46 protein-coding genes and 1 pseudogene (1 of these 47 running past the window's edge) are annotated in these 57,671 nt (G+C 68.8%); 28 read left to right on the forward strand and 19 right to left on the reverse strand.

Translation table 11 applies throughout. The features are described from left to right. Positions 1 to 1,634 (forward strand): SBBP repeat-containing protein (locus QHF85_RS09575; protein ID WP_281326796.1); only part of this gene is annotated, 1,634 nt, incomplete at its 5' end. Between the two features lie 76 nt (positions 1,635 to 1,710). Here the strand turns inward: QHF85_RS09575 and QHF85_RS09580 are convergent. Next, a pseudogene (locus QHF85_RS09580) lies at positions 1,711 to 1,890 on the reverse strand (hypothetical protein); the annotation flags it as partial. 87 nt (positions 1,891 to 1,977) lie between these two features. Then, the gene (locus QHF85_RS09585) at positions 1,978 to 2,103 is read right to left on the reverse strand and encodes a hypothetical protein (RefSeq protein ID WP_281326798.1); all 126 of its coding nucleotides are present in this window, start codon (positions 2,101 to 2,103) and stop codon (positions 1,978 to 1,980) included. A gap of 103 nt (positions 2,104 to 2,206) precedes the next feature. Here QHF85_RS09585 and QHF85_RS09590 point away from each other — a divergent pair, with 103 nt between their 5' ends. Then, positions 2,207 to 2,482, forward strand: a complete 276-nt coding sequence (locus QHF85_RS09590; RefSeq protein ID WP_281326799.1) for a hypothetical protein — start codon at positions 2,207 to 2,209, stop codon at positions 2,480 to 2,482. A gap of 251 nt (positions 2,483 to 2,733) precedes the next feature. On the opposite strand, the gene QHF85_RS09595 is transcribed toward QHF85_RS09590, so the two are convergent. Continuing rightward, the gene (locus QHF85_RS09595; protein ID WP_281326800.1) at positions 2,734 to 4,254 is read right to left on the reverse strand and encodes a kelch repeat-containing protein; all 1,521 of its coding nucleotides are present in this window, start codon (positions 4,252 to 4,254) and stop codon (positions 2,734 to 2,736) included. Between the two features lie 33 nt (positions 4,255 to 4,287). Here QHF85_RS09595 and QHF85_RS09600 point away from each other — a divergent pair, with 33 nt between their 5' ends. Beyond that, the gene (locus tag QHF85_RS09600; RefSeq protein WP_281326801.1) at positions 4,288 to 4,569 is read left to right on the forward strand and encodes a hypothetical protein; all 282 of its coding nucleotides are present in this window, start codon (positions 4,288 to 4,290) and stop codon (positions 4,567 to 4,569) included. A 129-nt stretch (positions 4,570 to 4,698) separates the two neighbouring features. On the opposite strand, the gene QHF85_RS09605 is transcribed toward QHF85_RS09600, so the two are convergent. Further along, entirely contained in the window at positions 4,699 to 6,450 is a 1,752-nt protein-coding gene (locus QHF85_RS09605) for a hypothetical protein (RefSeq protein WP_281326802.1), read from the reverse strand. A 581-nt stretch (positions 6,451 to 7,031) separates the two neighbouring features. Between QHF85_RS09605 and QHF85_RS09610 the strand changes: the two genes are divergently transcribed. Then, positions 7,032 to 7,361: a four helix bundle protein gene (locus tag QHF85_RS09610; protein WP_281326803.1), complete on the forward strand. Its 330-nt coding sequence runs from the start codon at positions 7,032 to 7,034 to the stop codon at positions 7,359 to 7,361. 257 nt (positions 7,362 to 7,618) lie between these two features. Beyond that, positions 7,619 to 8,158 (forward strand): RNA polymerase sigma factor, encoded by a 540-nt coding sequence (locus QHF85_RS09615; RefSeq protein WP_281326804.1) that lies wholly within the window; start codon positions 7,619 to 7,621, stop codon positions 8,156 to 8,158. Positions 8,159 to 8,381: 223 nt separating this feature from the next. Here the strand turns inward: QHF85_RS09615 and QHF85_RS09620 are convergent, their stop codons facing one another. Continuing rightward, on the reverse strand, positions 8,382 to 9,122 hold the full coding sequence (locus QHF85_RS09620; RefSeq protein WP_281326805.1) for a hypothetical protein: 741 nt from the start codon (positions 9,120 to 9,122) through the stop codon (positions 8,382 to 8,384). A gap of 79 nt (positions 9,123 to 9,201) precedes the next feature. Further along, on the reverse strand, positions 9,202 to 10,665 hold the full coding sequence (locus QHF85_RS09625) for an ATP-binding protein (protein WP_281326806.1): 1,464 nt from the start codon (positions 10,663 to 10,665) through the stop codon (positions 9,202 to 9,204). Positions 10,666 to 10,874: 209 nt separating this feature from the next. On the opposite strand from QHF85_RS09625, the gene QHF85_RS09630 reads away from it, so the two are divergent. From QHF85_RS09630 to QHF85_RS09680, 11 genes are all read left to right on the forward strand, one after another. After that, a complete protein-coding gene (locus QHF85_RS09630) occupies positions 10,875 to 11,261 on the forward strand; it encodes a response regulator (RefSeq protein WP_348652725.1) in 387 nt (128 codons plus the stop codon). Further along, positions 11,258 to 13,273, forward strand: a complete 2,016-nt coding sequence (locus QHF85_RS09635) for a chemotaxis protein CheW (RefSeq protein WP_281326808.1) — start codon at positions 11,258 to 11,260, stop codon at positions 13,271 to 13,273. Before QHF85_RS09630 ends, QHF85_RS09635 begins: the two co-directional genes overlap by 4 nt. Then, complete coding sequence (locus QHF85_RS09640; protein WP_281326809.1) at positions 13,270 to 13,731, forward strand: chemotaxis protein CheW; 462 nt, start codon at positions 13,270 to 13,272, stop codon at positions 13,729 to 13,731. The genes QHF85_RS09635 and QHF85_RS09640 overlap by 4 nt, the downstream gene beginning before the upstream one ends. Continuing rightward, a complete protein-coding gene (locus QHF85_RS09645; protein WP_281326810.1) occupies positions 13,718 to 16,252 on the forward strand; it encodes a methyl-accepting chemotaxis protein in 2,535 nt (844 codons plus the stop codon). The genes QHF85_RS09640 and QHF85_RS09645 overlap by 14 nt, the downstream gene beginning before the upstream one ends. After that, positions 16,249 to 18,612 carry a HEAT repeat domain-containing protein gene (locus tag QHF85_RS09650; protein WP_281326811.1) on the forward strand — a complete coding sequence of 788 codons (2,364 nt, stop codon included), beginning with the start codon at positions 16,249 to 16,251 and terminating at the stop codon, positions 18,610 to 18,612. Before QHF85_RS09645 ends, QHF85_RS09650 begins: the two co-directional genes overlap by 4 nt. Then, complete coding sequence (locus QHF85_RS09655; RefSeq protein ID WP_281326812.1) at positions 18,609 to 19,439, forward strand: protein-glutamate O-methyltransferase CheR; 831 nt, start codon at positions 18,609 to 18,611, stop codon at positions 19,437 to 19,439. The genes QHF85_RS09650 and QHF85_RS09655 overlap by 4 nt, the downstream gene beginning before the upstream one ends. Before the next feature lie 10 nt (positions 19,440 to 19,449). Continuing rightward, positions 19,450 to 20,472, forward strand: a complete 1,023-nt coding sequence (gene cheB, locus QHF85_RS09660) for a chemotaxis-specific protein-glutamate methyltransferase CheB (protein WP_281326813.1) — start codon at positions 19,450 to 19,452, stop codon at positions 20,470 to 20,472. 147 nt (positions 20,473 to 20,619) lie between these two features. Further along, positions 20,620 to 20,853, forward strand: a complete 234-nt coding sequence (locus QHF85_RS09665; protein ID WP_281326814.1) for a hypothetical protein — start codon at positions 20,620 to 20,622, stop codon at positions 20,851 to 20,853. Between the two features lie 143 nt (positions 20,854 to 20,996). Continuing rightward, positions 20,997 to 22,160, forward strand: coding sequence for a TIGR02281 family clan AA aspartic protease (locus tag QHF85_RS09670; RefSeq protein WP_281326815.1), 1,164 nt, complete (start codon positions 20,997 to 20,999; stop codon positions 22,158 to 22,160). Positions 22,161 to 22,270: 110 nt separating this feature from the next. After that, entirely contained in the window at positions 22,271 to 23,377 is a 1,107-nt protein-coding gene (locus tag QHF85_RS09675; protein ID WP_281326816.1) for a putative sensor domain DACNV-containing protein, read from the forward strand. Positions 23,378 to 23,422: 45 nt separating this feature from the next. Beyond that, positions 23,423 to 24,196, forward strand: a complete 774-nt coding sequence (locus QHF85_RS09680; protein WP_281326817.1) for a hypothetical protein — start codon at positions 23,423 to 23,425, stop codon at positions 24,194 to 24,196. 45 nt (positions 24,197 to 24,241) lie between these two features. On the opposite strand, the gene QHF85_RS09685 is transcribed toward QHF85_RS09680, so the two are convergent. Genes QHF85_RS09685 through QHF85_RS09695 form a run of 3 tightly spaced genes read right to left on the reverse strand, consistent with a single transcriptional unit; the run spans position 24,242 to position 28,201 of the window. Further along, positions 24,242 to 25,621: an MFS transporter gene (locus QHF85_RS09685; protein ID WP_281326818.1), complete on the reverse strand. Its 1,380-nt coding sequence runs from the start codon at positions 25,619 to 25,621 to the stop codon at positions 24,242 to 24,244. After that, a complete protein-coding gene (locus QHF85_RS09690) occupies positions 25,614 to 26,420 on the reverse strand; it encodes a PEP/pyruvate-binding domain-containing protein (protein ID WP_281326819.1) in 807 nt (268 codons plus the stop codon). Before QHF85_RS09690 ends, QHF85_RS09685 begins: the two co-directional genes overlap by 8 nt. Then, complete coding sequence (locus tag QHF85_RS09695) at positions 26,417 to 28,201, reverse strand: PEP-utilizing enzyme (RefSeq protein WP_281326820.1); 1,785 nt, start codon at positions 28,199 to 28,201, stop codon at positions 26,417 to 26,419. Before QHF85_RS09695 ends, QHF85_RS09690 begins: the two co-directional genes overlap by 4 nt. Positions 28,202 to 28,433: 232 nt before the next feature. On the opposite strand from QHF85_RS09695, the gene QHF85_RS09700 reads away from it, so the two are divergent. The 3 genes from QHF85_RS09700 (at position 28,434) to QHF85_RS09710 (ending at position 30,794) form a co-directional block, all read left to right on the forward strand. Continuing rightward, on the forward strand, positions 28,434 to 29,135 hold the full coding sequence (locus tag QHF85_RS09700) for a TetR/AcrR family transcriptional regulator (RefSeq protein WP_281326821.1): 702 nt from the start codon (positions 28,434 to 28,436) through the stop codon (positions 29,133 to 29,135). 174 nt (positions 29,136 to 29,309) lie between these two features. Next, positions 29,310 to 30,194 (forward strand): PfkB family carbohydrate kinase, encoded by an 885-nt coding sequence (locus QHF85_RS09705; RefSeq protein WP_281326822.1) that lies wholly within the window; start codon positions 29,310 to 29,312, stop codon positions 30,192 to 30,194. Between the two features lie 24 nt (positions 30,195 to 30,218). Beyond that, positions 30,219 to 30,794: a L,D-transpeptidase gene (locus QHF85_RS09710; RefSeq protein ID WP_281326823.1), complete on the forward strand. Its 576-nt coding sequence runs from the start codon at positions 30,219 to 30,221 to the stop codon at positions 30,792 to 30,794. 82 nt (positions 30,795 to 30,876) lie between these two features. Here the strand turns inward: QHF85_RS09710 and QHF85_RS09715 are convergent, their stop codons facing one another. Next, complete coding sequence (locus tag QHF85_RS09715; protein ID WP_281326824.1) at positions 30,877 to 32,217, reverse strand: hypothetical protein; 1,341 nt, start codon at positions 32,215 to 32,217, stop codon at positions 30,877 to 30,879. A 349-nt stretch (positions 32,218 to 32,566) separates the two neighbouring features. Between QHF85_RS09715 and QHF85_RS09720 the strand changes: the two genes are divergently transcribed. Next, positions 32,567 to 32,770, forward strand: a complete 204-nt coding sequence (locus QHF85_RS09720; protein WP_281326825.1) for a hypothetical protein — start codon at positions 32,567 to 32,569, stop codon at positions 32,768 to 32,770. A 26-nt stretch (positions 32,771 to 32,796) separates the two neighbouring features. On the opposite strand, the gene QHF85_RS09725 is transcribed toward QHF85_RS09720, so the two are convergent. Continuing rightward, on the reverse strand, positions 32,797 to 33,348 hold the full coding sequence (locus QHF85_RS09725; protein WP_281326826.1) for a hypothetical protein: 552 nt from the start codon (positions 33,346 to 33,348) through the stop codon (positions 32,797 to 32,799). A gap of 294 nt (positions 33,349 to 33,642) precedes the next feature. Between QHF85_RS09725 and QHF85_RS09730 the strand changes: the two genes are divergently transcribed. From QHF85_RS09730 to QHF85_RS09740, 3 genes are read left to right on the forward strand one after another with little or no spacing between them, the layout of a single operon-like run. Further along, a complete protein-coding gene (locus tag QHF85_RS09730) occupies positions 33,643 to 35,214 on the forward strand; it encodes a serine/threonine-protein kinase (RefSeq protein ID WP_281326827.1) in 1,572 nt (523 codons plus the stop codon). After that, positions 35,214 to 37,769, forward strand: a complete 2,556-nt coding sequence (locus QHF85_RS09735) for a VCBS repeat-containing protein (RefSeq protein WP_281326828.1) — start codon at positions 35,214 to 35,216, stop codon at positions 37,767 to 37,769. Before QHF85_RS09730 ends, QHF85_RS09735 begins: the two co-directional genes overlap by 1 nt. Further along, the gene (locus QHF85_RS09740; RefSeq protein WP_281326829.1) at positions 37,766 to 38,959 is read left to right on the forward strand and encodes a PEGA domain-containing protein; all 1,194 of its coding nucleotides are present in this window, start codon (positions 37,766 to 37,768) and stop codon (positions 38,957 to 38,959) included. The genes QHF85_RS09735 and QHF85_RS09740 overlap by 4 nt, the downstream gene beginning before the upstream one ends. A 15-nt stretch (positions 38,960 to 38,974) precedes the next feature. On the opposite strand, the gene QHF85_RS09745 is transcribed toward QHF85_RS09740, so the two are convergent. Then, positions 38,975 to 40,015, reverse strand: coding sequence for a phosphotransferase (locus QHF85_RS09745; protein ID WP_281326830.1), 1,041 nt, complete (start codon positions 40,013 to 40,015; stop codon positions 38,975 to 38,977). A 222-nt stretch (positions 40,016 to 40,237) separates the two neighbouring features. On the opposite strand from QHF85_RS09745, the gene QHF85_RS09750 reads away from it, so the two are divergent. Continuing rightward, positions 40,238 to 40,651 (forward strand): helix-turn-helix domain-containing protein, encoded by a 414-nt coding sequence (locus QHF85_RS09750; RefSeq protein ID WP_281326831.1) that lies wholly within the window; start codon positions 40,238 to 40,240, stop codon positions 40,649 to 40,651. 72 nt (positions 40,652 to 40,723) lie between these two features. On the opposite strand, the gene QHF85_RS09755 is transcribed toward QHF85_RS09750, so the two are convergent. From QHF85_RS09755 to QHF85_RS09775, 5 genes are all read right to left on the reverse strand, one after another. Further along, positions 40,724 to 42,565 (reverse strand): amidohydrolase, encoded by a 1,842-nt coding sequence (locus tag QHF85_RS09755; RefSeq protein WP_281326832.1) that lies wholly within the window; start codon positions 42,563 to 42,565, stop codon positions 40,724 to 40,726. Beyond that, positions 42,562 to 43,113: an antibiotic biosynthesis monooxygenase gene (locus QHF85_RS09760; RefSeq protein ID WP_281326833.1), complete on the reverse strand. Its 552-nt coding sequence runs from the start codon at positions 43,111 to 43,113 to the stop codon at positions 42,562 to 42,564. The genes QHF85_RS09755 and QHF85_RS09760 overlap by 4 nt, the downstream gene beginning before the upstream one ends. 10 nt (positions 43,114 to 43,123) lie before the next feature. Beyond that, on the reverse strand, positions 43,124 to 43,801 hold the full coding sequence (locus QHF85_RS09765) for a hydrolase (protein ID WP_281326834.1): 678 nt from the start codon (positions 43,799 to 43,801) through the stop codon (positions 43,124 to 43,126). Between the two features lie 214 nt (positions 43,802 to 44,015). Then, a complete protein-coding gene (locus QHF85_RS09770; RefSeq protein ID WP_281326835.1) occupies positions 44,016 to 45,449 on the reverse strand; it encodes an alginate export family protein in 1,434 nt (477 codons plus the stop codon). Next, positions 45,446 to 45,913: a DoxX family protein gene (locus QHF85_RS09775; protein ID WP_281326836.1), complete on the reverse strand. Its 468-nt coding sequence runs from the start codon at positions 45,911 to 45,913 to the stop codon at positions 45,446 to 45,448. The genes QHF85_RS09770 and QHF85_RS09775 overlap by 4 nt, the downstream gene beginning before the upstream one ends. Positions 45,914 to 46,085: 172 nt before the next feature. Between QHF85_RS09775 and QHF85_RS09780 the strand changes: the two genes are divergently transcribed. The 4 genes from QHF85_RS09780 to QHF85_RS09795 all read left to right on the forward strand — a co-directional run bounded on the left by QHF85_RS09780 (position 46,086) and on the right by QHF85_RS09795 (position 55,463). Next, positions 46,086 to 48,740 (forward strand): PAS domain S-box protein, encoded by a 2,655-nt coding sequence (locus tag QHF85_RS09780; RefSeq protein WP_281326837.1) that lies wholly within the window; start codon positions 46,086 to 46,088, stop codon positions 48,738 to 48,740. Further along, complete coding sequence (locus tag QHF85_RS09785; RefSeq protein WP_281326838.1) at positions 48,737 to 49,396, forward strand: response regulator transcription factor; 660 nt, start codon at positions 48,737 to 48,739, stop codon at positions 49,394 to 49,396. Before QHF85_RS09780 ends, QHF85_RS09785 begins: the two co-directional genes overlap by 4 nt. A gap of 99 nt (positions 49,397 to 49,495) precedes the next feature. Next, complete coding sequence (locus QHF85_RS09790; RefSeq protein ID WP_281326839.1) at positions 49,496 to 50,524, forward strand: hypothetical protein; 1,029 nt, start codon at positions 49,496 to 49,498, stop codon at positions 50,522 to 50,524. Positions 50,525 to 50,807: 283 nt separating this feature from the next. Beyond that, the gene (locus tag QHF85_RS09795) at positions 50,808 to 55,463 is read left to right on the forward strand and encodes a protein kinase (protein WP_281326840.1); all 4,656 of its coding nucleotides are present in this window, start codon (positions 50,808 to 50,810) and stop codon (positions 55,461 to 55,463) included. A 1-nt stretch (position 55,464) separates the two neighbouring features. Here QHF85_RS09795 and QHF85_RS09800 read toward each other — a convergent pair whose 3' ends face one another. Both QHF85_RS09800 and QHF85_RS09805 read right to left on the reverse strand, forming a co-directional pair. Further along, on the reverse strand, positions 55,465 to 56,832 hold the full coding sequence (locus tag QHF85_RS09800; protein ID WP_281326841.1) for a hypothetical protein: 1,368 nt from the start codon (positions 56,830 to 56,832) through the stop codon (positions 55,465 to 55,467). Between the two features lie 215 nt (positions 56,833 to 57,047). After that, a protein-coding gene (locus tag QHF85_RS09805; RefSeq protein WP_281326842.1) for an alkaline phosphatase family protein crosses the window boundary here: on the reverse strand, positions 57,048 to 57,671 show its 3' end. It continues 786 nt past the right edge of the window; 624 of the gene's 1,410 nt are visible here — the last part of the coding sequence; its start codon lies beyond the right edge, outside the window; its stop codon occupies positions 57,048 to 57,050.

Consider the following 57,671-nt stretch of genomic DNA (forward strand, 5'->3'; position numbering starts at 1 on the left):
AGGGCGGGGGCGGCATGGGCGGCACCGGCGGCCAGGGCGGGGGCGGCATGGGCGGTACCGGCGGCATGGGCGGCACCGGCGGCCAGGGCGGCACCGGCGGCCAGGGCGGGGGCGGCATGGGCGGCCAGGGCGGCATGGGCTGCACCATCGGCACCACGCAGCCGTGTTACTCGGGCCCCGACGGCACCCAGGACGTCGGTCTCTGCGTGGCCGGCGTGCAGACCTGCGAGCCGAACGGCGAGTTTGGTGCGTGCGTCGGCGAGGTCCTGCCCTCGTCCGACGACTGCGCCTCCGCGGCCGACGAGGACTGCAGCGGCATGGCGCTCGCCTGCACGGGCGACCACGTGGCCAGCAAGCCGTTCGGCAACACGCAGCTACAGATCGGCACCGACGTCGCGGTCGACGTCCAGGGCAACGTCTACACGATCGGCATCTTCGAGGGCGCGCTCGACTTCGGCGGCGCCATCGGCACGCTCACGAGCGCGGGCGGCCGCGACGTGCTCGTCGTGAAATACGACTCGATGGGCGACGTCCTCTGGGCGAAGCGGTTCGGCAGTGCCGGCGACCAGGAGGGCCAGGGCATCGCGGTCGACGCCCAGGGCAACGTGTACATCACGGGCTCGTTTTATGGCTCGATCAACTTCGGCGGCGTCTCCAGCACCAGCGTGGGCGGCGACGATCTCTTCGCGGCGAAGTTGACCACGGACGGCGCGCACGTTTGGACGCGGACGGTCGGCAGCCTGGGGACCGAGCAGGGCCTGGACATCGCGGTCGACTCCACGGGCGCGGCCTACGTGACCGGCCAGTACTCGGGCGACCTCAACTTCGTCGGGATCATCCAAGGGATCGAAGGATTCGACGCCCTGCTCCTCAAGTTCTCGCCCACCGGCCAGCCGCTATGGGGCAAGGGTTTGGGTGGCACGGGCTCGCAGCACGGTCTGGGGGTCGCGGTGACCTCCGACGACCAGGTCACGTTCGTCGGGGCCTTCGAGAACACCGTCGACTTCGGCGGCGGCGCGCTCACGAGCGCGGGCAACTACGACGCCGTGATCGCCCGGTACGACAGCCTCGGCACGCACCTCTGGAGCAAGCGCTACGGCGACGACGCGCGCCAGCAGGCGTCAGCGGTGGCCGTCGATGGCCAAGGCTCCGTGCTCGTCACGGGCGAGTTCGCCGGCTCGATGGATCTCGGCGGCGGCATGCTCACGTGCGCGGACGGCGCGACCAGCGGCGACGGGTTCGTCGCGAAGTTCGACGCCATGGGCAACCACGTGTGGAGCAAGCGTTTCGGCGACCTGGACGAGCAGCGTGGTGCGGGCATCGCGGCCGACGTCTTCGGCAACATCGTGCTCACGGGCAATTTCACCAACCAGCTGAGCTTCGGCGGCGCCTCGGTGCTGGGCGCGGGCGGGCCCGACGTCTTCGTGGCCAAGCTCGACCCGAGCGGCGGGCAGCTCTGGCTCCGCCGGTACGGCAGCGGCATGATGACGTACCAGTCGGGCGAAGCTGTCGCGATCGACCCGCTGGCCAACGTCTGGGTGACGGGAGGCTTCGAGGGCATGATCGATTTCGGCGGCGACGTCTTCACGTCCGCTGGCGAGTTCGACATGTTCCTCGCGAAGCTCGAGCCCTGAGAGGACCACCCCTGAAAAAGAAAGGGCCTGGCGCTCGGCCAGGCCCTTTTTTCTCGATCGGACCTTCAGCGAATCACGGGGCGCCGTAGAGCGAGGCCGCGCCCTGCTTGTCCTTGGTCGTCAGGGTGAGCGCCCAGGAGCTCGTCCCGTTGCACTGCGGGTAGTGCATGACGGAGCCCGAGTCGTACGACGTCAGGCCGCGCCAGTTGTTGTCCTCGAAGCAGGCGCCGGCCTCGGGGCGCGTGTGCTCGACTCGCGAGCACAACAGCGGTGAGAACAGAGGCGGACGCGGACGCGATCGTTCTCCGCTGACCACGGCATTCACGCGACACGACCCTCCCGTCTACGCCAAGGCTTCGGAGACATTCGCCGAGGCGTACTCGCTCGGATCGAGGAGGCGGACGAGCGCCGCCGGCAGATCGACGCGGCTGAGGTCGAGCTTCTCGATGGTGCGTAGAATAGAAATCATCGCGGTTATGCACATGCGACGTCATCCGGACACGTGGAAGAGCCGTTGAGCCGCCTGATCCCTAGGCGGTAGGATAGGAGCGCAAGCGGGGGCGGAAACGGGTTTGGAAGCGGCAGCGGCAGCGGCAGCGGAAGCGGAAGCGGAAGCGGAAGCGGAAGCGGAAGCGGAAGCGGAAGCGGAAGCGGAAGCGGGCGCGGAAGCGGAAGCGGGCGCGGAAGCGGAAGCGGAAGCGGAAGCGGAAGCGGAAGCGGAAGCGGAAGCGGAAGCGGAAGCGGCAAGCGAAATCTGTTTGTGTACCGCTCGGGAGGCTAGAGCTAAGACCAAGGCGCGATCTTACAGGCTGAATGACGTGACGATTTCGAGAACCTCGTCACGATGAGCAGTCAATCGGCCATGAGCTGCGCCGCCTTGCCGATGCCATCCGGAGCCCGGAGCCCCCTGCGGAGCATCCGTATGCCCAGTCACGGATGATGGCCATCATCAACGCGCGGAAGAGCGATGCGGTCAACAATTGAAGGTGTAACCGATCGAAGCAGACGGCCAGGCGAACATCGATCTGTGGAATGTCCACGCGGCTGCTATGCGGAGAGCGCGTACCCCTCGTTCCCGGTCGGCATCACTGCCGAATAGCTAGCGCTTGCGGCGAAGCGCGGCGGCGAGCAGCGGCAGGCACAGCCAGAGGCCCGCGCTCGGCCCCGCCTCGGGCCTGCGAAAGCTACAACCGTTGCCCATTTCGGGGCCTCCGCCCGAGGAAGCACCCGCGCCTGAGCTGGTCGCGCCCATTCCACCAGCGCCCATTCCACCAGCGCCCATTCCACCAGCGCCGCCGACGCCCCCGCCAGCTCCTCCAGCGCCCATTCCTCCAGCGCCGCCGACGCCCCCGCCAGCTCCTCCAGCGCCCATTCCTCCAGCTCCGCCGACGCCCCCGCCAGCTCCGCCGACGCCCCCGCCAGCTCCTCCAGCGCCCATTCCTCCAGCTCCTCCCGCACCGGTTCCGCCCGATGCGTCGAAGACCTCGGCGCTGTTCAGGTAATTACCCTCATTGTCGTACCCTCCGAGGACGAGCACCCTGCCATCGGCGAGGCGCGTGGAGGCGTGCAGGTAGTGCCTTTCGGCCATCGGCGGCCCGGCGGACCATGTATCGGTCGTTGAATCGTAAATCTCCGTGGACGCCAGCAGCACGTTAGCGCTGGTCGAGCCGCCCGCGACGATGAACCCGCCCCCGTCGAGCGCAATACCGGTATGGCCGCCGCGGCCCGTGATGAGCGGGGCGCCGAGCGACCACTGATTCGTGGTCGGATCGTACACTTCGGCGCTCGAGCCGCCCGTGAACAGCACCTTACCCGTCGAGAGCAACGCGGACGCGGCGTAGGTGCATCCGGGGCTGGGCGCGCCGATCGAGCTCCAGGAGTTGCTCGCGGGATCATAAAGGTCCGCCGCCGCAGAGAAATGGCCGCGGACGAGCACCTTGCCATTCGGCAGCACGGTCGCCGAGCCGCAGTGATACGCGACGCTGGTCGCGCCGGCGCTCGACCATGTATTCGTCGCGGGATCGTAGAGCTCGACCGCGGTCTCTCCGCTGCCCCCCACGACGAGCACCTTACCGCTCGAGAGGAGCGCCGCGGAATGATACTGGTGCACGGCGTCCGGATGGGCCGCGTAGGTCCACGCATCCGTCGCCGGATCGTAGATTTCGGCGCTCGGCTCTGAGGGGTGAAACCCTTCCGGATTGGACGAGAACCCCCCAACGACGAGGACTCGGCCGTCCGCGAGGAGCGTGGCCGTATGCCGGTTGCGGGGTCTGTTCATCGACGCGGCAGCCGAGAAGGTATTCGCCTGCGGATTGTAGAGCTCGGCCGAGGCCAGCATTTTCTCGTCTCCCCCCTCAATGCCCCAGCCGCCCGTGACGAGCACCCGGCCATCCGCAAGCAGCGTCGCCGTCGGCGTCTCGCGGCCCGTGGCCATCGACGTGGCCTGCGTCCAGCCGAAATTCATCTTCGTCGTCCCCAGGGCATGGGCGTGCACTGCGCCTCCGGGCGCGACGTCCACCCCCGGGAGCGGCGCACCTTGGTCCGTGCAACCGCCGATCGCCCAGGACCACACACCGAAGAACAGACACGAGCCCAGCATGCAACGGTTCACCCTACGCATGGCGTCACCTCCTCAGTGTGGCGCATATACTCGATGTCCGGCGACTACCAACTATGGAGCAAAGACCTGCCGACCCGCGCCCTACCTGCGGCGGCAGCGGAAGCGGATGCGGGAGCGGAAGCGGAAGCGGAAGCGGAAGCGGAAGCGGGAGCGGAAGCGGAAGCGGAAGCGGAAGCGGAAGCGGCAAGCGAAATCGGATTGTGTACCGCTCGGTGGAACCAGGTTGACCAGGAACCAGCTCGAATCGACCCGTCTTGGAGACGGTTCCTGGTCAACCTGGTTCCGGCTCCCGCGGAATACGAAGCGTGCGGATGAACACCAACCGCCGGGATAGCGGAGGCCGACATCGAGACGTCAATATCGAAATTGCTGGGTGATTCGACCTAGGTGCTGGGTGATTCGACCTAGGTGCCCCGTGAGGCGCTGATCGCCGCTGGGTTCAGCTCACTGGCAGGTGCCGGTCGTAGTGTCGCAGGCGAGCGTGCCGGCGTCGTTGACCGCGAGGCAGTCGGCGTTGGTGTTGCACTCCACGCAGGTGCCGGCGAGGGGCCCGCCGGTGTCGCCACACACGTGGGCCGGCGGGTAGCCGGCGAGGGAACAGGGCGTGCCGGTGGGCGCCGACGTGAAGCATGGCGTGAGCGGCGACGGGCCGCAGCACGCGGGGTTGATCAGGCAGGCGGAAGAGGCGCCGGGGATGTCGGTCGCGTCGTCGGCCGGGGACACCCCCCCCATGCCATTGCAGACAATCTTCTGGCAGTCGCCCGGCGTCTGGAGCGGGGCCGGGGCCACGGTGTTGCCCGGGTACGAGCACGCGCCGGAGGTGTCGCAGTCCGTGGCGCCGCAGGCCGCGATCGTCGCCGAGCACGTCGACGCGCAGCAGTGGCCCGAACCGGTGGTGCCGCAGCGGTTGTTCGCGCATTGGTTGTTGCCGCTGCACACGGCGCCGTTACCGCCCTTGGCGACGCAGGTACCGCTGGAGCAGTAGGCGTTCGCCGACTGGCAGTCGCTGTCGGAGGTGCAGGCCGAAAGGCACGCGGTGGCGCTGGCGCACTTGACGTCGCCCGGGCAGGGCCCGGTGGTGCCCGCGACGCAGCTATTCGAGCCGTTGCACGTGCCGGCGGTGGTGAGCTGGCCGTTGGTACACGACGCCGGCGCACAGTCGCCGCTGACGATGCACTCGACGCAGGTGCCGGGGTTCGAGCCCATGCAATGCGTGCTCTGGCAGTCGCTGTTGCTGCCGCAGTGCATCGTGTTGGAACACTTGCTGGAGCAGGTGCCGCCGCAGTCGACGTCGCTCTCGTCGCCGTTCTGCGTCGTGTCGCTACACGTCGGCACCTGGCAGGTCTTGGGGTTCCCGCTGCAGACGTCGCTCTGGCAGTCGCCGTCGACGCTGCACTTCAGCCCGTCGGCGCAGGCGCCGCAGGCCGCGCCGCCGCAGTCGATGTCGCTCTCGTCGGCGTCCTTCACGCCGTCGTTGCAGTGCATCGCGACGCACGTGCCATTGCCGTCGCAGACCACGCCGCCGTTGTCGTTGCAGGCCGTGCCCTTTGCGGCGTTGTTGGCGGTGCAGGCGTTGCCCGTGCACACGGCCGTCGCGCAGACCGTGCCGGTGGGCGCGCAGTCCGCATCCATCACACACGCGACGCACGTGCCGCTTCCGTCGCAAACCTTGCCGCCGTTGTCGTTGCAGGTGGTGCTGGCGGCGGCGTTGTTCGCGCCGCACGTGTTGTCGTTGCAGACGGGGATCTTGCAGGCCGTGTTGCTGGCCGGGCAGTCGCCGGCCATCAAGCACGCGACGCACACGCCGTTGCCGTCACAGACCGTGCCGGCGTTGCTGGTGCACGCCTGCCCCACGGCCACGTTGGTCGTGCCGCAACAGCTCATGTCGCAGGTGTTGGCCACACAATCGTTCGTCGTGGCCGGGCAGTCGGTGGGGGTGGTGCACGCCATCGTTCCGCTCGGGCAGCCGCCTCCTGTGCCCGTGCTGCTCGTGGTGCTGCCCCCGGTCCCTCCGCTGCCCCCGGTCCCTCCGCTGCCCCCAATCCCTCCGCTGCCCCCGGTCCCTCCGCTGCCCCCGGTCCCGGAGATCTGGCTTCGGTCGATCGAGGCGATGAGCTCACAGCCCGCCGCGGTCGCAAAGAGCGGGACGCAACCCAGCAAAACCGCCTTGATGATGGTGTGGACATTCTTGTTCATCGAGGCGCATGTTCCATCAACGCCGCAACCGGCGCAAGCCTTTAACGTCGCGCGAACGCCCCCCCCGGTGTCCGTTCGACACAACAGCTCCGAGTTGAAATCGGGGACGGTGCAAGGCTCGGCGCTATCGCCGATCCTCGGCAACGTGTACCTGCATCCTGTACTCGACGTGTGGTTCGAGGAGGGGGTCGCTGGCGATATCTGTGGCCCTCTCAGAAGGTATGGATCAGGAAATCCCTCTGCTGGTGCCGCTGTCCGTGCCCGCAGTCCCGCCGGGTTTCGTCGCCGTCTCGGGATGACGTGGGAGCGGGTACGGGTACGGAAGCGGAAGCGGCAGCGGCAGCGGAAGCGGAAGCGGCAGCGGCAGCGGAAGCGGAAGCGGGAATCAGGGGTCCCGCTCGGGGACGGCGATCGTACCGTCGTGCTCGGCCTCTTCAAGGCCATGCCGTGCTCGCCGTGCTCGCAGCACTGCGTGCTGCTCCGCGCGGCTGCGCGCGGTGCTGCGCAGCCTTGAAGAGGCCTCCGCGCGACGGTGTGGGACACGGGTCCCGGCGAAAGGGTCGTCGGGCGGAGGGTTCGTCATGCTGAGGATTTACGAAGTCGTCTTGGCCATGGCCGGGGACGCGGCGGGCATTGCAGAGCAGATTGGACGGAGAGATTCGGATCTCGCTCGGCAACTGCGCAGGGCCATGCAGAGCGTCGCTCTCAATACGGCGGAAGGTGCCGGTAATACGGGGGGACATAAACGGCAGCGCTATCAGACGGCCTTGGGATCCGCCCGGGAGGTGCTGGCGTGCATCCAGGTCGCCCAGGCCATGCGCTACATCGGCACCGTCAATGCACAGGTGCTCGACCGCATGGACCACGTCATCGCCACCCTGGGACGCCTCGTCTACCGCCGCGCATCGTAGGAAGAAGCCTCCTGGCCCCTCTCCCGGAACGGGAGAGGGGTCGGGGGTGAGGGAATTTCAGCGCAGGATCACGGCTTCCATTCCAACGCCCTCGCGCCATTCAGCTCGGATCGTGGCTTTCCCCCGCCAAACCAATCCGATCTTTTGCCATTGCCTTCGACCGCAATCCGTGAGACAAAACAAGCGACGCCAGCCGGCGCTAGCAACACCGACCGGCGTCTGACCCACAACCCCGAACCTACCGGAGCCATGAGCTAATGGTCACGATACTCGTCCATCCTCCGCCGGCAAACTTCTCGGCGTCGCACGCCTTGCTCGGCCGTCTCTACCTCGAACACCGCGATTTCCTGCGCCGCCTTCTCCTCGGTCAGGCCATCCCATCCCGCGACGTGGACGACCTCGTGCAAGACGTCTTCCTCACGGCCTGGCGCCGCCTCGAATGCCTCATCACGCCAGAGCAGGCCCGCCCGTGGCTCCTGGTGATCGGGCTCAACCGTGCTTGCAACTATCGAAAGCTCTTGCGTCACGCGCGAGAGGTCTTCACGGGGCTCGCGGAGGACGTCGCCGAGCAGGAAGACGCATCGTCGCCGGAGGAGCTGCTGCACGCGACGTACGGCCTGTTCCGGCTCAAGCGGTTCCTCGCGAAGATCAGGCCGCGCATCCGGGCCGTGGTCATGCCGTACCTGGAAGGTCGCTCGATCCGGGAGATCGCCGAATCGCTCGGCCTGAAGTTGAAGACCGTCTACAGCCGCCTGCACCTCGCCCGGGAGCACCTGAAGACGCTCGCGCTCGCGTGACTCCGCTTCCGCCTCAGCCGCGAGCCTCGCCCAAGGTCGCGACCTCTGCGAACCCTCAGCCGCGAGCCTCGTCCAAGGTCGCGACCTCTGCGAAGCCTCAGCCGCGAGCCTCGCCCAAGGTCGCGACCTCTGCGAACCCTCAGCCGCGAGCCTCGTCCAAGGTCGCGACCTCTGCGAAGCCTCGGCCGCGAGCCTCGTCCAAGGTCGCGACCTCTGCGGAGCCTCAGCCGGGACCCTCGGCCGACGCGGGCTTCTTCACCCGCCCCGCGGCCGCCTGCTCGCGCATGGCTTCCAACTGGTCGAAATAACCGAAGATTCTCGCCTCCAGGTCCCTCGGCAAGCCGTGATCCTCCTCGATCTCGTCGACGAGCGCGGCGCGGAAACGGGAGAGGACACCGAGCGTGATCGCGCGCACTTTGATGGCGGGGGCGCTCAGGCCGTCGTTGCCCAGGAGGGAGCGGTTGTGCAGGAGCTTGTCGAGCGCCTCGCCGGCGTCGACGAATGCACTCGCCCAATCGTGCAAGGTCCCGCCCGCGGGAAAGGGCACCACGAACGATTGGAGATCGGCTTTTCGCGTATCGAGCGCCTGGCGCTTGCGCGACGCGGCGGCGGCCTCGTCCGCATAGGAGGCGCGGAGCGTGGAGAGCTTCGGCACGAATGCGTCACGAACCCGCTGCGCCGCCTCCTTCATTTCCGGGGGCGCCGTGGGCAGACGAAGGATGACCTCGGTGAAGTAATAGATCGATTCCCCGAACCCGTCGTGCTCGTCGTCCTTGTCGCCGAGCTGCTGCGCGAGAGGACGACCCCCACGCATGGAATCGGGCAGCTCCTCGATCTGAGCCTGCAACTTGGCGAGCTTCTTCGAATAAAGTTTACCCGTCCCGGAGAGATGAAGGTCGGTTTGCCGCTCCGTCGCAAGGTTCCGGAGCCCAAGGAGAAGGTCTCCCAGACTGAGATGGCGCATACGACGGAGGGTTACCCGGCGCGACGGTGAGATGTCAACTGAAACGTGAGGGGGCGGCGGTGCAGATGCCCCGCCCCCCTCACGCCGCAGGCGCCACGAGCGCTCCTTGCTGCCCGAGTCCGCCGGTCTTCGGCAATCGGAACCAGAATCGGCTGCCGCGGCCGAGGACGCTGTCGACGCCGACGACGCCGCCGTGGGCCTCCACCACTTCGCGGACGATCATGAGCCCGAGGCCCGTGCCCGCCATGCAGGTGTTTGCACGCGCGTAACGCTGGAACAGCTTCGGGATCTCGCTCGGCGGAATGCCGCTGCCGGTATCCTCGACGCCCGCCTCGACGTACGTCTCCGTCTCCTCGAGCGTGACCGTGATCTTGCCGCCGCGCGGGGTGAATTTGATGGCATTCGAGAGCACGTTGCCGATGACCTGCCCGAGCCGCTTGCGATCGGCGAGCACCGTCGGCCGCGGCGCGGGCCGCACCTCGAACGAGAGCTCGCCCGAGACCAGCAAGGGGCGCAGGACGTCGGCCACGGTGTCGACGAGCGAGACGAGGTCGAGCTCTTCCTTGACGAGCTTGAAATGGCCGCCCTCGAGGCTCGCGAGATCGAGGAAATCGTTGATCATCCCCACGAGCATCCGCATCGAGCCCTGCATCTTGTGCAGATCGACGACGGCCTCGCGCGGCAAGGACCCGTGCTTGCCCATCAGGATGAGCTCGGACCGCATCAGCATCGCGCTGAGCGGCGAGCGCAGGTCGTGCGCGATGATCGAATAAAGATCGAGCCGGCGCACCTCGGCCAGCCGACGGGCGGTGACGTTGCGCAGCGCCAGGATGGTCGAGCCTCCGCCGAGATCGACGGGAAACACCCGGACCGTGGGCGCGTAGACCTCGCCGTCGATCGTGATGTCCGGCAGCGCGAAGGCGGGCGCGCCCATGGCGGCCGCGAAGAGCTCGGTGGAGAGCTCCGGCAAGAGCTCGCAAATCGACTGACCGAGGAGCCTCGCCGGCGACCAGCGGCCGAGCGCCTTCTGCGCCTCCGCGTTCGCATACGTGATCCGCTGCCCTTCCCCCAGGACCAGGAGCGCGTCGGGGACGTTCGCCAGCAACTGGCGTACGGTCGCCTCCGCTTTCTCGGCGCGGTCGAGCAGCGTTATCGAGCGCACGATCGCATCGACGCGCGCCTCGAGCTCGCTCGTCGCGTACGGCTTCGACAGGTAATCGTTGGCGCCGGCCGAGAGCCCTTCGACCACCTGCTCGGTCTGCTGCCTCGCCGTCAGCAGCAGAATGCCCATGCGAGCGTGCGAGCTGTTCGACCGGACGAATCGACAGACCTCGATGCCGGAGACACCTGGCATCATCCAATCGAGCACGAGCACGTCGGGCGCTCGATGGCTTCCCAGGGCTTCCAGGACGGCGGTCCCGTCAGGAAAAACCTGGACCTCGTAATGATTCTGCAGAGCGCGGCGAGCGCGCTCGGCGTCGAGTGCGGAGTCGTCGACAATCCAGACAACCCGCCTCTGGGGAACGCAGCTTGCAGCGGACATGACCCCGCATCGCTACACTGCGGCCTGCTCCCTGTCAATGTGCCGAGGCCGGATCCTGGCTTCCGACGAACGGACGCACGCCGCAAGGGATGGCATTGACATGGATGACATTGAAATGAACGAAGCACGGCAGCTCATTGCACCTGAGCGTGCTTGACGGGCTGGGTATGGCTGGGTATGGAGGACGAATGGTCCGGGTCGGGGGTCGCGTGACGGAAATTCTCGTCGTCGATGACAGCAAGGTGATGCGCGAAATGATCGTCGCGTGTCTGCGCGTGGCGGAGGACTTCACGTTCACCCACGCCGCGAGTGGTCTCGAGGCCATCGAAAAGCTGGCGCTCCAGGCCTTCGATCTCGTCGTGCTCGACCTGAACATGCCCGATATCGGCGGTTTCGAGGTCATCGAGTTCATCCGCGGTCAGGACAAATTGCATCATTTGCCCATCCTCGTCGTGACCACGCGAGGCGACGAGGGCTCCCGCTCGCGCGCCCTCGGCGCGGGCGCCTCGCAATTCATGACGAAGCCCTTCACGCCCGATGCAATCCTGGCGAACGTGCAGTCGATGCTGCGCCCGGACGGCGCGGAAAGCCCATGAGCCACGCGTTCGACGCGAGCGAATTTCTGGCCGGTTTCCTGGTCGAGGCCGAGGAGCACCTCTCGGCCTCGACGATGAACCTGCTCGCCGTCGAGGCCTCCCTGCGAAAGGGCGAAAACAACCCGCGGGCCGTGCGCGAGCTCTTTCGCTCGCTCCACACCGTCAAGGGGCTCTCCGCCATGGTGGGAATCGAGCCCATCGTGGATATCGCGCACGCCATGGAGACGGTGCTGCGCAAGGCCGATCGAGCGGCCGGGGCGCTCTCGGCGAAGGCGGTCGAGGCCCTGCTCGCAGGGCTGCGCGCCATTGGCGAGCGGGTGCGCGCGCTGTCGACGAGCGCGCCCGTGGCGCCCGCGCCCCCGCAGCTCCTCGACGCGCTCGCGGCGCTGGAAATCACGAAGGACGAGGCGCCCATCACGGTCGAGCTCGACCTCGAGCCGGGTCTGCTCGCAAAGCTCTCGGACGCCGAAAAGGCCCAGCTCATCCAGGGCGCCGAGAATGGGCGCCGCGCGCTGCGGGTCGACTTCGTGCCGTCCCCCGCCCGCGCGGCCGAGGGGACGACCATCACGAGCGTGCGCGAGCGTATCGGCGCAATGGCGGAGATCGTGAAGGTCGTGCCGCTTTCCATTCCCGCGAGCGACGCGGCGCCGGGCGGTCTCGCCTTCGCCCTGCTCGTGCTCACGGACGCGACCGACGAAGCGCTCGCGGCCGCGGCCGCCACCACGCCGGAAGAGATCCAGACGCTGCACGCCCGGCGCGTCGACGAGGCCGATCCGCTCGGCGAGCCAGACTCCGCAGAGGAAGGCGTCGGCGAGACCGAGGGGCGGAGGCGCGGGATCGTGCGCGTCGACGTGGCGCGGCTCGACGACGCGCTCGAGCGGCTCTCGGCGCTCGTGATCACGCGCTTTCGCCTGGCGCGCGCCGCGGACGCGCTCGCCGCGCAGGGCGTGAACGTGGGAGAGCTCTGCGAGATCGTGAAAGGATACGGCCGCCAGGTGCGTGATCTGCGCGGCTCGATCATGCGGGCCCGGATGGTCCCGGTCGCGGAGCTGCTCGACCGCGTGCCGCTCATCGTGCGAGGGCTGAGCCGCACGACGCAGAAGCCGGTCCGTGTCGTGATCGACGCGGGCAAGGCCGAGCTCGACAAGGCAGTCGCAGAGCGGATCTTCCCGGCGATCGTGCACCTCATCCGCAACGCGGTCGACCACGCGATCGAGCCCCCGGCCGAGCGGCAGCGCCTCGGGAAGCCCGAGGAGGGCCTCGTGCGGGTGACGTGCTTCGAGCGCTCCACGAACCAGCTCGAGCTCGGCATCAGCGATGACGGGCGCGGCATCGACCGCGAGGCGGTCGCACGCAGGGCGTCGCGCCCAACGCCCGCGGACGACGCGGCGCTGCTCGATCTCATCACGCTGCCTGGGCTGACGACGCTCGATCAGGCGACGAAGACGAGCGGTCGGGGGCTCGGGATGGACATCGTGAAGCGCGCCGTGCTCGACCTCGGCGGCGAGCTCGGGCTGCGGACCACGCCGGGCGCCGGCACCACGTTCACGCTGCTCATTCCGCTCACGATCACCATCGTCGACGCGTTCTCGTTCGTCTGCGGCGAGCAGACGTTCGTGGCGCCGATCTCGGCGATCGAGGAGGTCGTCGAGGTGGCGCCGGAGGCGCTCGTGCGCGGGCCGTCGCGGCATTCGCAGCTCGGCGAGGTGCGGTTCATGGAGCGGCGGGGCGAGATCGTGCCGCTCGTGAATCTCGCGTCCGTCTTCTCGCTCGCGTCCGGAGAGGAGCCGAAGGCGCTCGTCGTGCGGCGCAACGGGACGCCGCTGGCCTTCGGGATCCAGCGGGTGGTCGGGCAGCAGGAGGTCGTCATCCGGCCGCTCGAGGACCCGCTCGTGAAGGTGACGGGCATCTCCGGCTCGACCGACCTCGGCGACGGCCGGCCGACGCTGGTCCTCGACCTCGTGGCGCTCTGCGGGGCGCTTTCCCAGAACCGCACGGAGGTGGCCGCATGAGCGAGCTCTACGTGGTCTTCAAGCTCGACGACGCGGAGTACGTCCTCCAGGCCTCGGACGTGCTCGAGATGGAATCGTTCGGCGGCGCGACGAGGGTGCCGGGGACGCCGCCCTACGTCGCGGGGCTGATCCACATCCGCGGGCGTGTCGTGCCGGTCGTCGATCTGCGGCTGCGCTTCGGGTTGCCGAGGATCGAACCAACGCTCGATTCACGCGTCATCGTGGTCCAGAGCGGCGAGCGCACGGTGGGGCTGCTCGTCGACAGCGCACGGGAGATCATGAAGATCGCGCCGGAGGGGCTGCAGGCGCCGCCGTCGTGGATGGGGGGCGAGGGCGACGGGTTCGTGAAGAGCGTGGCCCACGTCGAGGGGAGCTCCGGCGAGAAGCGCCTCGTGATGCTGATCAATTGCGCGAAAGTCATCGGGCAGGAAGGCATTTATGTCGATGAACGGAATTGAGGAGATCGACCAGGCGCTCTCGAAAGCCGCCGAAGCGGAGCGGGAATTGCGCCAAACCGCCACGCAGGCGGACGCGGTCGAGCAGGCCGCGTCGCGCCTCGCCGCGGGGAGCGAAGGGCAGGCGTCCTCCGGGCAGGAGCTCCGCGCATCCCTGGATGAGCTCGCGGACGAGGTCGAGGCGCAGAGCGTCGCCCTGCAATCGCTCGCGCGTGGGCAGGGGCGGGTCCGCGAGGATGCGGAGGAGGTGCGGAGGAGCCTCGAGTCCACGGCGAGCGGGCTCCAGGAGCTCGCGCCGAGCATCCAGGGCGTCAAGAACGACGCCGAGTCGCTCGCGGCCTCCGCGGAGGCGACGGCGGCCGGCACGGAGGAGATCGCCCGCTCCATCAAGGGGGTCAGCCTGAACGCCGAGGAGCTCGCGACCGCGAGCGAGGAGCTGCTCGCGACCACGGTGTCGAACACGAAGGACCTCGCCGATCTCGCCGAGCGGGGCGAGTCGAACGCGGCTTCGATGGAGGAGGTCGCGACGACGATCGAGCAGATGGCCAAGGGCATCGGGAAGCTCTCGGTGGACGCCAAGGGCGTCGGCGAGCGGATCCGGGGCATGTCCACGGCCGTGACGAGCACGGGCACGGCGCTCGAACGGGTGACGCGCGACGCCGCCGAGATGGCGAGCGCGGTCGAGGAGACGTCCGCCACTGCCGAGCAGATGGCGCGATCCATCCAGAACGTCGCCGAGAACGCGAAGGCCCTGGAAGAAGCGGCGGCGGGGAACGCGAGCTCGATCACCGAGATCGCGGCGTCGGTGGAGCAGGTCGCCGTGACGGCCGACAGGAACGCCGCGGTGATCGAGACGAACGCGACAGCCGCGGAGGAGCTCGCGCGCTCGGCGCAGTCGATGGCGCAAAGCGCCGAGCAGATCAACCAGCTCGCCGCGACGAGCGCCGCGGCGGCCACGCAGGTCGAGGCCTCCACGCGGCGCATCGTGGGGATCGTCGAGGGCGCGCGGAAGACGGCCGATCAGAGCGTGCTCATCGCGCGCGAAGGGGGCGCCACGGTGGGGAAGTCCATCGCGGGCCTCGGGACCATCCGCCAGGCGATGGTCGAGTCGGCAGGCGTGATGAAGGAGATGGGACGCCGCGCGGAGGAGATCGGCGACATCGTGCAGACGATCAACATGATCGCGGACCGCACGAACCTCTTGTCGCTCAACGCGAGCATCGAGGCCGCGCGCGCCGGCGAGCACGGGCGGGGCTTCGCGGTCGTCGCCGAGGAGATCCGCGCTCTGTCCGATCGCGCGGCCGCGGCGAGCGCCGACATCGCCAAGATCGTCCGGGGGCTGCAGGGCACGGCGCGCGAGGCGGTCAGCGCGTCGACGGAGAGCGTGAAGACGGCAGAGGACGCCTCGCGGCTCGCCGGCGACGCCGAGCGCGCACTCGGCACCATCCTCGAAGGGGTCGAGGGGCTCGGCCGGTCGGTGCGGGACGTCGAGCGGGCGAACGGAGAGCAGGTGCAGGCCGTCTCCTCGATGACGCAGCTCGCCGCGCGCGTGAACGACGAGGGCAAGGCGATCGCGCGCGCGGCCGCCGAGCAGACCAGCGCCATCCAGTCCCTCGCGCAGGGCAGCGTCGAGATGCGGCGCATGGCGCGGCAGACCAAGGAGGCGACGGGCGAGCAGGCCCGCAGCCTGCGCGACGTCGTCCGGGCCAACACGCTTCTCACGGCGAACGCGGAGAAGGTCTCGCGCGCGATGGCGGAGCAGGCCGCCGGAGCGACGCAGCTCGCCAAGGCGGCGGTGCAGATGCGCGCGCTGACGCACCAGACGAGCGCGGCGATGGGCGAGCAGACGCGGTCGCTCATCGGCGTGGGCGCGCTCGCAGAGGAGGTCACGACCGCCGCGCAGCGGATGATCACGGGCCTCTCCGAGCAGGCGTCCGGCGCGTCCGAGGTGGCGCGGGCCGTGGACGACGCGCGCAAGCAAGCCGTGCAGGTCGCCCGCGTCGTGGCCGAGCGTTCGCGTGCGGCCAAGCAGCTCGACATGGCGTCGCGTCAGGTCGCCACGCTGGCGGCGGCGGTGAAGGCCGCGGCGATCGAGCAGACCAAGGCCACCGCCGCCCTCGCCAAGGAGGGCGATGCAGTGCGGCGCATCGCGAAGCAAGCCGCGCGCGCGGTCGCCGAGCAAGCGGAGACGGTCGCCATGCTCGCCACGGCCGCGGCGCGGCAAACGACGTCCATGCAGTCGATCACGGGCTCCACCGCGGAGCAGGCGAACGTCGCCGAGAAGCTCGCGAAGACCTTCGCCGACATGCGCGGGCGCACGCGCGCCGTCGCCGGAGCGCTGCTCGTGCAGGCGCGGGACGCTCTGGCCGCGCGGGACGCGCTGGGCCAGGTCGTCGGCCAGGTGGCGCGCATCCGGGACGCGAGCACGGGGCAGGCGGACACCGTGGCGAAGCTCTGGTCGGCGCTCTCCAGGCTGCGGGAGCCGACGAACGGGCCCACCGGAGGAGCGGGGTCGGAGTCATGAGCGCGTCTCCCCCAGAAAGCTTCACGTTCTCGGAAGCGGAGAAGCAACGCATCGAGGAGATCCACAAGCTCGAGGCGATGGGCGCGCCCGGTGTGCCGGCGCTCGTCGAGATGCTCGCCGACCCGAGCTGGACCGTACGGCGCAGGGTGGTCGCCACGCTCGCCGCGATGGGCGACGCCGCGGTGGAGCGGCTCTGCGTCGACCTGCGCGAGAGGCGCGACAACGAGGCGCGCATCGCTGCCACCGTCGATGCTCTTTCGGCCTCGACCGGCTGCGCCGACGACGCGGTGCTCGCGCTCGCCGACACCGAGTCCCCCGCGGTCCTCGCGGACGCGGCGCAGATCCTCGGCCGTCGCAAGAGCACGCTCGCCCTCGGTCGGCTCTCCGAGCTCGTCTCGCATCCCGACGACAACGTGGCCGTCGCGTCGATCGAGGCGCTCGGGCGCATCGGGGGCCGGCGCGTGGTCGAGTCGCTCGTGCGGGTCGTGACGGGCGGCAACTTCTTCCGCACCTTCCCGGCGATCGACGTGCTCGGTCGCAGCGGCGATCCGCGCGCCGTGGAGCCGCTCGCCGATCTGCTCCTCGACATGCGGTACATGCTCGAAGCCGCGCGCGCGCTCGGCCGCACCGGCAACCGGGCCGCCGTCGCGCCGCTCGTGCGCCTGCTCGCGCGGCCCGGCGACGCGATCGTCCGCGCCGTGGCCCTCGCGCTCGCGGAGCTGCGGGAGCGACACGCCGAGCTCTACGGCGTGGTCGCGCCGATCGACGAGGCGCTGCGCCGCTCGGTGCCCGTGGGAGCGACCGTGCGGCGGTTCGTCCAGAGCCTGCGCGGCGCGGGGCAAGCCGAGCAGATCGCGATCTGCTCGGTGCTCTCGGCGCTCGGGAGCGACACGGCGATCCCGGACCTCCGGCCGCTGCTCGATGGCACGTCCTGCGTGGCAAGCGCGGCGGCGGACGCGCTCGTCGAGCTCGGCCAGAGCTCGGACGCGCGCGTGCTCGACGCGCTGCGTGACGGCGACGGGCCGCGGCGGCTGCTCCTTCTGCCGCTCGTCACGAGCAGCGCGGCGACGGAGGAGGTGGGCCGCTGCCTTGGCGACGAGGCCCCCGAGGTGCGCGCCGCGGCGTGTGACGCCCTCGCGCGGATCGGCGATCCTTCCGCGGTCGGCGTGCTCTTTCCGCTCCTCGCGGACCCGAACGGCCGCGTCGTGCACGCGGCGAGCTCGGCGATCCAGTCGCTCGGCAGCGCGGACACCGAGGCGCTCGCGCTTTCGGCCGCGCGAAGCGATCACCCCGGGGTCCGCCGGGCCGCCCTGCGCATCCTCGGGTATTTCGGTTATGACGCGGCATTGCCGGTGTTCTTCGATGCGCTGGAAGATCCGGACGCGCGCGTCCGTGAGGTCGCCATCGCCGGCCTGCCCTACCTCGACGCGCCCTCGGCCCTCGACGCCCTCGTCACGCTCGCGACCGGCCCTGACGCGCGGGCGCGCGCCGCGGCGGTGCGCGCCTTGGGGCAAGCGAGCGCCGCGCCCCGTGTCGTCGCCTGCCTCGTGGACGCGCTCGGCGATGCGGATGCGTGGGTCCGGTACTTCGCGTGCAAGTCGCTCGGACGGCTCGGGGACGAGGCGACGGCCCCGCGCATCGCCGCGCGGCTCGACGACGAGGCGGGGCACGTACGGGTGGGGGCCGTCGAGGCGCTCGCCTACCTGCGGGGCGAGGTCGCCGCCGCGGCGCTGCAAAAGGCGGCGGCGGAGCGAGATCCGGACGTGCAGCGCGCGGCGCTCATCGGCCTCGGCCTCACGGGGCGGCCGGAGCTCCTCCCGCACCTGCTCGGCGGCCTCTCCTCGCCCGACGTCGCGACCCGGATCGTGGCCGTGTCGGCGATCGCGGGCCTGTCTTCGCCCGAGGTCCTGCCCGCGCTCGTACGGGCGGCGGGAGACGCGGACGAGAGCGTCGCCGCGACCGCCATCAGCATCCTCGCGCAGCGGCCCGGGGTCGAGGCCACCCGGGCGCTCGTCGGGCTCTACGCCGCGAATCCGGCGACGACCCGCGCCTTCACCGCGCTCTCGGCGCCCTTGCCGGGGCGGATCGAGGGCCTCCTCGAGGCGCTGGCGACGGCGGACGACGAGCTCTCGGCGCAGCTCGCCTCGGCGCTGGCGCGCATGCGCCGCGAGAGCGCGAACGAGGCGCTGCTCGCGGCGCTCGGCCTCCCGAACCCGGCGGCGCGCAAGGCGGCGGCGACCACGCTCGCCGCGCTCGGCACGCGTCAGGCCCACGTCGCGCTCGAACAGGCGGCGCGGGTGGATCCGGATCCCGAAGTCCGACGGGTGTGCTCGCTCGTCGTGACGCAATGGGCCGCATGAACGGTTTGCCGATGTCGCCCCAGGTCTTTGCCATCCTCGGCGCGTTGATCGAGGAGAAGCTCGGCATCCATTATGGGCCCCTCGACAAGGATCTGCTCGGCGACAAGGTCGCGACGCGCGCCGTCGAGGCGGGCTTCGATTCCCTCCTCGATTACTATTACTATCTACGTTACGACCCGGCCGGACCGGCGGAGCTCGACGCGCTGGCCGAGGTCCTCGTCGTCGGCGAGACGTATCTCTTTCGCGAGCTCGATCAGCTCGAGGCCCTGGTGCGCGACGTGCTCGCGCCCCGCGCCGCGGCCTCCCGCGCGGGCAGGTTGCGTGTCTGGTCGGCGGCGTGCGCGACCGGGGAGGAGCCGTACAGCATTGCGATGCTCCTCGCCGATCGTGGCCTGCTCGATCGGGTGGAGATCGTGGCGAGCGACGTGAGCATGCGCGCCCTGGCGACGGCGCGCGTGGGCGAATATGGGCCCCGCGCGCTGCGCAGCCAGGTGAAGGTCCCGCCCTGCGCCCGGGCATTCCTCCAGAAGAGCGGCGAACGCATCGTGGTGAGCGAGGAGATCCGCCGAGCCGTGGATTTCCGCCGCGTCAATTTGCTCGACGGCAATGCCATTGGAAAACTCGGGCTCTTCGACGCCATCGTTTGTCGCAACGTGCTCATTTATTTCCAGGACGCGACGGCGCGGCGCGTGATCGACGCGCTCACCGGGGCCCTCGTGCCGAGCGGCACCCTGCTCGTGGGGGTCTCGGAGTCGCTCTTGCGGCTCGGCACCGCGCTCCAATGCGAGGAGCGCGGCGGGGCCTTCGTCTACCGGAAGGCGGGCTGAGGGCTCCCGCATGGAGAGGCCGATCCGCGTGCTCGTCGTCGATGATTCGGCCTTCGCGCGCAAGGTCTTGCGGGAGGTCTTGAGCAAGCAGCCGGGCCTCGAGGTGGTCGATATCGCGCGGGACGGCCTCGACGCGCTCGAAAAGATCGCCGAGCACCGGCCCGACGTCGTCGTGCTCGATCTGGTGATGCCACACCTCGACGGCCTCGGCGTCTTGCGCGCGCTCCCCGCGACCGGCGCGCCCGCGGTCGTGGCGGTCAGCATTTCGGACGCGCAAAGCGAGCTCGGCCAGAAGGCGCTCGCGTATGGAGCGGTCGACCTGGTCCAGAAGCCCACGTCGCTCGCGACCGATCGGCTGTACGAGCTATCGAACGAGCTCGTGCGCCGGGTCGTCGCGGCGGCCGCGCTCCGGCGGCTTGCGTCGCCCGAATGCGAAGCGCCGCCGTCCGTGCGGCCCTCGCCCGGGACGAGCCTCGTCGTCGTCGGGGCCTCCACGGGCGGCCCGCAGGCGCTCACGCGCCTGTTCACCTCGCTCCCGCGTGATTTTCCGGTGCCCATCGTCGCGGCTTTGCACATCCCGCCGGGGTATACGGATGCGCTCGCCCGCCGGATCGACGAAGCGAGCGCGGTCTCGGTCAAGGAGGCGCTGGACGACCAGGAGCTCGCTCCGGGCCTCGTGGTCCTCGCGCGTGGAGGCACGAATGTGCGGGTGGAGCGCCGGGCGGGGCGGCCTTACGCGCGCATCGAATCGGGACACGTCGAGGGATTGCATCGCCCGTCGGTGGATCTCCTGTTCCGCAGCGCCGCGGAGGAATTCGGCGCCGGCGTGCTCGGCGTGGTGCTGACGGGAATGGGCTCCGACGGACTCGAGGGCGCGCGCGCCATTCACGCCGCCGGCGGCAGGCTGCTCGTCGAATCGGAATCATCTTGCGTTGTGTATGGCATGCCGCGTTGTGTCCAGGAAGCGGGCCTCGCGCTCGGGGAGGCGACGATCGACAAGATGGGCGAGCTCCTCGTGCGACACGTCTCCTGAGCACGCGCATCGATGTACCCTGGCTTGGTCCGGCGCCGCGCGGCCCTCCCTCCAGTACAGCCGCGACAATCCTGCTGCGACGCAGCAATATCCCGACTGCGCGCGAGATTGACCTCGGAATGCGAAGGACGGTAATCTGTTCTTACCATGCGAAACCAACACAGTACGCGCACGAAATGGGCAGAGCTGTGCCGGTCGGATGAGTTCAACGGGCGGTGGGTGGCGCTCGAAAATGTCCGGTACAAGCCGGGCACGAGCGAGCCGCACGAAGGCGACGTGGTCGACAGGGATACGGACATCGGCGTACTGTGCAGCCGGATGCGAGAATCCGAACGCAAGGAATGCGTGATTCTCCATTGCGTCGAGGAAGGCGAGTTCTGACCGCCCATCGCATGCACGAGACACGCGTTTGGCGTGGTCATACGCGGGCCGTCGGTCGCGTCGCCGAGCTCCTCTCGAGCTGAGCCGAGCGCGCTCTCGACGAACCCTTGCTCGGCAGAGGGGCCTCGCGTACGTTGGCGCCCATGCAGCGCCCCGTTTGCCAAGCCCACCCCGGGCAACCCGCGGTGGCCTCGTGCAGCCAGTGCTTCGTGGCCCTCTGCGCGGTCTGCCGGCAGTTCGACGGCATGCAGGCCCTTTGCCCCGCTTGCATGCGCAAGCAGCGCCGGGCGCCGCTCGTACGCGCCCTCGTGGGCCTCTTCGTGCTGGGCGGGCTCGGAGGCGCGGGCTACTGGGCCTACCGCACCTACCAGCCCCGTTATGACTACGGGGCCGCGACGAACGCGGTGCACAAGCTCGAAACCGAGCTTCAGAAGGAGCCTTGCGACCGCCCGAAGACGCTCGAGCTCCTCGAGACGATTCTCGACGCCGGCGACAGCCGCGGGGTGCTTGCGCGCTCCGCCACGTTCACCGCCGCATGCGGCGAATACGTGCAGACGAGGCGCATCACCTACCGCGCGCACCAGCGCCTTGGCGAGACGGACGCGGCGGTGGCCGATCTGACGGAGCTCGTGAGCTCCGATCCTTATCAAGTCCACTATCGTGCGTGGCGGGGCGTGGTGTACCAGGAGAAGGGCGACCTCGACCGCGCGGCGGAGGACTTCCGCCAGGCGCTCATGCTCCATCCCAAGCTCTCCGACATCCCGATCAACCTGGCGACGGTCTACGAGAAGCAGGGCAAACCCTGCGAGGCGGCCTTTCCGTTGCAGCAGCTCGTCTTTCATTACCCGCGCGCGGCGTGGACGTCGGGCATCCGGACGCGCATCGCCGATCTCCTGCAAAAAGGGGGCTGCTCGGTCGTGGGCGAAGGCCGCGCGTCGCTGCGCATGGAGCCGGGCCAGCTCCAGATTCGCGCCAAGGTTCGCCTCGACGACAAGGAGACGGCGTCCTTCGTGGTGGATACCGGGGCGAGCTACGTGACGCTGCCGCGAGCGCTCGCGGAGAAGCTGGGCATCGACCTCGCCGGGGCGCCGAAGGTCGCGCTGCAGACGGCAAACGGGCGAAAGGACGGGCTTTTCATCTTGATCGGCTCCATCGCCGTGGACAAACTCGCGGCGAAGCGCGTGCCGGCGGTGGTGGTCGACGATCTCGGCGCGGGCGTCGAGGGGCTCCTGGGGTTGAGCTTCCTGTCGCGTTTCGAGCTCCGGCAGGCGGATGGGGTGGTCGAAATCGCGGCGCCGACGCACTGAGCGCGCGCCTCGCCCCCCTTTCCCCGCCCCTCCCCCCTCGCCTCGTGATCTCGGCTTGACAGGCGGCCACGACCGCCGTTTCATCGCCTGCAAACCCTGCGTGGGCCTGGATGACCTCGTTCAAATATCCCAGAGACATGCTCGCGCCGCTGAAGGCGCGCTGGTACGAGTGGGGAAGGCAGGAAAGCGAGCCTCCGCCCTTGCCGAGCGACGACAAGCTCGCACTGCTGCTCGAGGTCGCATACCACGCGAGTTACACGGCCGACGAGCGCCGGGGCACCCAGTTCCGCGCCGTCGTTTGTAGCCCCGACCTGCGGGAATCGGAGATCGATCACCCCCTCCGGATCGACCCGCCGAGGAGCTTCACGCCGCACGAAATCATGCGCCTCGCGCCGGCCGCGGACGCCGCGAAGGTCATGCTGGCCGTCGATCCGGGCGGGGAGGAGCCGCTCATCTGGGGATTTTGCAATGGCGCGGACATGCAGCTCACCGTCTCGGTGATGGCGCCTGGCAAGCTCTCCGTCGGGCGCAACATGCGCAGCCTCGTGGCCCTGGAGGACGGGCGCATTTTCGAGGAAGGGGAGCGGCTCGGCGTCTTCCAGTCCGTGATCGAGGCGCTCTCCGAGGCGACCGACGCGTTATGGGACGGCGTCAACTGGCGCGGAGGCTCCTGGTCCCCGCAGGTCAACTACCCGGCGCACCTGCACGACGTCCTCTCGACGATCCGGAAGCTCGGGCACGGCGGCACCGTCCTCGTGATTCCCGACCGTGAATGCAAGTCCGAATCCTGGCGACAGCTCGTCAAGATCAAATATCAATGCCAGGACGACTCGGTCTGGCCGCTCTTGCGAAAATCGGTGTTCCAGTTCGATGAGGACTCCCCGGGCCGCGGCGCCCTGGAGTTCCAATATGCCGAGGACAAAGCGCGCCGCCTGCTGGAGCGGCTCCCCGGCCTCACGGCGGTCGACGGTGCGCTGCTCATCACGGACCGATATCGGGTGCTCGGCTTCGGGGTCGAGGTGCTCGCGCAAACGGAGCTCGAAACGATCTTCCTGCCGGACGGGACGTCCCGGAGCGTCGAGGCCTACGGCACGCGGCATCGATCCGCGTTCCGCTTCTGCGCGGCATACCCGCGCGGCGTGGCCTTCGTCTGCTCGCAGGATGGCTCGATCAAATGCGTGCGCAATCGCGACGGAAAGGTCACGCTCTACGAGTGACGCCCCAGACACCCGGCGTCGCGCTCACCCGCAAGGAGGTACGTCATGCGTAGAGGATTCTTGGTATCGGCTTTCGTACTGCTCGCTGGCTGCGTGGAGAGCCCGAGGGATCCCGGGCAACCGCAGGACGGCGCGTTCCGTCCCGGCCTCCAGTATGCAGGCGCGATCGCCCTCGGGAACGCGGGGGGACAGGCGAGCCTCGAGCTCTCGGCCCCGCTCTTCCCCGACGCGCGCGTCTTTCAGCAGTTCCAGGACGGGAGCGTCTATCCCTCGCTCTCCGGCGCCGACCGCGACGCGCTGCTCGACGTCGTGTACACGTTCGAGGAGCTCGTGCCGCTCTGCGCCCCCACGCACCCTGCCATCAAGCAGCAGGGCCCCGGAGATCCTCCCCTCACGCAGGCCGAGATCGCGACCAATTACGACGAGGTGGCGCGCTGCGCGTACGAAGATTACGGCGCCAAACCTTACTGGGTCCCGCAGCACGTGAGCGACGTCGACGTGTGCGCGTCGAAGCTCGGCGCCGACTGGCGTATGCCGACCGAGGCCGACGTCGCCGCGTTCGAGGAGAGCGACTTCGCGTTCTTCCAGTCGACCCTCGCGGCCCAGCCGGACCTGAATTCGTTCCCGATCCACTTCTACTATTCGCTCGACATCTACGTGCGCGCCGGCGACGGAGAGCTCGCGCTCGGGAACCTCGCACCCGAGACGGACCACGTCGTGCCGCTCCCGGTTTCGGGCGCCGCGATGAACGAGCTTTACCTCGGCAATGGCAAGCCCATCGGCCTACGCTGCCTCCGGGTGATCAGCCCCGCGCCTTGAAATCACGAATTCAGGCCCTGAGCTCGTTTCGAGGGCGAGGCGGGCTCAGCGCGGCTCTGCGGCGGGCACGGGCGGCGGGAGGCGGCCGGGGAGGAGCGCCGCGCATCCGAGGGTCACGACCAGGGATGCGCAGAAAATCACGATCGATGTCGCGTGCTCGCGCCTGGCGATCTCGGGAGCCGGGCTCTCCGTGAGGACGAGGCCGAGCACGGTCAAGCCGGCAATGCCGCCGAGGTAACGCATGGTGGAGGTGAGTCCCGCCGCCATTCCACTTTTTTCCCGCGGCACGTCGCTGATCGACGACGCTTGCGCGGGCGCCGACGTCAGGCCGAGGCCCAAGCCCAGCAAGCCGAGCGCAGGCATTGCGTCCGTCACGGCATGGAAGGGGAGGAGCACGAGCAGCGTCATTCCAACGAGGGCAAGCGCAGAGCCGACGAGCGCCACGGCGCGCGCCCCGAAGCGCTCGGACGCGCGCCCCGCCAAGGGGGACGCGACGATCATCATGGCCATCATCGTCACCAGCGTATTGCCGACGTCGCGCGGCCCCGCGCCGAAGAGCCGCCCCGCCACCTGCGGCAGCTCGAACAACGTCGAGTACATGGCGAAGTTCTGAATGGCGATGAGCAAGCTGCCCGCGACGAAGCTCTGGCGCTTGAACAACGAAAAATCGATGATGGGATCTGCGGCGCGCTGCTCCCACCACGCAAAGGGAACGAGCCCCAGAACGCCGAGCGCGGCAGCCCATCGGAAATCCTTGTTTTCGAGGCCCACCACGAGCCCGAGGAGCGAGGCCCCGAGCAGCACGGAGCCGAGCACGTCGAAGCGAGGTCGCGCCCGAGCCTCTGTCGGCGGCGAGGCCGCGGGCGCGCCGAGATGCACGAGCGCGGCGGAGAGGAGGAGGACCGGGACGTTCGCGAGGAAAATGGACGTCCACCCGAAATGCGTCACGAGCAGCGCCCCGACCTTCGGCCCGAGGCCCGCCGAGAGCCCCAGCATGGCGCCCAGCGCGCCAAACGCGCGGCCTCGCACCTCGGGCGGCAGCTCGGTGCGAAGCATGGCAAACGCGCTCGGGGCGAGAATCGCGCCGCCCGCGGCCATGAGAATACGCGCCGCCGTGAGCCCCGGGAGCAGAGGCCAAACATAGGCGAGCGTGGCGCCGAGCGCGAAGAGGATCTGGCCCAGCGCGAGCGCCCGCCGGTACCCGAGTCGATCGCCGAGCTTGCCGCCCGGGCTCTGCAAAACGATGTTCGTGAGCAGATAACTCGACACGAGCGCCTGCCGGAGCACGCTCGACTCGGCCCCCAGCGTGCGCGACATCTCGGGCAGCGCGACCGCCACCATCGTGGAATTGAGCGGCGCGAGCGAGGCCGACAGGGCAATCGCGACGAGCAGGCGCGTGGGCACGCGCGGCCCTTGCTCAGCCACGGGTGATCGCTCTCCTCTGGAGGAGATACAGGCGATCCGCGGCGAACGCCCATTCGAGGTCCTGCGTCCCGCCAAAGGCCGCTTCACACGCCGAGGCCAGCGCGTCGAGCGCCGCGAGGCGCGCGTCGTCGAGGCAAAACACGTGGACCCGATGCGCCGGGACGGGGACCTCGATCGTGCCGCCTTCCTCGCTCCACGCAATCGCGCAGTCCTTCTCGCCCGGCCTCTTTTCGAGGACGCGCCCTCCGCGGGCCACGCGATAATGGTCGGGCGTCACGATCCCCGCGACGACCGCCTCGCCGAGGCCCCACGTCGCCTCGATGACACGCTCGTCGGCGCCCGTCGTCGGGTGGCGGGTGAAGAGCACGCCCGCGCAATCGGCGAGGACGAGCCGCTGCACGACGACGCCCATCCGAGGCTCCGGCAAGAGCCCCAGCTTGCGTCGATAGGCGAGCGCCGACGCCGTCCGCGCCGAGCCGTGCACGGTCGCGAGAGCCTCTCGCAACTGGCGAGGGCTGCGCACGTTCAAGACCGTTGCATGTTGCCCGGCAAAACTCGCCGCCGCGCCGTCCTCGCCGATCCCGGAGGACCGGACCGCCACGGGCCCGGCCAGCGTCGCGAAGGCATCGAAGAGCCGGCCGAGCCGCGCTTCGTCCCCCGCGACGACGCGATCCACGAATTCGGACGCGAGCGCGAATGCCGGCGGCACGGGCAGGCCGCATCGATGCGCTTGCCCGAGCTGCGCGGCCTTTCCGCCGAACTCGGACTCCGGAAGGTGCGCGTCGAGCGCCGCGATCATATCGCCACCTCCGGCACGAGCGAGGGAATGGGCGCCGCGTCGAGGATCGTCACTTCGCCGGTTTCACCGTCCACGCGCACGCGCGCGCCGTCGGGGATCGTCACCGTCGCCTCCTTCGTGCCGACGATCCCGGGAATGCCATATTCGCGCGCCACGATCGCCGCGTGGGAGAGCTGCCCTCCCCGATCGGTCACGATCGCGCCGAGCAGCGGGAGCACGACGTTGAAATAGGCCGACGTCGACCGCGTCACGAGCACATCGCCTCTCTCGATTCGCCCGAAATCCGCAGGATCGAGGACGACGCGCGCCGTCCCCTCGTACACGCCCGCATTGATGGTGAGCCCCCGGACGCGCGCGGCAGCGTTCTTGATTTCGGATTCGGGCGGCTTGCCCGCGTTCGGTTGCTCCGCGGTCATGTCTTCCATGAGCATGTTCATGGCCCTCATCGCGCGGCGTGCCGCGGCCGGGAAGACGTCGAGGGGCGGTGGCTCGCCGGGCGGCGCATTCAACCACGGAGGCGCGTGGTCGAGGGTCATCGTCGCTCGATAGAGCGCGCGCTTCGAGAGCTCCGCCGCAGAGGGGCCCGATCGGCCTTCGAGCAGCGCGACCATTTCCTCGAACGTGAGGTCGATGGCGCGCTCGGGATCCTCGACCTTCCCGGCGGAGACAAGCCGGCGCCCCACCTCGAGCACGGCCCTGCGCGCGAGCCCGGTCCCCCAGCTATCGGCGTAAATACCTCGCTCGTCGCGCAGCCGGTTCACGAGCCGCGCCTCGCCGAGCAGCTCGTCGAAATGCGCCCGGTGCGCGGCTGGCACGCGCGCGCGGATCTCCCGCTCCTTTGCGTCGCGCGCGGCGAGCGCGTCGTCCTCACGATTCCCCTCGATCGTAGCTCGAAGGGCCCGGACGAGCATGTCCGGCAGCTCGCCGGCGGTCTTGTCCGCGATGTCGTATCCGATCGACCGGCACTGCACGAGACCCAGGTACGCACGCGCCGCCGTCCCGACCTCTCCCGGCAGCGCCACGAGCGCATCGAGCGCGGCCTGCGCATCCCCCTGCCGCGTGAGCACCCGCCGCCCCTCCTCGCTTGCGCGGAGCGCCTTCGCCAGCGCTTCGAGCTCGTCGATCGCGATTCCGCGGGCGAGCGGCGACGTCCCTCGCAAGAGCGCGAGCGCCTCCCCCGAGCTCACGCCCGTCCATTCGCGGACGTGCGCGAGGTAATCGCCCGTCGGCAGCATGACCGTGAAGTTGTATTGGTGGTGGAGCGCGATCATCTCCGCCATGTGGGACCGCGTGCGCTTCACGTGTTCACGGAGGGCGCCGAGGTCGAGTGTGGCCGGATCGATCGCCTGGATGGCCAGGTGCTTCTCGATGGCGCGTGGTTTGTCGACCCTGTCCCAGTGCCCGAGATCCGTGCGCCAGAGCTTCGATTCGAATGCACGCTCGCACCGCTTGAACCGCGCTCGAATCTCGGGATGCAGGCGAAAGAGGAGCCACATCACGGGCTTCGGCGGCGGCCCGCTGCCCAGCCTCGCGGCGGCCGCCGGGACGCCGAGAGGCACCATCTGGCCGTAGGCGAAGCCATTCACCATGACGAGGCTCATCCCTTTCATGGGGAGCCCGTATCGCTCCATTCCCTTGGCGAACCCGATCGGCATGCCCTCCTTCAGGGCGTCCGCACCAAACCGCGTCGCGGGGCGCGAGAAATGCGACTTTTCGAGCTCCCAGGGGCCGGGGCCAGGTGGTTCGAACCTGACGTCGGCGAACATCGGATGGACCTTCATTGCCTTCACCTCGTCCTGATGGAAGCGATGCCTGAGGAGCGGGACCCGCTCGCTCTCGTTCGAGAGAGCGCCCTCGCTCGTCGGTGACGTTCTCGTTACGGAAGCGTGACGATCGCGAGGCTAGGGGATCCGAACCGCCCTGTCCAGTACTGGATGACCAGTTTGGAAATCTGGTCATCCAGTACCCGTCGGTGTTGGTCCTGGGTCCCAGGTCGCTGTAGAGTGCGGCGCGATGTCGGCGCAGGACGACGAGCAACACCGAGGGCGCGGCGAGCGGATCCTCGCGGTGGCCCAGGAGCTCCTCCTCGGTTGGGGCTACAAGCGGGTCACGATCGACGACATCGCGCGTCGTGCTCGTGTAGGGAAAGGCACCATCTACCTCCACTGGAAATCAAAGGAGGCGCTTTTCATGGAGCTCTTGCGCCGCGAGGTAGCCGCCATGCTCGACGCGCAGATCCACGAGATTCGAGTGGAGCCGAGGATGGTGCTGCCGCACCGGATGTTTCGCTCGATGTTTTTGCTCCACACGGGGCGACCACTTGCGAGAGCCATTTTCGGAGAGGAAGCCGATATCCTGGGCGCGCTGGCGCCGGACCGATCGGCGCCCTCGTTGGCCCGCGTCCTCGGGCTCGTGGACCACCTCACCCGGATGTTGCAGGTCTTTCGGGATCACGGGCTGATACGCGTGGATCGCCCGCTCGCCGATCAGGCCCATGCCATCGAGGCCATCCTGTCGGGTTCCTTTCTGCTGTCGAAGCTGCCGTCGCACGCGGGGCCCACGCTGGAACAGCAGGCGGACATCCTGGCCGTCACGGTGCGAGACGCATTCGAGAGGCCCGACCCGCCGGCTCGCGTAGCCATCGAAGCCGCGGCGTTGCGACTCGAGACGATGCTCGACGAGATGCGCACGCAGCTCCTCGGCAAACCATCCTAGGGCGCAAATCCCTCGTTCGGCTGGGCGAGCCGGGACGAATGATGGATCATGTCCGCGACGGTTTGTCGTTCCCATTCGCGAAAGCACGCGGGCGAGCGGCCTCGTGAAGGCCGTTCGCAACGGGGCATCGCGTGCGCCGGGGGGTGCTATGCTCGCGCGGGAGGGATCGACGAAATGGCCGCGCCGGACATCCTGCTCATCGGGCACGTCGCACGGGATCTGCGCACGACCGATCCGAACGACGGCTACCGCCTCGGGGGCACGGTGAGCTTTGCCGCCGTCACGTCCGTGAAGCTCGGACGTCGGCCCACGATCGTCACCGCTGCGGCGCCGGGGCTCGACGTCTCCGAGCTCCCGCGCGAGGTCGAGCTCCACGTCCTCCCCTCGGAGGCCACGACCACCTTCGCGAATGTGTATACCGACGCGGGCCGCATCCAGCATTGCAGCGCGCGGGCGCGGCCGATCACCGCCGCCGACATCGAACCCTCGCTACGCCGGCCGCGGGCGGCGCTGCTCGGGCCGATCGCCGACGAGATCACGCCCGACGTGGCCGACGTCCTCGCCGAGGAGACGCTCGTCGTGGTCACGCCACAGGGATGGATGCGGCGCTTCGACGAGACCGGGCGCGTCCATGCCAAACCCTGGGAGACCGCGGCCGAGATTCTCCCGCGCGTCGACGCGGTCGTGCTCTCGCTCGAAGACATCGACGCCGATCTCCGCCGCCTCGACCCGATCATCGAGCAAGTCCCCCTCGTGGTCCTCACCGAATATCGGGACGGGAGCACGCTTTACCGGCGCCGCGACGACGGGACGACGTTCGCGACGCGGATTCCCCCTCGCCCGGCCCGGGAGATCGATCCCACGGGCGCCGGCGACGTCTTCGCGACGGCCTTCATGATTCGCTTCCAGGAGACCCACGATCCAGTGGAAGCTGCGCGCTTCGCCAATGTCACGGCCTCGTTCGGCGTCGAGGCCGTCGGGGTGGCCGGAATTCCGACGCGCGACCGGGTGCTCGCGTATATGCAGGCGAACCCCATTCCGTTGGGCGCGGACGGGTGACGTGTGCCATGATGGTGCTCCCTCATGCCTCGCTCCCGCCCTCCCGCGAAGCGCCCGCTCCTCCTCGGCGCCCTGGTCCTCGCGGCCGTCGCCCTCCTCGTGCTCTTCCTGCCGCCTTCGAGCCTCGCAAAGCCCGCCTCGTGCGAGAAGCCCTCGATCCTCATCCGCAAGAAGGACGCCGCGCTCGATCTCCTCTGCGGCGGAAAGACTGTGCGCACGTTCTCGGCGACGTTCGGGGCGCAGCCCGTCGGGCAGAAGGAGCGCGAGGGGGACGAGCGCACGCCCGAGGGCGTCTATCGCATCACGAGCAAATCGCAGAGCGAGCGGTTCCATCGATTCCTCGGGATCTCCTATCCGGAGCCCGAGGACCTCGCGCGGGCCAAGAAGAACGGGATCGACAAACCCGGCGGCGGCATTGGCATTCACGGGACGAAGCCGAAGCTCGCGGCGCTCGCGCGGGCGTGGATCCGCCTCTCCAGCGCGACCGGGCTCGGGCAGCTCTGGGGCCCGACGGACGGCTGCATCGGGCTCGCCAATGAAGACGTCGACGTGCTCTACGCCCTCGTCCCCGTCGGCACGAAGGTGACGATCCAGCCCTGATCGTGTGGGAATGAAGGCGAAGAGGAGCCGGAAGGATCCGGCTCCCCTTCGGTTGTTTTCGGTGCGCTGAACCCGCGCCGGATCAGTGCGCGGAGATCCAGCTCCGGATGGGCTCCCAGAAGAGCGCTTCCGCGTCGTAGCCCTGGAAGATGTCGGTATGCCCGATGTCGAGGAGGCGGTACTCCTCGGGGTAATGCTGCACGACATGGTTCGACACGTCCTGGCTGCCGAGCAAGGAGGTCGTGTAAATGCCGGCCGCGCCAAACCCGCCGCCGGCGCCGACGTAGAACGTCGGGACCGTGATGTCGCCGAGGTGATCGTCGAAAGGCACGTCATCCAGCGGGTCGTCACAGGTGGCCGCGTCCGCGTCCGCGATCATGGCCCAGGGCTGCCAGGGTTTGGCGCGGCCGAGCACGTCGAACCAGACGGCCGGATCGGCATAGGCGAGATCCTGCACGCCGGCCGCGTCCCACAGTCCGCCCGTGAGGTGGTACGAGGGGACCGGGGGCTGGGGCATCAAAAGGAACGTGGCCGCGCCGAGCGTCATGGCGGCGTGCTCGTTGTCGAGGCCGGGGAACGCGGGCGACGGGCCCGTGGGGTCGACCTGGGCGAGGAGGCCGAGCGGCCCGAGCGACCCGCCGAGGTTGTTTGCATATTGCCCCGACGCGACGAGCGCGCGCTCGTCGGCCCGGCGCTGACAGGCGCCCGCGCGGAAATCCGGGTCGTCCGTTTCGAGATAGATGTCGACGGGGATCAGGCCGCCGACGTGGCGCAGACCGGGGGGCCGCTGGGTCTCCGCGCCCGCATACGCATAGGCGAGCTGACCGCCGCGGCTCCAGCCGAGCAAATGCAGGCGGCTGTGCCCCTGGCCCGAGAGCGCGCGGACGACGCGGGCGACACCGAGCGCCGTGCCGATGTCGCGCACGTCGCGCTGAAAGCCCCAGTTCTGCATGAACGCGAGATTGGCCTCGCTCGCCGGGACGCGGGTCCAGCCGAGATCGACGCCCCAGACGTCGATGCCGTGCGAGGCGAGGTGAACCGGCAAGCTCGCGCCGTCCAGCGAGGGGCCTGCGGCGAGGAAGGCGGCCTCGAAATTCCATGCGTCGCCGTGGACCATCATGACGGCCTTGCTGGTCGGCGCAGGCACGTTCGGCGCGGATTCGCGCACGACGCGGTGGAGGCCGATGACGTCGTAGGTGCCGGGGCCGACGCGGATGTCGATGCTGTATTCGACGACGTCGTCCACGAGGACGCGCCGCGAGATCGCGGCGGAAAGGCTCTTCTGCGGCGCATCACAATCGGCTTCGTTCGACTCGCAAGCAATGGCAAGCGCGCGGGACAGGCTCGGTCCGGCGTCGGCGGTCGAGGAAAGCGCAAGGATGGGCGCGATGGCGAGAATCGAAAGAATCGTGTGTCGGATCAAGATGTTACCTCTCCGGTAAGATGGCGCGGCGCACTTGGCAAGAACCGCGCCGACCGGAGAGCAAGCGGCGCTCCAGGATTCCAGGCTCTCGGCGTTGTGCAGGTTCTGCGCAAACTGTGCCAGATTACGACAACGCCGCCACCGCGCTTGACGGAGACCCCACGTGTGCTGCGAGGATCTTTCCTGTCGGTGGTTCAATACATCGTCAGCCTTTCAGCGCAACGAATCGAGCGCCCCTGCTGCCCCCGGTAAGCGTCGCCCGAATCCGAGGCGCCGGGAACGGGTACGACGCGCGAGCAAGCAGCAGGCCCCCGCCTCCGTGCAGACGTGGTAGCCTCCGGCGCACGCCATGTTGTCCTCGTCGTTGCACCGCATCTGCCATGAGTCCTGGGAGCTGATACAGGTTTTTCGCGGGCCCACGATCCCGCGCGAAGGCGAGCACTTGCTCCTCGAACAGGGCGGGCAGGAGACCAAGTATCGCGTCATCCGGGTGATGTACAAGGCCGCCCCGGGAGGCGAGCTCCTGGCGACCGTGTTCGTGACCCCGGCCTGAACGACGCCGGCGCCCGGCGCGCCTGATCAGAACGAGAACCGCGCGGCCGCCGCGGCGACGGCGCCGATCGCCGCGCCCGCGAGCAGCCAGGCCAGGCGCGAGGGGCGCGGCGATTCGCTCGCGCCGAGCGGGAACTCCACCGCGTGGACCCGCTCCGCCTCGGCGTCGACCAATAAGACTCCGTCCACGTCGAACGCAATGCGGTATTCGAGGAGCTGCCGGCGCGTGCCCGGCGTGTCGATCCGCGGCGCCGCGCGGCCCGTCTTCACCTCGGCCACGAAACGCTTGTCGCCCCAGCCCACGAGGTAATCGGCGCGCAGATCGATCGCCACCGGCTCGCCGTCGACGTGCACGCCGTACGACACGGCCACCTGCCGGCCCAGAATGGTGTAGCCGAGGTCGCGCAGCAGCCCCTCGGCGCGAAGCTCGCCCGCGGCGCCCCGCTCGCGGCGAATCGTGATCGTGCGCCGCCGCCAGAAGCCCCGCCAAGCAATACGCGCGGTCTGCACCAAAGCGAGCAGCGCCGCCGCGGCGAGGAGGACGATCAGGACATCGGGCGGGAGCGCGCGCAGATCCACTCGCGACGTGAATGACAATGGAAAGGCGCAGTGGGCCAACTTTTCGACGGTCGCCCACAAAGACGAGGCATGCGCGGGCGCGCGCGTGCCCTAAGGACTCTCCTGTCAGTGTGCGAGCAAAACCTCATCACGGCAATCTCGTTCGAGCGTTGGGAATTTGCGCGTCGGAAATCGCCTGACGTCCTCGCGAGAAGGCAGAATTCCGACAGTCGGCAAAGGATCCGGCGGCTATCGATTCATGTATTGTCGTTCGATGCAGGGCCGCGCTCGCGGCTCTGCGGGGAGGGTGCGCACGTGGTGACGGTTGGGGAGGTCATCGCCGGCAAGTACCGCGTCGAGCGGGAAATCGGCCGGGGAGGAATGGGGCTCGTGCTCCTGGCGATGCACGTCGACCTGGAGCAACCAGTCGCCGTCAAGGTCCTGCACGAGCACTCCGCGTACGACGACGGCGCGATCGCGCGCTTCATCCGCGAGGCGCGCGCCGCAGGGAAAATCCAGAGCGAACACGTCGCCCGCGTGATGGACGCCGGCCTCTTGCCCGAGGGCGGGGCGTACATCGTCATGGAGCTGCTCGACGGGAAAGACCTCGCCGACGTGCTGCACGACGAGGGGGCCCTCGACGTCGCCGTCGCCGTGAAACACTTGCTCGAAGCCTGCGACGCGGTCGCCGCGGCGCACGCGGTGGGAATCGTGCATCGCGATCTGAAGCCGGCGAACCTGTTCCTCGCGCGGAAGCCCGACGAGACGCAAATCGTCAAGGTCCTCGATTTCGGCGTCTCCAAGATGGTCCTGCCGAACGCGCCGACGGCAGTGTCGGGATTGACGCAGTCGGGCCAGATCTTCGGCTCGCCGAGCTACATGGCGCCCGAGCAGCTCCGCAGCGCGACCGACGTCGATGCACGTGCCGACATCTGGTCGCTCGGCGTCGTGCTGTACGAGCTCGTCACGGGCCGGCTGCCCTTCCCTGCCCGCACGATGGCGGACATGATGGCGGCCGTCGTCCGCGATCCCCCGCAGCCGCTCGCCGAGGTCCGCGCGGACGCGCCGCCCGAGCTCGAGGCGATCTTGATGCGTTGCCTCGAAAAGGAGCCGAGCGACAGGTATTCGAGCGTCGGGGAGCTCGCCCGCGCGCTCGCGCCCCTCTCGCCGGGAAACGAGGCGCTCGTCGCGCGGATCGAGCGGGTCTCGGCGCGGAGCGCGGCGGGCGGGGCGCCCTCGCTCCCGGTGCCGAGCTCGGCGCGGGTGGACGTCGTCGCATCGGGGCAAGCAGACGCCGTAACGCGCGGAGGCAGCGCCGAGGGGCCGCAGGACATCACGAGCCCGTCGCCCCTCTCCAGGTCGCTGCGCAGCGTGCGCCCGTCGTCCTTGCCCGGTCGGTCGCGGTGGATCGTTTGGGCCGCAACGGCTCTCGTGGCCGCGGTCACGCTGGCGGTGATCCTCTCGCACCGCGCGCCTCGCCCGACGACGACGCCCGCGTCCACGTCCGCGCCGTCCGTCGAGCCTCCGGCGCCCGTGACGCCCGCGGAGAGCGCAGAGGTGCTCCCGGCGGTGGCCTCGGCCTCCGGGGCGCCTTCGGCCGCCGCGCGCGTCGAGGTCACGATCACCGTCTCGTCCGCGCCGAAGGGGACGCGCGTCTACCGCGGCGCCGACCTCCTCGGGACGGTGCCTGGCCCGCTCGTGATGGATCGAGGGGACAAACCCATCGAGCTGCGGTTTGTCGCGGAGGGTTTCACGCCTGCCGAGATCACGGTGGTGCCGAACGTCGACCGTGCGCTCGCCGTCGAGCTCCGCCAAGCGACGTCCGCGCCACGCCCCCCGAAGACCGAAACCAAGGGCAAGCTCCCCGGCGACCTGGAGCCCTTCTGATGCGCCACGCGGCCCCTCGGCGCACGGGAATCGTCCTCGCGGCGCTCGCGCTCGCCGCCTCCGCGTGCGCTCCGCTGCCCCCGTGGTCGGAGGGCATGTGCGGCAATTTCGTCGTCGAGGAGGGCGAGGATTGCGACGGCCACGCGACCGCGCCGGGCACGTGCGCGGCCATGAACACGCCGAACGAGTGCCGGTTCGTCTGTGACCCCGCCGTCTCCGAGCCGAGGTGCCCGGCCGGCTTCGGCTGCGGATCCGATCGGGTTTGTCGTCGCACGTCGGGCGCGATCGAGCCGACCGGCGAGCGCGTGGGTTTCACCTGGCCGACGTCGCTCCGCGTGGGGGATTTCGATCTCGATGGGGGGCCCGATCTCCTGCTGCTCGGCGCGTCGGACGCCGCCGGGCTCCGGCCTGCGCGCGCGCTCTACTCGCATGGTTTTTCCCTCTCCGAGGCGCTCACGGAGCTCCCCTTCGAGATCGCGGCCCCGGCCGTTGGCGCCGGGACGGGAACGAAGCGCCGGGACGTCGCCTTTGCGGACCGCGAGGGCGTGGCGCTCCTGCGCGGACACGCGGAAGCCACGGCCCATTTCGCGATGGTGCCTTCCATCGTATTGCCGCAGGGGACGTCCACGCGGCTTTTGTTCGTCGACGCGCTCCCGGATGCGCCGGGGGACGAGATCGTGGCGCTCGCCGATACGGCCGAGGAAGGCGCGTCGTTGATGGGGTTCTCCGCGAACGGGACGTCGGCGGACCTCACGCCGATGCCGGGGGGCGAGGCCGATGTCATCGGCGCCGTGCCGATGCTCGCCGCCCAGCTCGACGAAGCGGTGCCTTGCAAGCAGATCCTCGTCGCTTATGCCGGGGCCACCACGGTGCCCGTCTTCACGCCGTGCAGGCTCGGCCCTCTCGGGGTGGAGTGGAACACGAATGGCGAGCGCTCCGCCGTGACGCTCGTGCCTGCGGCGCCGATCGATCGTGGCGTCTTCGTGGCGGACGTGGACATGGACGCGCACCTCGACCTCGTCGTGGGCGCGGGCGGCAAGACGTACGTCGCGTTCGGGCTCGGCAATGGCACGTTCGTCTCGAAAAACCCCGGCGGCGGCCCGAACGAGGCGGCGCCCTATGCGCTGCCGGCAGCCGCGGGGGACGCTGGATTTCCCCTCGCGATGGGGGACCTGAACGCCGACGGCTTGGTCGATTTCATCGTCCCGCGCGGAGTCGTCGTCTCTCGCTCCACGGGGTACGAGCTCGCGTATGGAAACCTCGGGTTTTCCTGGTCCGAGGCAGTGATCGGTCATTTCAACGGCAATGACGCGCCCGACGTCGTGGCCGCCACGGCGGGCGTCGTCGACCTCGATTTCTTGAACAACACGGGCGGCGGCGTGTTCGCCCCGGCGGTGATCTCGACGCACGGCCCCACGAGGCTGCTCACGGTCGGCGATTTCGACGGCGATCTGCTCGACGATCTCGCGTTCAGCGAGCAGAACGGGGAAGACGGGGAGCTCGCCGATCACATCGCCTTGAGCTTCGGCGTGGCTTTCGGCCCCCCGACGGCGGCGGTCGCCGCGGTGGAGGCCGGGGCGGTCGAGCAAATCACGGCCGGGCATTACGTCGGAGAAACCGGGATCGATGGGATGGCGGAGGTCGCCGTCGTCTTCGAGGCCGAGGCGCACGAGTCGGACGCGCTCGCGGTGCTCCAGGGGCGCACCTCGCGCAACATCTTCCCGGCATTGCCCTTGCGGAGCGCGGGCAAGTCGTTCCTGCCGATCTCGCTCACGTTCGGGCGATTCGGCGACGATACCGCCGACGTCGCGGCGCTCGGCCTGGACCAGCCGACGGGCGAGCTGCGCCTGTTCCGCGTCGAGGCCTTCGAGGACGGCCCCCCGGGGTTGCCCGGCGCGAGTGATCCGCTCGATTCGCATTTCGCGTCGGTGGAGCCGGCGGGCGCGATCCTGTTCCGTCATGGCGCGCTCGTCGCGGCGGCGGACTTGAACGACGACGAGGTCGACGAGGTCGTCGTCGTCGGAGCTTACGGCGAGGAGAGGCGCGCGGCCCTTTCGATCGCCGATTACGACGAGACTTCGGCGACCTTCCGGAGCCGCGCCGCGCGGCCGTTCGCCGCGTCGCTCTCCATCGACGCGGAGCTCGTCGTCGCCGACGTGGACGGCGACGGGCACGCGGACGCGCTCGTCCGGACCGGTTCGCCGGTCGCGCCCGGGGCTCTCACGATTCTTTGGGGGAACGAGGCGGGGGACCTCGGAAACGACGGGCACGTCTCGGCGCCGCTCGACCCGGACGGGTCGGGCGTGCGCGCGATCGCGTGCGTGACCTCGCCGCGGGGAAAGGGGTTCGACGTGCTGGTCGCGAGCGAAAGTGGGCTCTATCGTTACGAATTCGACGCGGGCAGGGACGCGACCGCGGCGCCCATTTTGGTGCGATCGCTCCCGCACGTGCGCGCGCTCGCGGTCGCCGATTTCGATCACGACGGCGTCGATGACGTCGCCGTCCAGGCGGAGGACGGGCTCGAGCTTTATCGCTCGCTCCCGGAGCTTCAATGAAGCGCGCCGCGAGTGTTCTCCTTTCGGTGCTGCTCGTCGCCGCCTCCGCGCGCCCTCTCCATGCCGCGGACGCGGTCGAGGAGGCGAGGATCCTGTTCACTGCGGGCGCGCAGGCCTATGCGGCGGGTCGTTATGCCGACGCCGTCGACGCCTTCCGGGCGACGCACGCCCTGACGCCGGAGCGGCCGACCGTGCTTTTCTCGCTCGCGCAGGCCGAGCGCCGCCATTACACGGTCGCGCGGGATCCCGCGGTGCTGCAGGCTGCGATCGCGCATTTTCGCAGCTACCTCGAGCTCGTGCCCGAGGGCGGGCGCCGCGCCGACGTCGTGGCCGCGCTCGGGGAGCTCGAGGCGATCGCGGCGAGCCTCGAACAGAAGACCGCCGAGACGACCGTATCGAAGGCGCGGCTCTTGATCACGACGCAGACCCCGGGCGCCGTCATTTCGATCGACGGCGTCACGCGGACCACGGTGCCGGTGATCGAGGCCATCGCCCCCGGCAAGCATGCGCTCGTGGTCACGGCGCATGGATTCATCGAGGAGACACGCGAAATCGTGGCCGTGGAGGGCGCGATCTTGCCGGTGGAGATCAACCTGCGCGAGCGCCCGAGTTTCCTCGCGGTGACGGCGCCCGAGGGCGCTTCGGTTCTGGTCGACGGCCGTTCGCAAGGCGAAGCGCCGCTCGGCTCGCCGATCGAGCTGCCCTCGGGCGCGCACATGGTGACCGTCGCGCAGCGCGGCCACGACCCGCGCGCCTTGCGCGTGATGATCGAACGAGGAGGGACGAACCACCTCGACGTCTCCCTCTCGACGACGCGCCAGCGCCGTATCTCGTACGGGCTCGTGGCCGGCGCAGGGGTGGCCCTGGTCTCCGGCTTCGCGCTCGCCGTGGGCGCGGCCGTGGAGGAGGACGCGGCGCAGCGGGTGCTCACGCGCACCGAAGAGGGAAATATCGACGTCGGCGAGCTCGGCGCATACGAATCGGCGCGCTCGTCACGGGACGTGCTGCGCACCGGCGCGATCGGATCGTTCGCGATGGCGAGCGTGCTCGGCGTGGCGGCCGTCGCAACGTACTGGTTCGACAACCCCACGCCACCCGCGGAGTCCGGGGGCACGGCGCGCGGGGGCAGGTATGCGAGGGTGGTCCCGATGCCGGGAGGGGCGTGGGTCGGCGTGGGCGGAAGTTTTTGAGGGCCGTCGACCGGCTCAATACGCAAGGCTTGCCTTCAGCAGGGTGAGACCAAACGCCCACTGGCCGTCCGCCGTGCCGATCTTCAGCGCGCCGGTCGCCATTCGCTGATAAAACTCGCCGAGCGAGGGCGTCGATTCGAGCGTGTCGGCGCCCGTGGCCCCGGCGTGCTTCATCTGCCGGGCGAGGTGGAGCTGCATCGTGCCGGCGAGCGCCGCCGCGAGCCTCCGCGTGTACGTGAATCGGTCGGGGAGCGCCGCGAGCGGCTGGTCGTGGTAGGCCGAGAGCAGGCGCAGGCAGGTGCCCTCGTCCATGCGCAGGAAGACGGAGAGCACCGCGAGATCGTAAAACCCGTCGTTCGGCCCCGCGGCGGCCCAGTCGAGCACCACGATCGACGCGCCGTCGTAGACGAGGTTCGACGGATTGAGATCGTTGTGACCGAGGACCGGGGCGCCTTCGGGGGCCGGCGGCGCCTCGGCGAGCAACCGCTCGACGGCGTCGCGGGCGAAGCCCGGAAGGGCGAAGCCGGCCATGGATTCGCCCCATATTTGAAGGAGAAACGCGCGGGCATCACGCGCGAGCGCGCCTTCGGGGATGGGGAGCGCGTGAATGCGGCGCACGGTGCGGCCGAGCTCGGCGACCGCGGCTTCGTGGGTGCGCGGGTCCCGATAAAAAGCCCCGAACGAGCGGTCGGCGACGAAGGCGGTCAGGACCGCGCGCCTCGGCTCGTCGACATGGACGATACGAGGCGCGAGCCCCGCGTCGGCGGCGAGCCGCTGGATGTGGAGCGTCTTGCGCCAATCGCCTTCGCCTTCGCTCTCCGCGGCGACCTTGAGTACGAACGACTCGCCGGCGGCATCGACGCGGTAAACGCCGGCCCCCGAGAGGCCGGCGGCGATACGGGTGATGGTGGTCGTGGGTCCCCTGAGGTTCGGGGGGAGGAGGTCTTCGAGGGTCATGGCATCCCGGGTGGTCGTGGAATTCGTATTGGATCGATCCTGGAAAAATGCAAGGTCGAGCCGGCGCAGGCGCTCCGGGTCGGCGATCATGATCGGCATGACGAACCTCTTCCACCGCTCAACGCCGCCATGAGGCAGGTCGCCGGCGCGGGGTGAGCATCGAGGGGCGCCGGGCGGTACTGCCCCCTGGGAGCACGCGATCCCGGGCATGGGCCGCCGGAAACGTGCTGCCCGTGTGCCCCGACAACCACAAAACGTTTGTCCGAGGGACTCGATGATGGTAGGGGGTGTCTCCCGATCGACACGCCCGAGGAGACCCCCATGCCGCGAAGGACGACCCCCGACCCCATTTCCGCCAAGATCGGCGCCCGGATCCGCCTGCTCCGCGCGGAACGCCTCATGTCCCTGGTCGAGCTCGCCAATGTGAGCGGCCTCAACAAGGGCCACCTGTCGAGCATCGAGCAGGGGCTCGTGCGGGTCAACTTCGGAACCCTGGTTCAGATTGCGACGGGGCTCGGCGTGCAGCCGATGATCCTGGTCACGTTCCCGGACGAACACCCGATGGCGCAGCTTCTGGAGCGCTGGAGGAAGTTGCCGCCGGAGGAGCTCACGCGCGAGCTCGAAGAGGTGCGCGGGATGCTGAAAGGGACGCGCGTCGACCGCACCGAGGACGCGGCGAATCTACACGATCGAGCAGCGCCCGAAAGCGGGAAGCGAGGGGATGTCAGCTCTTGAGGAACGCGAGGAGATCCGCATGGATCTGCGTGCCGTCCTTGACGGTCATCGTTGCCATGCGACAAACTCCTTTCAGAACACGAAGCACTCGCAACCGCCGCCGTCGAACAGGTTGCCCAGCTCCGACAGCCATCGCGGAAGGCCGAAGGCCGGCTGCCCGCCCGGCTGCGCGTGCATCTGCACGCAACGACGCTCGGCCGGGAGCGCCGCCTGCGCGCTCTGCCGGAAGGCCCCAGGATGGCGGTGCACCGGCGACCAGTCTGGCATCACCGGCAGGTCGCCCGGATCGAGCGGCTTGAATTCGTCAGCAGCGTAGACCGGTGTGCCCCCGAGGATCGTGAGCACCGATTCGAGCGCCTTGATTTCCTCGTCAGGAATCTTGAAATAGTCGGCCGTCAGCACCGCCATGTCGGCGAGCTGCCCGGGCGCGATCGCGCCGCGTGTCCCTTCTTCCCGCGACATCCAGGTGCTGCCCTGGGTGTAGAGCCGAAGCGCCTCCTCCCTCGTCAATCGCGCCTTCTCCGGATACAGCGAAAGCCCGCCGAGCGTCTTTCCCGTGGTCATCCAGTACAGGGAGACGAACGGATTGTAGCTCGCGACGCGCGTCGCGTCCGTGCCTGCGCCGACCGGGACGCCGAGCTCCAGCATTCGCCGGAGGGGCGGCGTGCGCTCGGCCGCCTTCGCGCCGTAGCGGTCGACGAAGTATTCGCCCTGGAAGGCCATCCGATGCTGGATCGCGATCCCGCCTCCGAGCGCCTTGACGCGCTCGATGTTCCGATCGGAGATGGTCTCGCAATGGTCGAAGAACCAGTGCAGCTCGTCGAGCGGGACGTCGCTGTGGACCTTCTCGAAGATGGACAAGAACCGCGAGATCGATTCGTCGTACGTCGCATGAAGCCGGAACGGCCAGCGGTTCTCGGCCAGGAAACGAACGACGCGCTCGAGCTCGGATTCGAGCTTCTCGGGGAGATCGGGGCGCGGCTCGAGGAAGTCCTCGAAGTCCGCCGCGGAGAAGACGAGCATCTCGCCCGCGCCGTTGCACCGGAGCATGTCGTCGCCGTCGCCCGGCTTCACGATCTTCGACCAGCGCACGAAATCTTCGAGCTCGCCGCCAGCCTTTTGCGTGAAGAGGTTGTAGGCGATGCGCAACGTCATCTCGCCGCGCTCGTGAAGCTTCTGGATGATCTCGTAGTCTTCCGGGTAATTCTGGAAGCCACCTCCCGCGTCGCACACGCTCGTCACGCCGAGCCGGTTGAGCTCCCGCATGAAGTGGCGCGTCGAGTTGTACTGATATTCGGGGGGGAGCTTCGGCCCTTTCGCGAGCGTCGCGTACAGGATGGTCGCGTTTGGCTTCGCGATGAGCATCCCGGTGGGGTTGCCCGCCTTGTCACGGACGATCGTGCCGCCGGGCGGGTCGGGGGTGTCCTTCGTGTATCCGCACGCGCGGAGCGCCGCGCGGTTGAGCAAGGCCCGGCAATACAGGTGCAGGACGAAGACCGGCGTGTCGGGAGCCGCCGCGTTGATCTCGTCGAGCGTCGGCATCCGCCGCTCGGCGAACTGGAATTCGCTCCATCCGCCGACCACGCGCACCCATTGCGGCGCGGGTGTGCGGGCCGCCTGGTCGCGGAGCATTTCGAGGGCCAGGGCAAGGGAGGGCACGCCCTCCCAGCGCAGCTCCATGTTGTAGTTCAGTCCGCCGCGGATGACGTGGAGGTGCGAATCGTAGAGCCCCGGAATGACCCTGCGCCCGCCGAGGTCGACGACCTTCGTCGCGGGCCCGCGCTCGAACTGCGAAGCGTTGTCGACCCCGGCGATCCGGCCGCCGACGACGACCACCTCCTTCGCTTCGGGGTGGCTCGGATCGAGCGTGGTGATGCGACCGTTGTGGAGGATGAGATCGGCTGTGGTCTTCATGAGGTCCTGTTCCCGGGGTGAAGCCAGGGATGCGCGAGCTTCACGAGCAATGGCATGGCGCCCCACGTGAGAACCGCAACGATGCCTCCGGCGATGACGCCGGAGGCGAGGAGTTGCGGGAATTTCGGGCCGAGCAACGGAAGGAGGAGCGCCGGGACGATCATACTGACCGGCCACACGGCGATCCAGGTGAGCAAGGCCATCTTCCATCGCGGCGGCATGGGCTCGGCGGTGTCGCGAAACCAGGCTTCGAGGCCTTCCAATCGCCGGTACGTCGGTTCACCCTCCACCATCGGCGCGATGCGAGCGAGCCATTCCTTGTAGAGCGGCGTCTCGTAAAACGCGTCGCGGTCGGCGGCGCTGGCGAAGCTGCGCAGGATGCCGTACTCGGTCGAATCGGAGCCGGGCGGCGGGTAGAGGCAATGCACTCCCCTCGCTCCAGGCTCGGCCAAGGACCGGCTGGCGAATTCGGTGAGGGCGCGCTCGAAGGCCTCGATGTGCGTCTTCTTCACGCGCCGGACGATGGCGATGTGGATGGTCTCGGCCATGGCTCTGCTGTCAGTGACCGGCCTTCTTCGGCACGATCTGCGGCTTCACCGCCGATTGCGGCGCGTGGTGGACCATCGTGTAGGCATACTCGACGCCCGCGCCGTAGGCGCCGCCGTGCTGCTTGATGAGGCCCATGAGCTGGTTGTAGTGCTCGCGCTTCGCCCAGTCGCGCTGCCATTCGAGGAGCGCAGCGATGGTCGTCAGCCGGATCGCGCCCGCCTGGACCATCCTGGACAGCGCCGCGTCATGGGCGGCCGTCGACGTCGCGCCGCAGCAGTCCTCGACGACGTAGATGTTGTAACCGGCGCCGAGCATTTCGATGGCGGGCCAGGTCACGCAGACCTCGGTCCAGAGGCCGGTGAGGAGAATGTTCTTCTTGCCCGTCGCCTCGATGGCCGCGCGGAAGCCCGCATCGTCCCACGCGTTCATGCTCGTCCGCTCGACGACCGGTTGCCCGGGAAACACATCGAGGAGGTGCGGCCAGATGTACCCGCTGAACGACTCCGTCTCCACCGCGGTGAGGACGGCGGGGACGTTGAACTCCTTCGCGGCCTTCGCGAGCAGCGTCACGTTGTTGATGAGCGCCGCGCGATCGATGTTGGCGACACCGAACGTCATCTGCGGCTGGTGATCGATGAAAACGACCGCGCTGTCTTCCGGCGTATAGAGCTTGTGATATTTGTTCATCGTCGTTGTACCTGGAATGTGGGTTTGGGTTGGAGCCGCCAAGCCGAGGCCTGTCGAGCGAGCGTGTGGCGTAAGATGACCCCTCTCCGGCGAGAGGGATATCGACCGTGCGGCCTACGTCCCCGACCTGCCGACGGAGGAATGACCTCTCCTCCTTTCGAAGGAGGGACCGTCGGTCGGAATCCGGAGGTGGCCGACACGCAATCGGCAAGGTTCAATACGTGTACGTGGTCCATGTTCCGAAGAAGTCCACGTCGGTTCCACCGGAATCCGTGATCGCGGGGCCGGGGAAGACGTGTGTGTACTCGGCATTGAAGGAGAGGTGGCGGTCGGCCTTGTAGCCGATCGACAGCGAGGTTTGCGCGGCGGTGTAGCGCGCCCGCGTCGCCTCGCCCGATACCAGGACCGTGCCGGGCGGCGCGTACACCGCGTCCTCGATCGCCTGCCGAAAGAACAGAGTACATCCAGCCTCGAACGAAACCTTCGCCCCTTCGATGCGAAGCAGCGGGTGAGCGTCGTAGAGGTTCGTCGGATAGATCGCCGGCAGCGCGCTGAAAAAGCTTTGATTCGGGAAGAGCGGCTGGAACGTCGTCGTCCGCCCGTCGCGCAGGCGTGCATCTCCGCTCAGCGCGTCGCCGCGGATGCCGAAGCGTACGGGCTCGAGGACGCCGGGCAGGCGCTGCCACAACGCGGCCGCGAAGCCCCACGCGAGCACGCTGTCGTCCTCGATCGCGCCGCGCTGCACGAGGGCGTGCCCGACGTACTCGAGGCCAAAATCCGTCTCGCCGAAGATACGCATGCCGAACGTGTGGCGGACCTCGCGCCCTCGCACGTCCGCGTACGCCGCGTCGGGTCGCCGGCGGCCGAGGTAGAAGACGTCCAGGCCTAGCAGCTTTCGCGGGAGAACGGGCAGCGTCGCATACATTCCCCAGAAGCGATCTTGCCAATCGGGGGCGTCGTCGAAGGCGCCGCGCCGAAGCGCGGGGACGGCACCGACGAACGTCTCCACGCTCCATCCGCCTTGCTTCGCGAGCGTGACGCGGACGAGGTCGAACGCCTGCCGGACGTTCGTGCCGTCGCGCGTGCCCACCCATCGCGTGGATCCGAGCGCCATTTCCTGACGGCCGACCCGGCCGGTGATGCGAATGCCACCGAGCACGGCGCTGCTTTCGACGAAGAGCTGCGTGACGTCGAGGTCGTCGGCGTCCGGAGGCCGGGCTTCGGAAGATGGTACGCCGAGCGCGTAAAAACCCCCGAGCTGCGCGAAGATACGGATCCCCCGCGAGAGGTGGAGATCGGCGTGGAGGAGGTTGCGCGAGAGGAGCGCGCTACTCGTCGCGCGATCGCCTCCGATTCCGATGTCGATGGGATCGACGAGCTCGTAGCGGAGTCGGTGCTGTCCGCCGAAGGAGAGGTATCCGCCGCGCCAGAGCGGCACGTATTTGATAGGATCCCACGGGTCGTCGCGCGGCCCGTCCGCGAGGTGAGCGTACTCCTCGAGGTACCGGATCGGCCGGTAGGGCGAATACGTTCCCGTCTCGTCGCCGTGCGCGGGGAGGTCGGGCGAGGGCCCGGTTTTCGTGGCGGATTGTCCCGCGGCAGGAGGGGTGAGGAGCCAAAGCCCAAAGAAAAGGCCCAGTCGCCTCACCGATCGTCTCCAAGGCGTCCCCACGCCCCGGGAGCGAGGCGAGCGCCCAGGCGATCCCAGCGGTCTCGGAGTCGATGATCGAGCGACCAACGCCCCGGTCCCGTGAGCACGAGGACGACATGAGGTACGGCGTAGAGGAGGGCCGACTGGACGTCCGCGCCCTCGAACCCGCGCGCGCCGAGGACGAGCACCATCATCATGGTGAAGACAATGGGGAGCGACGAAAGACGCGTGGCCAGGCCGATCGCGACGAGGAGGCTGCATAGCCCCTCGGCGCCGAACACCATCACGAAGCTCGTTGCGTGGCCGACGCCGAGCGGGTCGGGAAACGTACGGAGCTCGTGGTCGAAGTCGCCGAGCTTTCTGGCCATGTGGAACGTCCAAATGAGCGCGGCCGAGCTTACACGCAGGAAGAGGAGGCCGAGATCGAGCGAGCGCGCGCGGAGCGCGGCCATGGAGCTCATGGCGCGAATCCTCGCGCATCGACCAGGGGATACGCAATCGATCGTGTCGCGGAGTTTCGTCTCCTCCGAATGAAGGATCTCGCGCTCCTCCATTCGAAGGAGGCGCCTCGTCCCACGGAAACCGCGCGCGCGTCCGCATTCCACCTTCCCTCCCGCACCGGCGTGTGTCAACATGCCCCCCGCGAACGTCGACATGCACGATGATTCGAACAGCCCCACGATCCCTACGCGGTCGGACGCTCCGCCGTCTCCGCACGCCGGCGCGACCGACCGGGAAGAGCTCCTGGAGCTTCTGTTCGCGCACGTCGCGGAAGCCATAGCGCTCGTCGAGCCGAGCGGGCGGATCGTCGAGGTGAATCCCGCGGCTTGCACGATGTTCGGCCGTGGAAAGAGCGATATCCTCGGAAAGCACCTCGGGGAGCTCGTGACGAGCGCGTCGCGCGACGAGCTCCTCGAATCGCTCGGTCGCGTCGAGCCGTCCGGGCCGGTCTCGGTCGAGTGTTCGTATCGACGAACGCCCGGTGAGCTGCGGGTCCTGGACATGCGGCTGACGCGCCTGGGGGATCCGAGGCGCGATTGGCTCATCGCGAGCTGCCGCGACGTCACCGAGGAGAAGCGACGGTCCAGCGAACGGGAGACCGCCGCATTGAACGCGGAGCTCCTGCAGCAGGCCTCGCACCTGAAGGAGGTCAACCAGACGCTGCTCGATAGCGAGCAACGTCTGAGGCTGACCATCGAAACAGGAAGAATCGGCTTGTGGGTCTGGAACTCCACGGACCTGGGCAACGTGGGGGACTGGTCGCTGCGGATGAAGGAGATTTTCGGGCTGCCGCTGGACGCAGAGGTGACACACGACATGTTCTTGAAATGTGTTCACCCGGACGACCGGACGCGGGTGGACAGCCAGGTCATGCAAGCGCTCGCCGGCGCGGATGGAGGCAAGTATCGCGCGGAGTACCGCACGATTCGTGCGCGCGACGGCTCGGAGCACTGGGTGACGGCCCGCGGCCAGGCGTTCTTCGACGCGAACGGCCAGGCCATTCGTTTCATTGGCACAGTGATGGATATCACCGAGCGCAAGCGCGCCGAGGAAGCATCCGCGCGGCTGAACATCGAGCTCGAGAGGCGAATCCGCGAGCGCACGGCAGATCTGGAGCGAATCAACCAGGCGTTCCGTGTCGAAATCGAGGAGCGAAGGAAGAGCGAGGCCTCGCTCACGAGGACGCAGCGCCTGACCCAGACGGGGAGCGCGACCTGGATCGTCGCGACGAACGAGTTCCTCTGGTCGGACGAGACGTATCGTCTCTTCGAGATTCATCCCGACACGAAGCTCGTGCCCGAGCTGGTCGTCTCGAGGGTCCATCCCGAGGATCTCCCTCTTTACGCTCAGGCGCTCTCCGGCAAGGGCGACGATCTTCATTTCGGACACCGCCTGGTCATGCCCGACGGCTACATCAAGCACGTGGAGGTGTATGCCACGGCCGTGCGCGACGACGCGGGCCAGATCATCGAATGGGCGGGGGCGATTCGCGACGTGACCTCGATCAAGCGATCCGCGGAGGCCTTGCGGGCCTCGGAGCACCTCGCGCGTGGTCAGTTCGCGGCGCTCACCCGCACGCTGGATGGGCTCGCCCAGGAATCGAATCCCGAACGACTGCTGGAGCACGTCTTGCGCATGATCGCCGGACGGCTGAACGGGCAGAGCGTCAGCGTGTACGAAAGAAACGGCGTCAGCGGCGATATGGACATGGTCGCGACGTTCGAGGACGATCGGCTGCACACCCCCTCGAAGAACCTGTCCTCGGTCAAGAGGGTCACGCTTTTCACGGAAGACCACCCCGTGTGGAGCGAGGCGATCCGCACGGGTGTCGATATCGTCGTCGGGGAGCTCGATTGCGACCCTCCGCGCATTCGCCTCGGGAATCGTGAGAATTCGCCCTGGCATCCATGGCACGGAGACATGCCCCACGATCCCAACATGCCGGTGATTTACAAGCGACTGGCGGCGATGGGCGTCGTGGCCACGCTGACGGTCCCGACGCTGATCGGCGGCAAGCTTGCCGGCTTCATCGGGATCCGATCGAGGCACAAGAATTTATTTCAAACGAGCGAGATGGAGCTCGCTCGTGCGCTGGCCCATCAGGCCATGCTCGCCATTCAGCTCACGCGGCTCTCCCGACAGAGCCGCGAGGCGGCCATCGCCGCGGAGCGCAACCGTATGGCGCGGGATCTCCACGACACGCTGGCGCAAGGATTCACCGGCGTGATCGTGCAACTGGAGGCGACGGAGGACGCCTGGTCGAGGGGCTTGCTCTCCGAGGCCGGAAAACACCTCGCCCGCGCGCGCGAGCTCGCGCGCGGGAGCCTGCAAGAGGCGCGACGCTCCGCGCACGCGCTTCGATCGCAGGCGCTCGCCGAGAAGAGCCTCTGTGAAGCGGTGGAAGAGCAGATCAAGAAGATGACGAGCGGGACCAGCGTGGTCGGCGCATTCACGCTGGAGGGCAACCCGTGGCCGCTGAGCAACGAATGGGAGGAAAACCTCCTGCGCATCGGCCAAGAGGTGCTGACGAACACGTTGCGGCACGCGCGCGCGCGCCATTTCAACGCGCGTCTCGCGTTCGAGCCACAAAGGCTCCGGTTCGAGCTACGGGACGACGGCGTGGGTTTCGATCCTGCGTCACAACATGAAGGCCTCGGTCTGGTCGGAATCAAGGAGCGGGTCGAGGTGATGGGCGGCCAATTGATCATTCGAAGCGCGGAAGGCAGCGGGACGACCATCGTGGCGTCCTTGCCGGCTCCGCACTCCCCCAGCGGCTTCATGCCATGAAGAACCCTGCCGAAATTGCAGCACTCCCTTCGGGCTCCGATACGATCCGGGTGCTCATCGCCGACGATCACGTCACGGTGCTCGAGGGCCTGGCAGCCATCATCAGCCGCCAACCCGACATGGAGGTCGTGGCCGCGGCCTCCGACGGCCGGCAGGCGGTGGAGCTCTGGCAACAGCATCGTCCGGACGTCGCGCTGATCGACATCCGCATGCCTGTGCTCGACGGCGTCGGGGCGATCGAGGAGGTCCGGAGGAACGACGCGTCCGCCCGATTGATCGTCCTCACCACGTTCGACACGGACAACGACCTCCTCAACGCCGTCAAGGCCGGCGCGAAGGGTTATCTCTTGAAGGATGCGCGCCGGGAGGAGATCCTGGACTGCATTCGCAGGGTGCATCGGGGAGAGACGTGCCTTCCCGCATCCCTCGTGCAAAAGCTGGCCGAGAGCCTGAGCCGCGAAGCCCTCACGAGCCGCGAGGTGGAGGTGCTGGAGTATCTGGCGCGCGGACAGAGCAACAAGGAGATCAGCGCGCTCCTCGGCATCGGGGAGACGACGGTGAAATCGCACCTCCGGAGCATCTTTCGCAAGCTCGACGTGCTCAGTCGGACGGAGGCCATCGCCACCGCGAGCCGCCTCGGGCTGATCAAGCTGTAACAGCTGGCCCCGTAAAGCGGTGACAATTTGCTCGGCACTCCCCGGGATCAAACGAGCCTCTTGTCATCTCGCGACCGCCGTGGTTCGCTCGCGAACGTCATGCGCGTTTCGGACTCCGCCCGTTTGCCCCACTTCATCGTTTGCCTGATCGCACCGCTCGCGTTCCTTGCGTGTGCTTCCTCCACGAGCAGCACGGCTGCGCCCACGTCGCCCGGAAGCGCGAAGGCGCAGACGGGCGACGCGGCGCCGGAGGGCGGACCGCAAGAGGGGGAGCAATCCTTCACCTTTGGCTGGAAGGTCCCCTGCCGTGTGCCCGTGGAACAGCTCTCCGACAAGAAAGGCACCACGGCCCGCCTCCGCTACATGCTCTCCGTGAAGCCGGGCGCCGATGGCAATCTGGACCTCACGTTCAGCGATTTCCAATTCCTCGAGCTCAACGGTCAGGACATCACAGGCCCGGAGCTCCAGAAGCAGCTCGCCCCTGCCCTCGCGATGACCTCCGCCATGCCCTCCCTCATCGTGTCACGCGAAGGCGAGTATCTCGGCGTCCGCGGCCTCGATGAAATGATCGAGCGCATCCTCGCCATGCCTTCCTTCAACAAGGACCCGAAGATAGCGCCGAAGGTCGCGGCCATGATGCGTTCGCCTGCCATCAAGGCGTCCCTGGAGGCGAAGATGGGAGACTACTGGAATGGGTGGGTCGGCGCGTGGAACGGCCTCTCCCTCGCACCCGGCGCGTCCCGCGAGGACGACGATTCGATCGAAGTCGGGGACGAAGAGATCCCGACGCGCGTGCGGGTCGAGAATCATGGTCCGGTCGACGGCGCCAAGAAACTCGTCCGGCTCTCGCTCGTCTCCACCATGTCAGGGACGTCGGCGAGCGCGGGGCTCGCCGCATTCACCCGTTCTCTGATGCGCGGGGCTGGGACCGACCTTTCAAAGAACCTGAACGTCGAGCGCGTGAACCGCGTGATCACGCTCGACGTCGAAACCGATCCGGCCACGTTGCGCCCACGTCGCGCTCGGTATGTGATGGAGCTGGAGATGATGGTCAATGGACAGATGTCCGCGAGCCGGGAGACCCGCGAGGAGCGATTCGATTGGGAGCACGCCGAGGGCTGCCGCTGAAGGCTCCCTTTCTCGAACCCATCTCGACATCCTCCCATAGAAGAACCGCAAGAGCCTTCTGTCGCGCGCGCCCGTCCGCCCCGTTCGTGTTGCGCCCTGCCACACAGCAAATGCGACAAGGCACAGTGGGCGCTCTCGCCTGCCGCGCGTTTCGCGCGGGCCGTGCGCATCACCACGCCGAGCGTGCCCGGGGTCACCGAGGAGGATCCCAGGAAAATGCGCACATTCGATGCTAGTATCGCCCTCGCGGACCGCGGTGACGGCGCGGGAGGCACGAGCGTCGATGTTGCGCAACGAGAACAGCGGCCCCTCCGAGGCGCATCCCAAGAGCCCGGATCACGATCTCCCATTTGCCCCGACCTCCAGCGCGGAACCTTCGGCCAAGCCGGACCCCGATGCGCCGGCCGGGCCTTTGCAAGCCGGCTCGAGCATCAAGCACTACGAGCTCATCCGCAAGCTCGGCGAGGGCGGTATGGGGATCGTGTTCCTCGCCCGTGACACCAAGCTCGGCCGCCTCGTCGCCATCAAGGTCCTCCTCGAACATAGCGGCCAGAGCGCCGAGCGCTTTCTCGCCGAGGCGCGGGCCACCGCCCGATGCAAGCACGAAAATATCGTGGTCATCCACGAGGTGGACGAGCACGACGGATACCCGTACATGGTGCTCGAGCACCTCGAGGGCCGCACCCTGAGCGCCTTTCGGGCGCAGCGCGAGGCCCCCGGCGCATTCGAGCCCCGCTCCCCCGCGGATACCCGGAGCGGGCGGGTTTCGCCGAGCCTCGCGGTCGAGCTCGTCCTGCCCGTGGTGCGTGCGCTCTCGTGCGCCCATCAGCTCGGGATCGTCCACCGCGATCTCAAGCCGGACAACATTTTCCTGACCGCCGGGGGGCAGGTCAAAGTGCTCGATTTCGGCATCGCCAAGCGGCTCGAGGCCGAGGAGCTCTCGGCCATCACCGCCTCCAGGCCGCCGCTCGTCAAAGGCGTCGGCCTGACCGAGGACGGAGCGCTCCTCGGCACGCTCCCGTACATGTCGCCCGAGCAATGGCGCGCCGAGGACATTGACACGCGCAGCGACATCTGGGCCGTGGGCATCATTCTCTTCGAGCTCTGCACCGGGGCGCATCCGCTCGCTCCGGCCACGCTGTTCCATCTCTCGCAGGTCGAGAACCTCGACGAACCCATGCCCAGCGTGAGCGACAAACGCGCGGACGTGGGCGGGCTCGGCGCCATCATCGACCGCTGCTTGAGGAAGCGCAAAGCCGAGCGCTTCGGCTCGGCCGAGGAGCTGCTCGCCGCGCTCGAATCCGTGTTGCCCGGCCGAAAGTTGCTCGCGCCGACGGAGGACGAGAGCCCCTTCGCCGGCCTTTCCGCATTCCAAGAGGAGCACGCGGCACGCTTCTTCGGCCGCGATCGTGATGTCGCGAGCGTCCTCGGGCAGCTCCGCCACCAGCCGCTCGTGGCCGTCGCCGGGCCCTCGGGCGCGGGCAAGTCGTCTTTCGTGCGCGCGGGCGTGATCCCCGCTTTGAAGCGCTCGGGCGAGCGCTGGGAGACCTTCCTCCTGCGCCCGGGGCGCCGGCCCCTCGCCGCGCTCGCCGAGGTGCTCACCCAGGTCTCGGCCGCCCCGCCGGAGAGCATTCGGGCAGGCGCGATCGAGCCGAGCGATCCCGAGGATCTCGTGGCCACCCTGCGCACGCAGCCAGGGCTCTTCGGCGCCCGGCTGCGCGCGCGCTGCCGCCGGCAGGGGAGCCTGCACCGCATCCTCCTTTTCGTCGATCAATTCGAGGAGCTCTACACCCTGGGGACCGACCCCGGCGAGCGCGCGGCGTTCGCGGCCTGCATCGAGGGCGCGGCCGACGACGCATCGTCCCCGCTGCGCGTCATTCTCTCCATTCGCTCCGATTTTCTCGATCGTTTGACCGAGGATCGAAAGCTGATGACCGAGGTGATTCGCGGGCTCTCGTTATTGCCGCCCGTGGGTCGCGAGGGGCTCCGCGAGGCCTTGACGCGGCCGCTCGAGGCCACGGGGTATGCCTTCGAGAGCGAGGAGATGATCGAGGGCATGCTCGGCGCGCTGGAACGCACGCCGAGCCCATTGCCCCTCCTGCAATTCACGGCCGCGAAGCTCTGGGAGGCGCGGGATCGGGAGCGCCGCCTGCTCACCCGGGACAGCTACGAGCAGCTCGGCGGGGTCGCGGGGGCGCTGTCCACGCACGCGGACGCGGTCCTTTCCGGGCTCTCATCGCCCGACCAGCGGCTCTGCCGGGCAGTTTTCCTGCGTCTCGTCACGCCCCAGCGCACGCGCGCGGTGGTGAGCCTGGAGGAGCTCTACGCGCTCGCCGAGGAGGGCGGCGCCGTCGAGCAGGTGGTGCATCACCTCGCCGACGCGCGGCTCCTGCTCATCGAGACGTCCGGCGAGCGCGAGGGCACGAAGGTGGAGCTCATTCACGAATCGCTCGTCGAAAGGTGGGCGAAGCTCAAGCATTGGCTCGACGAGAGCGAGCTCGACGCGCAGTTTTTGGCCCGATTGCGCGCCGCGGCCGAGCCATGGGAGACGAGCGGGAAGGCCGAGGGTCTGCTCTGGCGCGATCGCGCGGCGGAAGAGGCCCGCGTGTGGCTCGAGCGCCGGCGCGCGGAGGGGCGCGGGGCTTCGGCCGCCGGGCTCGGCGCGCGTGAAGAGCGTTATCTCCAGGCTGTCGTCGCGCTCTCCGAGCGCGCGCGGCGCATTCGCCGGCGAATCGTCGCGGGCGCCATTGCCACCCTCGGCGCCGTCGCCCTCCTCGTGTCTCTGCTCGCGAGCCGCGCGCGTCGAGAAGCCGCGCGCGCGGACGAAGCGGCGGCGCTCGCCCAGGGCGAGGCCCGGGAAATGCGCAATACAACGCGCATGGCCACGGCACGCGAGCTCCTGGAGACCGATCCGACGACCGCGCTCGCACTCCTGCGCGAGATCGAGCCTCCCGGGGTGCCGCGCGGATGGTCCGATCTAGCGCTGACGGCCTTGCATAGCGGGCTCACGCTCATGGTGCTCCCCCATCACGACAGTGTCTTTTCCGCGGCGTGGAGCCCCGACGGCAAGCGCATCGCCACCGCGTCCCGGGACAAACTCGCGCGCGTGTGGAACGCGGATGGAACCGGCGAACCCCTCCTCCTGCGCGGTCACGACAGCGCGGTCAATGCAGTCGCCTGGAGCCCCGACGGAAAGCGCGTCGCCTCCGCCTCCGACGACAGGACGGCGCGGGTGTGGAATGCCGACGGGACCGGCGAGCCCCTCGTCCTGCGCGGCCACGGGGATGCGGTGAGCTCGGCGGCCGTGAGCGCCGATGGAAAGCGCATCGTCACCGCATCGTACGACAAGACGGTGCGGGTATGGAATGCCGACGGGACCGGCGAGCCCCTCGTGCTGCGCGGCCACGACAATGCCGTCTTGTGGGCGGAGTTCAGCCCCGATGGCAAGCACATCGTCAGCGCCTCCGCGGACAGGACGGCGCGGGTGTGGAATGCCGACGGGACGGGCAAACCTTTGATCTTGCGCGGGCACGAGGGCAAGGTGCGTTCGGCGTCTTTTCGCGCCGACGGCAAGCGTGTCGTCACGGCGTCGGAGGACAAAACCGCGCGAGTATGGAATGCCGACGGGTCGGGCGAGCCTCTGATCTTGCGCGGCCACGAGGGCTGGGTCCGTTCGGCGACGTGGAGCCCCGACGGCAAGCGCATCGTCACCACGTCCGACGACAAACGGGCGCGGGTCTACAACGCCGATGGCGTGGGCGAGCCCTGGATCCTGCGCGGGCACGAGGCCTGGGCCCGTTCGGCTTCGTTCAGCCCGGATGGACAGCGCATCGTCACGGCGTCCTCCGACAGGACCGTGCGGATCTGGGACGCCGGGAGAATGGGGGAGCGGCCGGTGTTCCGCGGGCACGAGGGCGCCGTCTCTTCCGTGGCCTATGGCCCCGGCGGCGAGCGCATTCTCACAGCATCGGAGGATGGCACCGCGCGGGTGTGGAATGCCGATGGCAAAGGGGAGCCATTGATTCTCCGCGGGCACGAGGGCTGGGTCTCCTCGGCGGCGTGGAGCACGGACGGCAAGCGTATCGTCACCGCCTCCCAGGACCGGACCGCGCGCGTATGGAATGCCGATGGGGCGGGCGCACCGGTGGTCCTCCACGGGCACGAGAGCGCGCTCAATTCGGCGGCCTTCAGCCCCGACGGCAAGCACGTCGTCACCGCCTCCCAGGACCGGACCGCGCGTGTATGGAACGCGGATGGGATGGGCGAGCCGGTGGTCCTCCGCGGGCACGAGGGCGAGGTCCGCTGGGCGGCGTGGAGCCCCGACGGCGAGCACATCGTCACCACGTCCTCGGATCGGACCGTGCGGGTATGGAATGCCCACGGGGCGGGCGAGCCACGGATCCTTCACGGACACGAGCATTGGGTCGAATCGGCTGCATGGAGCCTCGATGGAAAGCGCATCGTCACGGCGTCCGTGGACAAGACGGCGCGGGTATGGGACGTCGCGGGGACGGGCGAGCCGCTGGTGTTTCGTGGCCACGAGGGCTGGGTCCGTTCGGCGGCGTGGAGCCCGGACGGCAAGCGGATCGTCACCGTCTCCGTGGACAAGACGGTACGGATCTGGAATGCGGATGGAACGGGCGAACCTCTGGTCCTTCGTGGGCACGACGGCTGGGTCTCCTCGGCCGCGTGGAGCCCCGACGGCAAGCGGATCATCACAGCATCCGACGACGAGACCATGCAGGTATGGGACGATCTGACGCCGCTCGTCAGCCCCGACGACCCGCAGCTATGGGCCGCGACGCCCTACTGCGTATCCGTCGATGGGACGGTGAAGCTCCTGGGCGTGTCCGACGACATGGCCCGCGCCGCGCGGCAAACCTGCCAGCGTCGCGTCGAAGCGGCCCGCGCGGCGGCCGAAAGCGGCGCCTCACGATAAATTACTTCTTACATACCTTGGTCTTGCGGAGCTCGCCAAAGGCGGCCGAGAGATCGTCCGCGTTCTTGCGCAGGGTGTCGGGCGAGGCATCGATCCTGCTCACGCCGCCGAGCGTCTTCGCGGGCGATAGCCCAGCCGGCAATGCCGCTCTCGGGCAGCCCTCGCGGAACGTCGTCTCGGCGCTCACCACGAGATCGTCTGCCATTTGATCGCCGACGCTGAAGGCGTCCGGCCACACGAAGGTCCCGGAGACAAGGGTGCTCTTTCCATCGTGGATCTCGAACTGGATCGAGGTCTGGCCGCTGTGCCCCCATCCGCTGCCCATGCCGAACCCGAACGTGGAGGATGCATCTGGATCGGGCATCGGCACGCTCGCTGGGACCGGGAACACTGCATAGGGCCGGGCGTCCTTGTCGAGCTCATCCTTCAGCCATAAGGCGAGCGCGAGGCGCCGGAGCGCGTCCACCGAGAGCGTCCCCACTTGCGTCTTCATGGCCCCGGTGCCCCGCGTCGCGCCCTGGTTCACGGCTCCGCCGGTGTCGAGGACGAGCCCGCCACACCGGGACGCGATGTAGGCGGTGCCTGTCTCCAGGTCATAAGCGCGGACCTCGTCGCAGAAGGAATAATGTCCACGTCTCCCCCGCAGGACGAGCCAACCTTGCGGCGACCGATATCGCGACTCCGGCAGCGCAGGGAGCTCGGGGACGAGCCTCTCCACGCAGGCCGCATAACGTGCAAGCCTCTCGGCAGGCGGCTCCTTTCTGACCGATCGAGCGCACGCCTCCGGGCTGCCGCGCCCGTCGTCCGCGGAGCTCTCTCTGCGCGCGCGCGCCTGGAGCAGGCCTATGCGCACGAGCTCGCGCCCGACGTCCAGGGCCGCCCCCTGCGCGACCGGATCACACGCGGCGCCGAAGGAAGGGCACAGGATCGCGCGCCTGGGGTCGGATGCCGGGAGGAGCTCCGGCGCAATCATTCGAGGAATCGACGGCGCGAAGTGGACGGCATTGGCGTGTTGCAGAGCGTCCTGGAGAAAGTCCTGCCCGCCCGAATCCCACCACTTTGCGACGGCCCAGGCGCGCGCGGCCTTGAGCTCCGTCGTATCCAGCGAGCGCGCCAGCGTGCCATCCATGTAACAGGGAGAGTTGAAGAGCTTCGCAATGCGCTCGGTGACCGCGTCCGCAGCGGACGCGTCTGGCGGGAGCTTGCTCACGAGCCGAGCGATCTCCTTCGTCTCGTCCAGCGCGGCCTGCTGCTCGTCCTTCGTGCACCAGCCGAGCGCGGCCGCGTCCTTCGGCGGTTGCATCTGCATGTCCGCGTCGTCCATGGTGCTCGGGGCGACGTTCGCCGAGGGAGCGTCCGAGGTGGCCACGGAAGGCACGGGCACGATCGTGGGGCATCGCGCCGGAGCGGGAGGCGCCCCGGAGCACGCGGCGAGCAACCCAAACATTGGAGCAAGCGCGGCGGGAAGCCACGCCTGCGCTCGCCAAGCGGACCTGGGCGGCAGCGTCGTCGAAGTCGGAGTCATAGACCGTGTGCCTCCGACAGCTGCGCTCGCGGGAAGTTTCGCGTGGCGACGCATCCGCGCTATTCGCCCCACAGCACCTTGCAATCGCCCACGATGGTTTCGTCCACGGGCACGTCCGGCACCTGCGGGAGCTCCTTGGCCGGGGTGGACGTGAAATCGAACACGTCCCACGGCGCGAGCGCGTTGGCGTCGCGATGGCTGAGCGCCGGGATCTGAAAGCGAGCCTCGATGAAGCGAACGACCGAGGTGTGATCGTAGACGTTGTGGCTCACGTAGCCCTTCTTCGCGTACGGCGAGACGACGAAGAACGGGACACGGACGCCGTACGACTCGAAGATCGCGCGATCGGTCTCGTCGAGCGCGCGATCGTCGGGAGCGCAGGCCTTCGGCGGGGGCACGTGGTCATAGAGCCCTCCGTGCTCGTCGTAATTGATGAACATCGCCGAGCGGCTCCAATGCGGGCTCGCCACGAGCGCGTCGATCGCCCTCCCGAGCCAGTTCTGCCCGAGCGTCGCCGGCGACGGGGGGTGCTCGTCGGTGTGGTCCATCTGCCCGCCGCTGGTGCCGTCGGGATCGATGAATGCGACCTGGGGCAGCTTGCCCTCGGCCGCGTCGGTGAAGAACTGGCTCATCGGCACGAAGCGATTCTCCTCCTGTCGAAGCTCGAGATATCGCGCGACGAA

The organism is Polyangium sp. 6x1 (assembly GCF_029946515.1).
In the GTDB taxonomy this organism is placed as follows: Bacteria; Myxococcota_A; Polyangia; order Polyangiales; family Polyangiaceae; genus Polyangium.

Coding starts and splice junctions, on each gene's coding strand:
- QHF85_RS09755 (WP_281326832.1), bottom strand. CDS start 42,565: ATGAAGACCACAGCCGATCTCATCCTCCACAACGGTCGCATCACCACG.
- QHF85_RS09610 (WP_281326803.1), top strand. CDS start 7,032: ATGCTGAGGATTTACGAAGTCGTCTTGGCCATGGCCGGGGACGCGGCG.
- QHF85_RS09620 (WP_281326805.1), bottom strand. CDS start 9,122: ATGCGCCATCTCAGTCTGGGAGACCTTCTCCTTGGGCTCCGGAACCTT.
- QHF85_RS09675 (WP_281326816.1), top strand. CDS start 22,271: ATGACCTCGTTCAAATATCCCAGAGACATGCTCGCGCCGCTGAAGGCG.
- QHF85_RS09665 (WP_281326814.1), top strand. CDS start 20,620: ATGCGAAACCAACACAGTACGCGCACGAAATGGGCAGAGCTGTGCCGG.
- QHF85_RS09740 (WP_281326829.1), top strand. CDS start 37,766: ATGAAGCGCGCCGCGAGTGTTCTCCTTTCGGTGCTGCTCGTCGCCGCC.
- QHF85_RS09625 (WP_281326806.1), bottom strand. CDS start 10,665: ATGTCCGCTGCAAGCTGCGTTCCCCAGAGGCGGGTTGTCTGGATTGTC.
- QHF85_RS09595 (WP_281326800.1), bottom strand. CDS start 4,254: ATGCGTAGGGTGAACCGTTGCATGCTGGGCTCGTGTCTGTTCTTCGGT.
- QHF85_RS09775 (WP_281326836.1), bottom strand. CDS start 45,913: ATGAGCTCCATGGCCGCGCTCCGCGCGCGCTCGCTCGATCTCGGCCTC.
- QHF85_RS09600 (WP_281326801.1), top strand. CDS start 4,288: ATGTCCGGCGACTACCAACTATGGAGCAAAGACCTGCCGACCCGCGCC.
- QHF85_RS09705 (WP_281326822.1), top strand. CDS start 29,310: ATGGCCGCGCCGGACATCCTGCTCATCGGGCACGTCGCACGGGATCTG.
- QHF85_RS09720 (WP_281326825.1), top strand. CDS start 32,567: ATGTTGTCCTCGTCGTTGCACCGCATCTGCCATGAGTCCTGGGAGCTG.
- QHF85_RS09780 (WP_281326837.1), top strand. CDS start 46,086: ATGCCCCCCGCGAACGTCGACATGCACGATGATTCGAACAGCCCCACG.
- QHF85_RS09785 (WP_281326838.1), top strand. CDS start 48,737: ATGAAGAACCCTGCCGAAATTGCAGCACTCCCTTCGGGCTCCGATACG.
- QHF85_RS09670 (WP_281326815.1), top strand. CDS start 20,997: ATGCAGCGCCCCGTTTGCCAAGCCCACCCCGGGCAACCCGCGGTGGCC.
- QHF85_RS09585 (WP_281326798.1), bottom strand. CDS start 2,103: ATGATTTCTATTCTACGCACCATCGAGAAGCTCGACCTCAGCCGCGTC.
- QHF85_RS09735 (WP_281326828.1), top strand. CDS start 35,214: ATGCGCCACGCGGCCCCTCGGCGCACGGGAATCGTCCTCGCGGCGCTC.
- QHF85_RS09700 (WP_281326821.1), top strand. CDS start 28,434: ATGTCGGCGCAGGACGACGAGCAACACCGAGGGCGCGGCGAGCGGATC.
- QHF85_RS09640 (WP_281326809.1), top strand. CDS start 13,270: ATGAGCGAGCTCTACGTGGTCTTCAAGCTCGACGACGCGGAGTACGTC.
- QHF85_RS09690 (WP_281326819.1), bottom strand. CDS start 26,420: ATGATCGCGGCGCTCGACGCGCACCTTCCGGAGTCCGAGTTCGGCGGA.
- QHF85_RS09650 (WP_281326811.1), top strand. CDS start 16,249: ATGAGCGCGTCTCCCCCAGAAAGCTTCACGTTCTCGGAAGCGGAGAAG.
- QHF85_RS09605 (WP_281326802.1), bottom strand. CDS start 6,450: ATGAACAAGAATGTCCACACCATCATCAAGGCGGTTTTGCTGGGTTGC.
- QHF85_RS09635 (WP_281326808.1), top strand. CDS start 11,258: ATGAGCCACGCGTTCGACGCGAGCGAATTTCTGGCCGGTTTCCTGGTC.
- QHF85_RS09795 (WP_281326840.1), top strand. CDS start 50,808: ATGTTGCGCAACGAGAACAGCGGCCCCTCCGAGGCGCATCCCAAGAGC.
- QHF85_RS09750 (WP_281326831.1), top strand. CDS start 40,238: ATGCCGCGAAGGACGACCCCCGACCCCATTTCCGCCAAGATCGGCGCC.
- QHF85_RS09760 (WP_281326833.1), bottom strand. CDS start 43,113: ATGGCCGAGACCATCCACATCGCCATCGTCCGGCGCGTGAAGAAGACG.
- QHF85_RS09680 (WP_281326817.1), top strand. CDS start 23,423: ATGCGTAGAGGATTCTTGGTATCGGCTTTCGTACTGCTCGCTGGCTGC.
- QHF85_RS09765 (WP_281326834.1), bottom strand. CDS start 43,801: ATGAACAAATATCACAAGCTCTATACGCCGGAAGACAGCGCGGTCGTT.
- QHF85_RS09615 (WP_281326804.1), top strand. CDS start 7,619: ATGGTCACGATACTCGTCCATCCTCCGCCGGCAAACTTCTCGGCGTCG.
- QHF85_RS09655 (WP_281326812.1), top strand. CDS start 18,609: ATGAACGGTTTGCCGATGTCGCCCCAGGTCTTTGCCATCCTCGGCGCG.
- QHF85_RS09790 (WP_281326839.1), top strand. CDS start 49,496: ATGCGCGTTTCGGACTCCGCCCGTTTGCCCCACTTCATCGTTTGCCTG.
- QHF85_RS09695 (WP_281326820.1), bottom strand. CDS start 28,201: ATGAAGGTCCATCCGATGTTCGCCGACGTCAGGTTCGAACCACCTGGC.
- QHF85_RS09645 (WP_281326810.1), top strand. CDS start 13,718: ATGAACGGAATTGAGGAGATCGACCAGGCGCTCTCGAAAGCCGCCGAA.
- QHF85_RS09710 (WP_281326823.1), top strand. CDS start 30,219: ATGCCTCGCTCCCGCCCTCCCGCGAAGCGCCCGCTCCTCCTCGGCGCC.
- QHF85_RS09745 (WP_281326830.1), bottom strand. CDS start 40,015: ATGCCGATCATGATCGCCGACCCGGAGCGCCTGCGCCGGCTCGACCTT.
- cheB (WP_281326813.1), top strand. CDS start 19,450: ATGGAGAGGCCGATCCGCGTGCTCGTCGTCGATGATTCGGCCTTCGCG.